Raw genomic sequence first — 41000 nt, 5'->3', positions numbered from 1 at the left:
TCCGTTAGCGATAGCGGTGTTCAGGTGCGTGCCTCGTGGTGGCGGAGGAGCGGCCTCGATGTTTTTCCATCGTGGCCGTTTCTCCGCCGCCGCGAGGTGCGTGCCTGGGCGCCGGTAGCGCAACGGAACCTCCAACACGGCGCACTGGAAGACGAGGTAGCTCTGGTCGTCCGACGGCATGCTGCGGCGGCGTTGCCGTGGGATGCTGCCCGGGAGCTGGCGTACGCGGCTGCGGCACCGCTGTCGCCGCGTCGGCTCCCGCTGGCCGAATCGCTCGGCTGCGTACTCGCTACGCCGCTCGTCTCACCTGTTGCTGTACCGCCCGTGGACCGCGCCGCGATGGACGGGTACGCCGTACGCGGGGCCGGTCCTTGGGTTGTGGTCGGAGCGGTCCTGGCCGGGTCTGGTCTCGCTGAGCCGCTGCAGGACGGGCAGGCGTATGCCATCGTCACGGGGGCGGCTGTTCCGTTTGGTACTACGTCAGTACTCGCCGATGAGCAGGCAACTCGCATTGGTGAGAAGGTCAGCGGCTCCATCGAAGCGGGCCGCCACATCAGACGCACAGGCGAGGAATGCACCGCCGGCGAGCTCCTCCTGCCTGCAGGCACCCTCGTAAAACCCGCAGTCCTAGGCCTGGCAGCCACCCTCGGCCTGGACCACCTGACAGTCATCCCCAAACCGCGCGTACTCGCGCTGATAACCGGCGACGAACTAATCCACCACGGCCCCTCCGCCCCCGGCCAAACCCGAGACGCCATCGGCCCAATGCTCCCCACCCTGATCACCAGATCCGGCGCAGGGGAGGGCACGCTGCCCGGCGCCCCCTCACCGTCAGCTATGTCTCAGCCCGTAGAGGCTAGTGGGGCCGTGCTGCAGTTGCCGGATTCTCGGGAAGCTCTGGTCGACGCATTGGCGAGGGCTGACGCTGAGGTGATTCTGGTATCCGGCTCGTCCGCCTCAGGACCCGCTGACCACCTCCGGGGTGTACTGGCAGAGCTCGGCGCCGAGCTGATCATCGACGGAGTCGCCTGTCGCCCCGGGCACCCGCAAGCCCTGGCGCGCTTCCCCGACGGCCGGCTAGTCGTCGGCCTACCGGGCAACCCACTGGCAGCCTTGACGGCGTTTCTCACCCTCGGCGTCGCGGTCATCCGTCGGCTGCGGGGCGAACGGCTGGACATGCTCGCCGTAGCGCCAGTACCTGGTGGCCTGGCGTGCCACCCGCGCAGTACCAGGCTCGTACCAGTCCGCGTCGGCCCGCAGGGCGCAGTACCAGTCGGGCATGGCGGATCAGCGATGCTGAGGGGCGCTGCCGAGGCGGATGCGTTCGCCGTGGTGGGTCCCGGTCCGGCAGAAGCCATCGCGGCCAGGTTGTTGCCGCTCGATCCGGGGGTGCGACCGTGGGGCGTCTGATCGCGCGCAAGAAGGTCATCCGCCTCAGCCCCGACGGCGAGCGAACCCGCCCGGACTCCATCGCCGTCGAGGAACCGCTGGAGATCCGCGTCGACGGCCGCCCGCTGGCCGTCACGATGCGGACTCCCGGACATGACGTCGAGCTCGCGCACGGATTCCTGCACACCGAAGGCGTGATCGGCACCGTCGACGACATCCGCGACGCCCGGTACTGCGATTCGCGCGACGACGAGGGCCGCAACACCTACAACGTGCTCGACCTGGGCCTGGCTCCCGGCGTACCGGCGCCGGAGGTAGGTGTCGAGCGCAACTTCTACACCACCTCGTCGTGTGGAGTCTGCGGCAAGGCGTCGCTGGACGCAGTACGGCTGAAGTCGCGGCACTCGCCCGCAGGAGATCCGATGCGGGTATCTCTCGAAGTGCTTGCCAGCCTGCCCGACGCGCTCCGGGAGCAACAGGAAGTGTTCGACCGAACGGGCGGCCTGCACGCGGCCGGACTGTTCACGCCGGACGGCGAACTGCTGGTGGTCCGGGAGGACGTCGGCCGACACAACGCCGTCGACAAGGTGATCGGCTGGGCGCTGCTCGGCGGGTTGATCCCGGCACGCGGCTGCATCCTCATCGTCTCCGGCCGTACGTCGTTCGAGCTCGCGCAGAAGGCGGTGATGGCCGGCATCCCCGTACTAGGCGCCGTCTCGGCCCCTTCCTCGCTGGCCGTGGAGCTGGCCGACGAATGCGGCCTCACCCTGGCCGGCTTCATCCGCAACGGCTCGCTGAACGTCTACGCGCACGCCGACCGCATCACGACATCCGATCGCGCGGCACTCGCCTGAACCGTTGGCGGGCTACCCGCCAGAGGATCTTCGGAGCGAGCAGGGATTCCGGGCCGGCCAGGAGATTCGCCACTCGGAGGAACTGCAGGCCGATGGCTGGGATTCGAGGCCCCGGCACCCTCACCCCGCGTTCATTCGCCCCCTTTCACCCTCACCCCGTCACCCGCCGACCGGACCCGCGGCGTCGAGGGTGAAAAGGGGGCGAATGAACGGAAGGTGAGGGGGATCAGACCGCCTGGTCGGTGCGGTCCTGCGCCACGCTCGAGGGAGCCACCCACAGGCTGTCCGCCGTACCGCTGTCGAGGTGCTCGGTGTAGATGTCGACCTTGTAGGTGATCACCCGCAGGCACTCGGTGAGTTCGTCGATCTGGGCGACGACGGCTTCCTGGTGGCTGCGGAGCAGGGCGAGCCGGTCCTGCTCGTTGCCGGGACCCTGCCGGACCAGGCCGGTGTACCGGCGGATGGTGTCGAGCGGCATCCCCGACGAGCGGAACTTGATGCACATGGCCAGCCAGTCGACGTCGTCCTCGCTGTACACGCGTCGGCCGTTGGCCTCCCGGCGTACCGGGTCGGCGAGGATGCCCTCCCGCTCGTAGAAACGCAGCGCGTGCACGCTCAGCCCCGTGCGCTCGGAGACCTGCCCAATGCTCAACCCGTCAGCCATGCGGCTCACCCTAACTGGCGGCTAGAGTCAACTCTAGGAATTTGTCAGCCCTTTCAATGCCCCGAGGGCGAGTTGGACGTCTGCCTGGGTCGAGTAGATGTGGAAGGACGCGCGCAGGTTGCCACCCCGGACCGCAGCCCGTACGCCGGCTGCCGCGAAGGCCTCATCGGCGCCTGGGATCGCCGTACTAACGATCGCCGAGTCGCCCGGCGGCAGCCCGATCCCGGCGCGGAACTCGTTCGCCAGCGCGAGGTTGTGCCGATGGATGGTCTCGACGCCGATCTGCTCGATCAGCTCCAGCGCCGGGGCGGCGCCGACGAAGCTGAACCAGGCCGGCGACTGGTCGAACCGTCGCGCGTCACCGGCCAGCTCCAGCCGCGTTCCGTAGTACGAGCTGCTTCGGTCCTGGCTGGCGTACCAGCCTGCCATCAGCGGGCGGCAGCGTTCCTGCAGGCGGGGCGACAGGTAGCCGAGGGTGGCGCCTCGCGGCGACATCATCCACTTGTACGTGTGCGCGATCAGCGCGTCGACGCCGGCCACGTCGAGCGGCAGCCAGCCGACCGCCTGGCTCCCGTCGATCACCAGCAGCGCGCCGATTTCTTTGCAGGCGGCAACGACTTGGGCGAGATCGAGAACTGTCCCGGTGGCGGATTGGACCGCGCTCACGGCGACCAGGTCGACGCCCGGCCGGATCGAGTCGATCAGCTTGTCGGTGCTCACGGCAACTACTTCGACGCCGCGATCCGCGTGCACCATCCAGGGGAAGACGTTGGAGGTGAACTCGATGTCGTCCACCAGCACCCGCGCGCCGTCGGGCAACGCGGCCGCGATCGGCGCGATCGCCGCCGAGACCGTCCCGCCGACGAACACGTCTTCGGCCTGAGCGCCGACGAGCCGAGCGAACGACTCCCGAGCGCGGGTCGTCGACTCGTCCCACGGCTCCCAGCTGGTCGCCCCGACCCGCCAGTCCTGCAGCACCGCCTGCAACGCCTCCCACGCAGGCCGCGGCGGCAGCCCGTACGACGCGGTGTTCAGCCACCCCGGCTGCGGATCCCACAAGGTCGAGACATCAAGCGTCATCCGGGCACTCTCCTAGTTGCCGTACTGTTGGTCGTAGTAATTCGACCACGGAGACTGAATTTTCCGTTCCACGGAGGAGCCATGGCAGCCCGGGAAGAGATCCGGGCCACAGCTCCCACCAGCCTTTGACGGCGGGTGGGCTGCCCGGACATCGAGATCACTTCACGATGCCCAGCCAAGGGAGTACTTCGTTGTCCTTCACCGTTTCACCTACCTGGTACCAGGACTTCTTCACCGAGCTGCCGAACGAGTTCTGGCGGCGCGCGATACCACCCGAATCGGCCGGCGCCGAGATCGACTTCGCCGAGCGGCACCTCGGTCTCACCCCGGGGGCACGCGTCCTCGACGTACCGTGCGGGAGCGGGCGGCACTCGCTCATCCTCGCGGCTCGCGGTTACCGGACCACCGGGATCGACATCTCCGAGGAAGCCATCGCGTACGCAGCCCAGCAGGCCGAGGGGCTTGAGGTCGACCTGCGGGTCGGCGACTTGCGCGAGCTGCCGCAGGATTCGGCGTACGCCGCCGCCGTCTGCCTCGGCAACAGCTTCGGCTATCTCGATCTCGCCGGCACCGCCGTCTTCACCAAGGCGCTGGCGGGCGCCATCCGCCCCGGCGGCGGGCTGCTGATCGACTCCAGCACCGCCGCCGAGACGCTGCTGCCCGGCTACAAGGATGGCTCGAGCAGCATGTCGGTCGGCGACATCACGATGACGGCGACCAGAGAGTACGACGTACTGCGGAGCCGGCTGTTCAGCCATTACCGCTTCACCCGCGGCGACGAGTCCGTCGACGTCACGGCCGTCCATCACGTCCACACCTGCGCCCAGATCGCCGCTCTCCTCGAGGAAGCGGGCTTCACCGAGCTGAAGTTCTACGGCGGGCCGGAGGGCTCGCCGTACGAGGTCGGAGGAGGCAGGCTGTTTCTCACAGCCCGCCGAGGTTGACCGGACCGCCGCCACTCACAAACCTGCCGTATGCGGCCTGAGGCACACTCGCGTACGCCTGGCGAGGACTGGCGGGGCGAGGTTTGTGAGTGGTGGCGGTCCGGGGCCGGCGCCGGGACGGCGGCTACGAGGAGCCTCACCTTCGAGTTGCTCAGCCCTGGTTGCTGAGGCGGGTGCCTGCTGGGGTGAGGACGTGCCAGGTGCCCTTGATGCCTTCGCCTAGGACGTCACCTGGCTTCTTGTCCTTGGCGAAGCGGTAGAGCGGCCAGCCGCCGAGGGTTGCCTGGATGTCCTTGTCGGGGCGGACTACCTTGCCGACTTTGGCTTGGCGCACGCCTGCTCCGGCAAGGACGCCGGCCTTCTTGACGTAGACCGGCTTCCAGGCCGCGAGGCAGGTCTTGCTGACGCAGACCGACTTCGACGGGTTCTTGCTGTCCAGCACGGACATGTAGAGCGTGAAGCCGTCGGCGTCGACGGCGACCAGCCCGAGTTTCGTAGTACCGGCCTTGATCACTGCGGGTTCTTCTACTGGAGCAAGTGGTTTGGTTGCTTTCGCGGGTGGCGGTGCGCTTGGAGCAGCGGCCGGCGGTGTGGCTACTACTGGTGGTGCAGTAGTAGCGATGTTGCCAACGGCGGGGCTCAGCGCCGCCACCGCGACAGTCGCACCGACCACCCACAGCATCGTCGGCAAACTCTTCAACATCACAGCCTCCTAGGCCTTGAAGATCGCGCCGTCGCGCTGCTGAACGGCCACCGGCGGCAGTGGATCCTTGGCCGGCCCTGCAACCCGCTCCCCAGTGGTGGCATCGAACTTGCTGCCATGGCACCGGCAGTTGATCGTGCCGTCACCGACATCCGTCACCGCACAGCCTTGGTGCGTGCAGATCGCCGAGAAGGCACACACCTTGCCGCTCGCGTCCTTCGTCAGTACGACGCTCTGCTCCTTGAGAATCACCCCACCACCAGCCGGGATATCCGCCACCTTGGCCAGCGCTGCCGGCCCCGGTGCGGCGCCAGTCGTCCCCTGTGAGACTGGTGCCTTGGCCGGCGTCTTGGCCGGTGGTGGGGTCGACGCCGGCGGAGCCGCCTGCACGACACATCCAGTCAGTACTGCGGTCGCCGTCGCGCCTCCGGCCAGTAGCACCGTTCGGCGTTCCACCGCGTTCTTCGAGTTGCTCATGATCTTGTCTCCTGTTCGTATCAACGCAGTGGGACGCCTGATTGGGCGAAGTACCAGACCGCGGCCGTGGCCCAGGTGCCGACCAGGAGGGCGAACAACAGTCCGCCGGAGATCGGCAGCGCCCAGCTCGGCATCTTGTTGGCCCGCAGCGCGAGCATCTTGGTCGTGAAAGCTCCGTAGAACGCGCAGCCGAACAGCGAATGCAGTGCCGTCCTGGTGTCGAAGGTGCTGTAGCCGAGACTCCACAAGCAGTGATAGGCGACCGGCAACGTCGCAACGAACGCCACCGCACCACTCCACCGATGAAGCTGCGACAACGCAGCCGGCGGCCGACGCTTGACCGGCAACCGCCCATACATCCACAGCGCGGACACCACCTGAAAGACAGCCAGTACTACGGCCGCCGTCGCCAGCCAGGCTTTCATCGGCGTCAGGTTCGTGAACCCCACGATCAACGCCAGCGGTCGCCCGGTCGGCGTATGCGCCTTCCCGTAGAACCCCAACGACAGCGCGACCAACGCGCCGGCGACGGCAAACACCAACAACAGAACGACTCCACGCCCTGCCGATCCCTTGACCGCCGGTGCATCCACGTCCGTACTCATGGCCCCTCCACCTCAGCTTGTATGAGGCCTATACGTGGCAACCGCCAGACCGGTTCAGCAGAGGGGAAACTTGACCTAGACAGCGCTCTAGCTCCTAGGTTCGGTCGTATCACTTGAACTTTAGGAGCTGGATATGCGCTACCGCACTCTCGGCGGGACCGGTATCGAGGTGAGCGTGCACTGCCTCGGCACGATGATGTTCGGGGCGGTCGGCAATCCCGACCACGCCGACTGCGCCCGGATCATCCACGCCGCGCTGGACGAGGGCATCAACTTCGTCGACACCGCCGACATGTACTCCCGGGGCGAGTCCGAGGAGATCGTCGGCAAGGCGCTGCAGGGGCGCCGCGAGGACGTCGTACTGGCGACCAAGGTGCATTTCCCGATGGGCGATGGACCCAACCGCGGTGGCAACTCGCGGCGGTGGATCACCCACGAGGTGGAGGAGAGCCTGCGGCGGCTCGGCACCGACTGGATCGACCTGTACCAGGTGCACCGGCCGGATCCGTCGACGGACATCGAGGAGACGCTGTCGGTGCTGACCGACCTGGTCAGCCAGGGCAAGATCCGCGCCTTCGGCTGCTCGACCTTCCCGGCCGAGCAGATCGTCGAGGCGTACCACGTCTCCGAGCGGCGCGGGTTCGGCAAGTTCCGCACCGAGCAGCCGCCGTACTCGTTGATTGCCCGGGGCATCGAACGCTCGCTGCTGCCGACCACCCAACGGCTCAACATGGGCGTGCTGACCTGGAGCCCGCTGGCGTCGGGCTTCCTTTCCGGCAAGGTCCGCCGGGACCAGCCGGTCGACCTGACCACCGGCCGGGCCGCCCTGACACCGTTCCGCTTCGACCCCTCGATCCCTTCCAACGCGGCGAAGTTCGACGCACTGGAAGGACTGATCGAGGTTGCCGAGAGCATCGGTTGCTCCCTGCCCGAGCTGGCGCTGGCCTTCGTCGTGGCGCACCCGGCCGTCACCTCGGTGATCAGCGGCCCGCGCACGATGGACCACCTCGAAAGCCTGCTGAAGGGCGCCTCCCTCGTCCTCGACGACGAGACCCTCGACCGGATCGACGCGATCGTCCCGCCCGGCACCGACCTCTACCAGGCCGACGGCGCCTGGCAACCCATCTCCCTCACCNCCCCCNCCCTCCGCCGCCGCCCCCTCGCAGACCGCCCAGCCGCCTAACCCTCCTGGCATCTCAGGGCTCAACCCCAAACCCGGTCAGCCAGGCGCGGCGCCGGCCTGCTCGATAGCCCCTTATCCGACCAATAGCCCACTACAGCAGGCCATCGGCACCAGATCCGGCCATCGACCCCCGCAACCCGGCGTACCCGAGCAGACGAGCGCTCCCGCAACCCACCCCACCCGTCCCGGCGTCTCCTGCGTCTGCGCTGAGTGGGGTCACCGGTACTCCGGAGGGGTTCGCCCCTCGTCGCGGGGTTAGCCCACTGGTCTGCCAACGGGCGATCCCCCCAAAGAGGGGCGAAGCACACCGATGGTCGCCGGAACCCGGTGACCATCGGCACCCGCAACCCGGCGTACCCGAGCAGACGAGCGCTCCCGCAACCCGCCCCACCCGTCCCGGCGTCTCCTGCGTCTGCCCTGAGTGGGGTCACCGGTACTCCGGAGGGGTTCGCCCCTCGTCGCGGGGTTAGCCCACTGGTCTGCCAATGGGTGATGCCCACGAAGAGGGGCGAAGCACACCGATGGTCGCCGGAACCCCGGCGGCCATCGGGCGGCGGGTTGGGTTGGGTGGGTTGGTTGCTGGGCTTGGGGTGGTTCTTCGGGGCGGGTGGTGGGGTCAGCGGCCGGATTGGAGGGTGGTCCAGGTGGTGGGGCCTACGATGCCGTCGACTAGCAGTTGGCGGGTGCGTTGGTAGTCGCGGGCGGCGGTATCGGTGAGTGGGCCGAATGAGCCGTCGATTGCGACCGTCCTCCCGAGCGCCGCTGTGAGAGACCGCTGTAGCCGGCTTACCGCGGTACCGGTTGAGCCGCTGCGGACTGTTGTTTTGTCGCCGGCGGCAAGCAAAGCGGTCCAGGTGCCTGGTCCGATCACCCCGTCGGCTGTCAGGCCGACTCGCGTCTGGAACGCCTTGACTGCATCGGTTGTGGCCGCATCGAAGGTTCCGCTCGGCTCGCTGACTCCGCCCAGCAGGCACTGCGCCGCCTTGACCGCCGCGCCCGTCGATCCGGCCTGTACGGTCGGGTAGCTGGTGAAGTCGAGGTTGGTGGCGCCACACGTCTGGGCTCCGTTGACGAACGACGTCGCCGCGGCCTGTCCCTTGCTCAAGGCATCGACCTGGTTCTCGATCGGTACCGACTTCACGCCCGGGAACAGGATGTATGTGACGACGGCGCCCGACACCCCGCCGGTCGCCGGGTTGGGGTTGATGCCGAGTTGCTGTGCCAGCTTGTAGGAGCCCTCACCGATGATCCCGGTCGGCCCCTGATCGCCCACCACGGCGTACGCGACCTTGTCCTGGTAGACGACCGCGGCGACCGTGGCGCCACCGATCCCGGCAGTCGTGTAGTTCCAGATCGAGCTGGACAGCGGGACGACGATGAACGGCAGGCCGGCCGAGTTCAGCGGTCTGCCGTCGGACTGGTTCCACGAGGTGTTCGGCTGGAACGACGGATCGGTGTTCTCGTTGCACTGGCTGGTCCGCTGACCGTCGCAGTCGATGTCGAAATCGGCCGTCCAGTGCACGGCCGCGCCGGTCTTGCAGACCGCGATTGTCCGCGCTCCACCGGAGTCCTGGGCGTACTTCCCGTTCGACAGCTGGGTCGCGCACCCAGCCGTCTTGTCCTTCAGTTGCTGGGCCGTCGGCCCGGCCAGCTCAGTGGCGTGGACCGGCCCGGCCGTCCACACACCGGCGATCAGGGCTGCGAGCAAGGTTGTCACGAGCAACAAGCGGGGCGGCTGATGCATCGGAAATCCTCCAGATCTGGAACCCCGAAGTCGAAAGTTTCTGCCCTGACAGTACAGATGGCCGTTAGATTTTGACAGGGCTCGGTGCACTACCGTGAGTGGATCGGTTCCGGCGAGAGAGGTGACACTGGATTGGCTGTGACGATGCGGGATGTCGCGCGGCACGCGGGGGTGTCACCGAAGACGGTCTCGAACGTGCTGAGCGGTTACCCCTACATCCGGGAGTCCACCCGGCTGCGGGTGCTCGCCTCGGTCGACGCCCTCGGCTACCAGCTGAACCTGTCCGCCCGGAACCTCAAGTCCGGCCGGACCGGCATCATCGGCCTGGCCGTGCCCCAGCTCAGCCTGCCGTACTTCGCCGAACTCGCCGACGCCGTCATCCAGGCGGCCGACCAGCACGGCCTGACGGTGATGATCGAGCAGACCGGCGCCGTCCGCGAACGCGAACTCGCCGCACTCGCCCGGCCCCGCGGGCACCTCGTCGACGGCCTGCTGTTCAGCCCGCTCGGTCTCGGTCACGAGGACGCCGAGCAACTCCGCATCTCCACCCCGATGGTGCTGCTCGGTGAGCGGATCTTCCACGGCCCGGTCGACCACGTGATGATCGACAATGTCACCGGCACCCGGGCCGCCACCCAGCACCTGCTCGAGCTCGGCCGCCGGCGGATCGCCGTCCTCGGCACGCATCCCGGCGAACTGGTCGACACGGCGGTGATCCGGCACGACGCGTACGCCGGCGCGCTCGACGAAGCCGGCGTACAACCCACTCCGGAGCTGGCGATGCCGGCCGGACGGTGGAACCGGGCGGCCGGCGCCGAGGCGATGGAGCGCCTGCTCGCCTCGGGGCTGAAGTTCGACGCGGTCCTCGGCCTGAACGACACCCTCGCCCTGGGCGCGATCCGGGTCCTGACCAAGCACGGGATCCGGATCCCCGACGACGTCGCGGTGGCCGGTTTCGACGACATCGACGAGGCCCGCTTCAGCAGCCCGACGCTGACCACGGTCGACCCCGGCCGGGGCCAGATCGCCGCCACCGCGGTCGATCTGCTGGTCGCCCGGATGAACGGCGACGACTCCGAGCACCACGAGATCATCGCCCCCTTCGAGCTGCACCGCCGCGAATCCACCCTCGGCTGAGCCCGGCACCCGCTCGGCGTGTTCCGGCGAGTTCTTGTTAGCGCTATCAGTCGAGGCCTTGACGGTCCGCGAGGTGCCGGGCATCATCCTTCTACACCGATGTAGAAACGTGCACCGGAGCCCCTGACCCGGGGGCCGGTGTGGCATTTCAGGCTGCCCGCACCCGTGCTCCACCCCCGCCAGGAGGACACGCGAGATGACTCCCTTCACCCCCAGCCGGCGCACCCTGCTGACCGGCGCACTCGGCCTTGCCCTGTCCGGGACGCTGTCCGGCTGCGGCGCTTTCGGCCACGGCGCCAGGGTCCGCGAATGGAACCTGTTCGGCGGTGGCGACGGCGCCCGGCTGCTCCAGATCCACGAGAAGTTCGTCGCCGAGCACCCCGACATCGCCTTCGAGGCCCACACGCTGGCGTGGGGTCCGCCGTTCTACACCAAGCTCGCGATGTCCGCCGCCGGCGGCCGGGCTCCCGAGGTCGCGACCCTGCACCTGTCCCGGCTGAAGGGATTCAGCCCGACCACGATGCTCGACCCGATCCCGCTCGACCAGCTCACCGAGGCCGGGATCACCGAACAGGACTTCCTGCCCGAGACCTGGAACCGCTGCCTCGTCGACGGCCGGCTGTACGCCGTACCGCTGGACCAGCACCCGTTCGTCCTCTACTACAACCTCGAGATCTGCAAGAAGGCCGGACTGCTCGGGCCGGACGGCAGGATCAAACCGGTCAAGGGTGTCGACGCGTTCCTCGAGATGCTCAAGGCGGTCAAGGACACCACCGGCAAGTTCGCCGCCTCGGTCGAGACGACCAACCCGTGGCGGTTGTGGTGGACCCTCTACGGCCAGCTCGAAGGCAAGTTCTTCGACGACTCCGGCAGCCGGCTCGCTCTCGACGACGCGAAGGCCCTGGAAGCCCTGCAGTTGATGGCGAAACTCGCCGCCGACGGGCTCACGCCCAAGTCGTCCGACTACCCGTCACTCGTCGCGCAGTTCACCAACGGAGACGCCGGCCTGAGCTTCAACGGCGAGTGGGAGGTGACGACGTACCAGACCGCGAAGATGCCGTTCAGCATGGCGCCCTTCCCGGTCGTGTACGACGTACCGAAGTACGCCGGTGACGCGCACACGTTCGTGCTGCCGCATCAGGCCGGGCGGAACAAGGACGACACCGCGGCCACCATCACCTACATCGCCTGGATGCTCAAGCACAGCGCGGATTGGGCCGCCGGCGGGCACATCCCGGCGTACCAGCCGGTGGTGGCCAGTCCGGAGTACCTGAACCTCAAGCCGCAGGCCGAGTACCGCTCGGTCGCGCCAGACGTGCTGTACGACCCGGACGCGTGGTTCAGCGGCTCGGGTGCGCAACTGCAGAACGAAGCGGGGGCCGCGTTCGCAGGGGTGTTCTCGGGCCGGACGACGCCGCGGCAGGCGCTCGACCAGTTCAAGGCCGCCACCCAGAAACTGCTCGACACTCCCTCCCCGGTCTGACAGGAGCTGACCCGATGGCAGTTCAGACACCGACCCGAACCAGTACTACGGAAGCCCGGCACGCCCAGGAACCTCCGAGGAACGGCCCGCCCTGGATCGAGAAGTGGGGTGGTCTGTTCTTCGTCGCACCCTTCGGCGTGCTGTTCGCCTTCTTCCTGCTCTGGCCGACCGTCGCCGGACTGTGGAACAGCTTCTTCAACACCAGCCTGGCCGGGGTGAAGCAGGAGTTCCTCGGGCTGCAGAACTGGCGCGAGATGTTCGGCGATCCCGCCGTCTGGGACTCGCTGAAGAACACCCTGGTGTTCACCGCGATGAGCACTCCGCCACTGGTGATCATCGCCTTGGTGATGGCCCTGCTGGCGAACCGGAAAGGCTTGCTGGGCTGGCTGTTGCGCTTCTCGTACTTCGCTCCGTTCGTCCTCCCGGCGACCGTGGTGACGCTGATCTGGGTGTGGATCTACCAGCCCGGCTTCGGCCTGGTGAACGGGCTGCTGACCGCCGGTGGTTTCGCCGAGATCGACTGGCTGAACGACGAGAACCGGGCGATGCTCGCCGTCGTGATCACGACCGTCTGGTGGACGGTCGGGTTCAACTTCCTGCTCTACCTCGCCGCCCTGCAAGGGATTCCGGAGCAGGTCTACGAGGCGGCTTCCATCGACGGCGCGAACGGCCGGCAGAAACTCTTCCGGATCACGCTGCCGCTGATGAGCCGGACCACCGGGCTGATCATCGTCCTGCAACTGGTCGCGTCGCTGAAGATCTTCGACCAGATCTACTTGATGACCGACGGCGGCCCGAACTACGCGACCCGGCCGATCATCCAGTACATCTACGAGAGCGGCTTCACCAGCTACCGGATCGGCTACGCGTCGGCGATCTCGTACCTGTTCTTCGCCATTATCGTGATCGTCGCGGTCGCCCAGTTCAAACTCTTCTCCGGCAAGAAGGAGGCCGTGTGATGAGCGGAACTGTGGAACGACGCTTCACCTTCCCCAAGGTCGCCATCATCGTCGGCGCGGTCCTGCTCGCTGCGGTCTGGCTCGTGCCGTTGCTCTGGGCAATCGACACCTCGCTGAAGCCGGAGCCCGAGACTACCCAGACCCCGATCACCTGGTTGCCGGGAGCACCGACCCTGGACGCGTACCAGAGCGTGCTCGAGCAAGGCTCGATCCTGCGCTGGTTCCTCAACAGCACGATCGTCGCCGTCTTGGTGACCAGCCTGACCCTGCTCGTCTCCGTGCTGGCGGCCTACGGCTTCTCCCGTACTACGTTCCCCGGCCGGCGAGTGCTCTTCGGGATCTTGATCGCGGGCATCCTCGTCCCGCCGCAGGTGCTGATCGTACCGCTGTTCCAGGAGATGAGCGGGCTCGGTCTGGTCGACACCTACTGGGGCATGGTGTTGCCGCAGGTGGTCGCGCCGGTGATGGTCTTCGTGCTGAAGAAGTTCTTCGACGGAGTATCCCGCGACTTCGAGGACGCCGCCCGGGTGGACGGCGCGACCCGGCTACGGATCGTCTGGTCGGTGATGGTGCCGATGTCGCGCCCGATTCTGGTTGCCGTCGGCATCTTCACCTTCATCGGTGCCTGGAACAACTTTCTCTGGCCGTTCATCGTGACCACCGACCCGTCGATGATGACGATCCCGGTCGGACTCGCGAACGTCCAAGGCTCCTACGGTCTGCGCTATGCCCAGATCATGGCCTCCGCCGTCCTGGGCGGACTGCCGCTGCTCATCGTCTTCGCCCTCTTCCAGCGCCACGTCGTCCGTGGCGTCGGCGACGCTGGAATCAAGGGATGAGGTGCCTCGTCGCACTGGCCGCGGCCAGTGGGGTCCGGACGGCTAGCCACGCGTCACCTGAATTTCCATGCCCAAACCCATGACAGGAGCCACCTCGTGACCTCTGCCTCACTCGTCCTCGATCCCGCCTTCATCGTTGCCCCGGTCAACCGCCGGACGTTCGGCAGCTTCGTCGAACACATGGGCCGCTGCGTCTACACCGGGATCTACGAACCTGGCCACGCGACCGCCGACGAGGACGGTTTCCGCAAGGACGTCCTGGAGCTGACCCGGGAGCTGGGCGTTTCGCTGATCCGCTACCCCGGCGGCAACTTCGTCTCCGGCTACCGGTGGGAGGACGGCGTCGGCCCTCGCGACCAGCGCCCCCGGCGGCTGGACCTCGCCTGGCACAGCATCGAGACGAACCAGTTCGGGCTGGACGAGTTCATGCACTGGTGCGCCAAGGCCGGGGTCGAGCCGATGATGGCGGTCAACCTCGGCAGCCGGGGCGTCCAGGAGGCGCTCGACCTGCAGGAGTACGCGAACCACCCCGGCGGTACGGCGTTGTCCGATCTCCGGGCCGAGCACGGCGCCAGCACGCCGTACGGGCTGAAGTTGTGGTGCTTGGGCAACGAGATGGACGGGCCCTGGCAGATCGGGCACAAGACCGCTTCGGAGTACGGGCGGATCGCGGCGGAGACGGCTCGCGCGATGCGGATGATCGAACCGGACCTGGAGCTCGTCGCCTGTGGCTCGTCCAACTCCGGCATGCCGACGTTCGGGACCTGGGAGCGCGAGGTACTGCGCGAGTGCTACGACCTGGTCGACCACATCTCCTGCCACGCGTACTACGGCGACGACGCGGGTGACGTGGCGTCGTTCCTGGCCTCGGCGGTCGACATGGACCGCTTCATCGACTCGGTCGTCGCCACCGCGGACCACGTCGGCGCGGAGCTGAAGAGCCGCAAGCGGATCGACATCTCCTTCGACGAGTGGAACGTCTGGTACGGCGACCGCTCCCGGCGTACCGACGGTCCGGGCGACGAGTGGGAGGTGGCGCCGCGGCGGATCGAGGACGAGTACAACCTCACCGATGCCGTTGTCGTGGGCAACTTGCTGATCTCGTTGCTGCGGCACAGCGACCGGGTCGCGGTTGCTTGCCTGGCGCAACTGGCGAACGTGATCGCGCCGATCATGACCGAGCCCGGCGGCACGGCCTGGCGGCAGCCCATCTTCCACCCGTTCGCGATCACCTCACGGCTCGCGGCCGGCTCCGTACTGCGGGTCGAGACGTCCTCGCCGACGGTCGCGACGGAGAAGTTCGGCGAGGTTCCGGCGGTCGACGCCGTCGCGACCTACGACGAGGGCAAGCTGGCCGTGTTCCTGGTCAACCGGTCGCTCGATGAGGCGATCGAGGTCACGGTGGACATCAACAGGACCCCGGTCACCGAAGTACTGGAAGCGCTGAGCATGTACGACGCCGACCGCCTGGCGGTGAACACCGCGGCCCAGCCCGACCGGGTGATCCCGCAGCCGAACGAGTCGGTCCGGTTGGAGGACGGCCTATTGAAGGTCACCCTGCCGCCGGTCTCGTGGACCGCGATCAGCGGAGGGCCCGCCGGAACTGAGTGATGGTGATGCCGGGAGCGATCTCTACCTGTCCCGTGGCGGTGTAGCCGCGGGACAGGTAGAGGGTGGTCGCCGGGGTGTTGGCTGTGCCGGTGGAGACGAGGCTGACTGGGCGTGGTTCGAGTTCGTCCAGGTGATCCAGCAGGGCGCGCCCGTGGCCGCGACGGGCGTGGGCGGGGTCGACGACCAGGCGGCTGATCTCGACCGTGTCCGGATCGGGCAGCTCGTAGGTGACGGCCGCGACCAGCTCGCCTTCGGAGTACCGGCCCAGCCAGTACTCCGAACTCGCCACCAGCGCTTCAAGGTCTTCATGCAGTGGCGGGATGCCGTCGAAGCTGATCAGCTCAGCCTCCACCGCATAGGCCAGGCGCTGAACCACGAGCACCCGCTCGGCCGTCTCGGCGTCGGTCAGGTCGAGGGCACGGATCATCCCGCCACGCTAACCCAACCTGATCATTCGCCCCTTTTTCACCCGGACTGCACGCAGAGAGGGTGAAAAGGGGGCGAATGATCAGGTTGGGGAGGTCTTAGGCGGCGCGCCAGTAGCCGAGGGCTCGTATGCGGTCCTTGGGGAGGGAGAGCTCCTTCAGCAGGTACGAGGTCAGCCGGCGGGTGGTCTTGGTGTCGCAAGCGACCCAGACGAAGGTGCTCGCCGGGTCCTCGATCAGCGCGGGCAGGGTCGCCTTCACCTCCGTGACCAGCTGGTCGTCCTGCCGCGATACCGTCCGCAGGTCGTGCCGCTCGGGGTCGAGGCGCAGGGGCAACTCGAGGTCCGAATCGTGGGTCGTCTCGAAGAAGATCGTGGCCGGCAGCTTGGGCGCCAGGCTGAGCAGCGAGTTGATCGCCGGCAGCGAGGCCGGGTCGCCGATCACCAGCATCCGCGGCGGCAGCGGATCCGGTACTTCGAACCCGGTGCCCTGCAGCGTCGCCTCGATCGTGTCGCCGGCTTTCGCAGTACGGGACCAGTTGCTCGCGCAGCCGTCGTGCAGTGCGAACTCCAGGCTGAAAGTGCCTGCCTCAAGGTCGGGATCGACCAGCGTGTACGCCCGCTGATGCGGTTTGCCCGCCTTGTCGAACCACAGCCGCACCCACATCGTCGGGTGGTAGCCGACCGCCTGCAGCAGGCCACCATCGGTGAAGTGCACACGCCGGTAGCGCTCGGTGACCTGTTCGGCGCCTGTCACCGTGAACACGAAGTCCTTGCCCCGGAACAGCTTGAGGACAACACCCTCCCAGCCATGCCCCACGACGCACTCCCCCTCCGAACCGGCCAGAATGGCTGTTGCAGACACTGACGTATCAAGTTAGCGCAGCCTAACCTAACTACAGCGAGGATGACGAGTGAACGCCAAGGTCGACCGGGACATGTGGGGCGTGCCGCACTTGAGGGCCGGCGATCCGCTCGCACTCGCCTACCTCCAGGGCCAGAACGCGGCGATGGACCGCGCCTGGCAGATCGAGCTGGCACACCAACGCTCGCTCGGTACCAGCGCCGCCTTCCTCGGCCCGGAGGCCCTCAGCTGGGATGTCTTCGCCCGCCAGGCACGCCTCGACGACACCGCCCAGCGCTGCTGGGAGAACCTCGAGGACGACACCCGCGCATGGATCTCGGCGTACGTGGCCGGCGTCAACCACAGCCTGCCCGGCGCCGCCCAGCACGCCCCCGAGTTCGCCCAGACCGGCCTGACCCCACGGGAATGGCAGCCGTGGGCGCCGCTCAGCATCTGGATTTCCATCCACATCCTCTTCGCCGGCTTCCCGACCAAGCTCTGGCGCGAACACGTCGCCAGCCACCTCGGCGACGCGGCCCTCGAACTCTTCAACTCGGAAGGCCCCAGTACTGCGGGCAGCAACGGCTGGCTCATCCCTGGCGACAAGACGGCAACCGGTACGCCGATCATCGCCGGCGACCCGCATCGCTACATCGAGAGCCCGGGCATCTACCAGCAGATCCGCCTCGCCTGCCCGTCGTACGACGTCATTGGGCTCGCGGTCCCCGGCGTCCCCGGCCTCCCCCATTTCGGTCACACCGGCGGCGTCGCGTGGGCGATCACCAACGCGATGGCGGACTACCAAGACCTCTACTCCGAACAGCTCCGTCGCACCGATGTCGGAGTCGAGGCACTCGGCCCTGACGGCTGGCAACCCGCTGCCCGGCACACCGAGCTGGTCGAGGTCGCCGGTGCCGACTCGGTCGAGATCGAGGTGATCGAGACCGGCCGCGGCCCGGTGATCATCGGTGGACCTGACGACGCCAAGGCGATCAGCTTGCGCTATCCACCTCGCGTCACGCACCGGATCGGCTTCGACTCGTTCCTGAAGTTGCTCAACGCAACGACTGTCGGGGATGTCGATGCCGCCTTCGACACCTGGGTCGAGCCCGTCAACGTGGTGATGGCCGCGGACACTTTGGGCGGGCTCCTGCACCGCACGGCCGGCCTTGTCCCGACCCGCCACCACGACAACCGCCTGCGCGTAGTACCGGCCTGGAAAGCGGATCACCAGTGGCAGGGCTGGCACGAGTCGATGCCGCGGGCAACCGTCGACGACGTCGCCGTGATGGCCAACGCCCGCGAGCTCGCCGGACCCTTGGGCGTCGACTTCGCCGCCCCACATCGCTCCCACCGGATCAGGCAACTGCTGACCGAGCGAGACGACTGGACCGTCGGCGAGATGCCACTCATCCACACCGACACGTTCCTGGGCTCGGCCGGTTCGTTGCTCGATCTCCTCATCGACCTCAAGGACCTGTCGCCCGAGGCAACCACTCTGCGCGAGCAACTCCTCGATTGGGACCGGCGAATGGATGCCGCCAGCAACGTCGCTTCCAGCTACGCCGCCCTCCGCAAGTCCCTGGTACGCCGCCTCGCCGAGCACCCGACACTCGCCGTACTCGACCAGGGCGTCGACCTGCCCGAACTCTTCACCCCGTGGCTCGACACGGTCGCGCACACCTACTTCGCGCTGGAAGGCTTGATCGCCACCAACCTGCTGCCCGACGTCAACGTCACCTGGCTGGCACAGGAGGCCCTCGAAGAAGTCGCCCACCGCAAGCCTCGCGGCCCATGGGGCGACACCCACCAGCTAACCCCACTCCACGCCCTCCGCGGCCCGGTCTTCGCTCCCGGCGAGGAGCACTACGACCTGCCCCTCTCCGGCGACCACCACTGCGTCATGTCCACCTCAAGCCTGCCCGGCCTGACCGACACCTGCATCCGAGCCTCCGCCGCCCGCTACGCCTGGGACGTCGCCAACCGCGACAACAGCGCCTGGATAGTCCCCCTAGGCACCTCAGGCGTCCTAGGCCACCCCCACCATCACGACCAACTCCCCCTCTGGCTCCGCGGCGAACTCACCCCAGTCGCCACCGCCTTGACCCCAGACGACCAAGCCTTCGAGCACTAGGCGTGCCCCAAAGCCGCCACCCGAGGCTGGCTACTGGACCAGGCGAGGTGACGGCGGTCCGGCCCGGACCGCCACCACACACCAACCCCCGCCCCAGCCGCCCCGCACGCTCAGAGTCGGCCCGAAACCTCCGCCCCGACGACCTTGGCATGTGGTGGCGGTCCGGACCTGTGGACAACCGCCGCCGCCATCGGCCGAAATCCGCCACTATGAATACATGCCGGAGGTGACGGAGGTTCTCGCGCGGCGACAAGGCACCGCGACCTTCGCCGAGCTCCGCGCCGTGGTGTCCGGCCGCAGCATTCGCAACGCCCTGCTCGCCGGTCAGATCCGCCGCTCAGCCAAAGGCGTCTACACCCTCCCAGACGCACCAGTCGCGCTCGCCACGGCGCGAAGCCACGGCGGTGTCGTCTCCCACCTGAGCGCCGCTCAGCACTGGGGCATGAAGGTGATCACCGAGCCACTGATACCCCACGTCACCCTTCCACCAGGTAGAGCCAGGCGCGCCACCGAGGACAAGTGCGTACTGCACTGGGCCGACGCGCCGGCTCTGAACGACGTCACCACCCCGATCCGGACGGTGCTCGACTGCATCAGAGCATTTCCGCTCGCGGAGGCACTCGCCGTGGCCGATTCCGCCCTGCACCAAGGAATCGTGGACCCCGACGACCTGTTCGCGGCGGCCGCACAGCTCCGCGGTCCCCATCGCCGAAGGATCCAGGAGGTCGCAGCCCTCGCAGACGCCCGCTCCGAGTCTGTCCTGGAATCAGCACTGCGAGCAATCCTCATCCAAGCAGGCATCGACGGTTTCGAACCGCAGGTCGCGGTCCGGGACAACACCTTCTCCGCACGCCTGGACCTCGGCAACCGATCCACAAAGCTCGGCCTCGAAGCCGACGGATTCGAACACCACGGCACGCGCCAGCAACTGGTCAAGGACTGCCGCCGCGGCGTGAACCTCGCGATCCGCGGCTGGACAGTGCTCCGCTTCAGCTGGGAGGACATCATGTACGACCAAGACTGGGTCGCCGCCTCAGTCGCCGAGCTAACCGGTTCCCCACCACACACCAAGTCGCATCTGCGGGCCGCCTGAGCCGATAGCGGAGCGGGGAGACGGCTCGCCCCGGGAGCTTGGCATGTGATGGCGGTCCGGGCCCACCGTGTGGGGCGGGCCGGGTGCCAGGCAGGGGCGCGCCCGGGGGCTGGGGTTTGGGGCAGCTCCCGGGCGAGTGCTTATCGGTCAGTTGGAGACCTTGTTGTCTTTCGCGGAATGGCGATCGTGGCGCTCGGTTGGTGGATGGTCGATGGTGCGTGGGGCTGGACAGACTGGGCCGCGGCGGATCGGGCCGCCTCCCAGCTTCCTGCTCTTCCACTGCTTCTCTTCGTAGTCGTAGTAGGTGTCAACGCCTCCGACGGTCATAGGTGTCCTCCCGGTCATCCCCCCGGCACGGCCCCTGCGGCCTTCTCCACAGTCGGTCACACAGGGCCACAAATACAAGCAATTCTTGAACTACCTACGACAAACGGACAAATCGTGACCATGTCCAGACTTATCAACGGGCAAAGGTGTTTCGGGAACATTTCGTAGACACTTTGCTTCAGGGTGGAATCTTTCAACCGGCAAAAATCGCCACGCCGTAGCCTGCCAGCCGAACACCCTCTGTAATCACGGCACAGTCCCCGAAAGCCATCACCTGGTACGCCGGTACGCCATCCACCGGCACCACCGCCTCGCCCGGGTCGAGGTTGACCACCACCCGCAGAGCGCCGCGACGCACGACCAGCCACGAATCGGCGTACGTGACGTCCACCGAGGAGAGCCGGTCGTTGCGCAGGTCCTCGCTCCGCGCTCGCAGGGCCAGCAGATCCCGGTACCAGCGCAGCAGCTCCCGATGCGGCGGCTCGTCCAGCTCGGTCCAGTCGAGCACCGACGATCGCCACGTCGCCGGGTCCTGCGGGTCAGGAATCTCCTCCGCATCCCACCCGTACGCCGCGAACTCCCGCCGGCGCCCAACCCGGACAGCTTCGGCCAGCGAGGCCTCACTGTGGTCGGTGAAGTACCGCCACGGCGTCGAGGCGCCCCACTCCTCACCCATGAACAGCATCGGCGTGTACGGCGAAGTGAGCACCAGCGCCGCCCCGATCGCCAACTGGCCCGGCGTCAACGCAGGCCGGTCGCCGAGCGCCCGGTTGCCGACCTGATCGTGGTTCGACGTATAGGCGAGGAACTCCCAGCCCCCATGCCGCTCCGGGTCGACCGGCCGTCCCCAGTCCTGCCCGCGGAAGGTCGAGTACGACCCGTCGTGGAGAAACACCTGAGTGAGCGTCTTGGCAAATACCCCCGGATCGCCGAAGTCCACGTAGTACCCGGCCTGCTCGCCGGTCAGCAACGTGTGCAACGCGTGGTGGAAGTCGTCGCTCCACTGCGCCGTCATCCCCAGCCCACCAGAGCTCACCGGCTCGACCATGCGCGGATCGTTGAGATCAGACTCGGCCACCAGTCCCAACGGTCGCCCCAACGATGCAGAGAGCGTTGCAGTCTCCAAGGACAGCTGAGCCAGCAAGTGCTGCGGACTTTCATCAGCCAGCGCATGTACTGCGTCCAGCCGCAACGCGTCGACGTGGAACTCCCCGAACCACCGCAGCGCGTTGTCACAGATCCACCGCCGGACCTCAACGCACCCAGCGTCGTCCAGATTCACCGCAGGCCCCCACGGCGTCGTGTGCTTGGACGTGAAGTACGGCCCGAAAGCATCCAGATAGTTCCCGCTAGGCCCGAGATGGTTGTAGACAACGTCCAAACACACGGCCAGCCCCACCTCATGACACCGATCCACAAACCGCTGCAAGGCTCCCGGCCCGCCATACGGCTCATGTACTGCGTACAGATCGACCCCGTCGTACCCCCACCCGTGCCGACCAGGAAAGGCCGCCACCGGCATCAGCGAGACAACCTCAACCCCCAACGCCACAAGGTAGTCCAGATGCCCAGCAGCCGCCTCCAGCGTCCCCTCCGCCGTAAACGTCCCCACGTGCAGCTCGTAGAAGACAGCACCCCGTACGTCGCGCCCACGCCACCCAGCATCCGTCCACTCAAACCGGGACGAGTCAAAGACCCGACTGAACCCGTGAACCCCGTCAGGCTGCCAGGCGCTCCGCGGATCGGGCATCGGCTCACTGCCTTCAACAGAGAAGGCATAAGAAGTCCCATGCCCAGCCTCAGCAACCGACAGCTCCCACCACCCGCCGTCGCCCTGCCGCATCTCCAGAACCGACTCGGAGAGGAGCAGCGAGACAGCAGAAGCAGCAGGAGCCCAGACAGCGAAATGCACCCGATCAGCTCCTAGCGAGTAGCGCCACCGGAAGGTCTGCCAGTAGCTCGTGGATCCGAGTCGCTCCACCACCCACCGAGCGGCCGGTCAACACGTCCTGCCAGTTCCCCTCGGGCAGTACGACGGTGCTGTCGCGCCAGCCGCCCAGTCGGTGCAGAGCGACGGGCAGCCGCGTTGCGATCGTCACCACGGCGTCGCCGCGGCTGAAGGCGACCGCATGCCCACTGGAGGTGGGCAGGGGCTTGTAGCTGCCCGCGAAGGCCGAGGGGTTCCGCCGCCGTAGCCGAAGCGCCCGGGACGTCACCAGCAGCTTCTCCTCGGCCAATCCAACAGGCCGAGCGCCAGCATCTAGCCTGGCCAGTGAGGAGATCCGCTGCGCGTAGTCCACCGGGCGACGGTTGTCCGGATCGACCAGCGACAGGTCGACCAGCTCGCTGCCCTGGTACACGTCCGGAACACCAGGCATCGTGAGCTGGACCAGCTTCTGCCCGAGCGTCGCCGCCCGGACGTACTCCGCCTGCCCAGCAGCAAACTCGCCAACGGCCGAGAGCACAGCCTCGTCACCAAGCACGCCAGTGACGAACGACGCGACGTACCCCTCATACTCCTCATCGGACGACGTCCAGCTCGTACGCCGCTTGGCCTCACGCACAGCCTTCAGCAGATAGCCCTGCAGCCGGTCCTCGGCGATCGGCCCGTCGTCCCAGGTGCCGAAGAGCGTCTGCCAGACCAGGTACTCCGTGCTGCCGTCCAGCTCCGAATCGCGATGGTGCTCGGCCAGAGACCGCCACGACCGAACCGCCTCGATCCAGGCCGCGGGCTGCTCCGACAACACCCCGAGCCGGGCCCGGACGTCCTCGGATCGCTTGGTGTCATGAGTGGACAGCGTGGTCATCGTCCGCGGCCAGCGATCGTTCAGCCGGGCGGCGAACGCGTGGAACTCCTCCGGCGAGACCCCGAAATGCTCCGGATCCCCACCGACCTCGTTCAGCGAGGTGAGCCGGAACCAGCGGTAGAAGGCGGTGTCCTCGATCCCCTTCGCCATCACCGGCCCACACGTCTGCTGGAACCGCACGAGGAGCTCGTGCCGCGCATGCTCGTCGATGCGGCTCGCAGTACCGGCCTCGCGACCCAGCAGCAGGTCGCGGACCAGCTCCAGGGTCTCCTGCTGGTCCTCATCGAGGTTGCGCCGAGCCAGCTCGGTCGCATGCTCGAGAGCCCGCACCGAAGTCGGATCAGGCTGTTCCCCCGGTACTACGTACGCCCGGTACCGGTCGAAGTTCACCAGCAGCTCCACAACCACCACGTGGAAGGCGCGGCGAGTGTGGTCGCGCAGGCGCACGTCGTCCTGGCAGATGCGAGCAAGGAGCTCCACAAGCCGGTGCTCTTCGGCGTACTGGCCGTGCTTCACCACTTCACGCTTGGCCTGCTCGACGACGGGTGCGAAGTCGGCCGGCTCGCCAGTGAGCTCCGAGTGGAAGGCAGACAGCGGTGCTGCGCCGGCGGGATCGAGGAAGAGCCCACCGACACGCAGTAAAGCGTCGTACCCGGTAGTGCCCGCGCAGGGCCAGTCTCCTGGCAGTTCCTCATCGCCTTCGAGGATCTTCTCGACTACAACCCAGGCACCGCCCGTGCGCTCGGCCAAGCGGCGCAGGTACCCGCGTGGGTCGGCAAGGCCGTCCGGGTGATCGATGCGGAAGCCGTTGAGCTTTCCCTCGTGCAGCAAGGAGAACAGCAACTCGTGCGTGGCCTCGAAGACCTCCCGGTTCTCTACTCGCACAGCAGCCAGGGTGTCGACGTCGAAGAAGCGCCGGTAGTTCAGTTCCTCGTCTGCGACTCGCCAATGCGCCAGGCGGTACCACTGCTCGGTCACCAGCTCAGCGATCGGCAGGTTCTCCGTCCCTGGGCGCAGCGGGTACTCGTGGTCGTAGTACCGGAGTACGTCGCCGTCGACCGACAGTTCGCCGTCGGCGAGCACTCTGCCGATCCGCTGGCCGAGCACGGCCATCAGGAGCGGCTGGTTCCCCGAGCCCCAGTCGACGTCGAACCACTCGGCATAGGGCGAGCCTGGGCCATCACGTAGTACCGACCACAGGGCCGTGTTGAGTCGAGCAGGCGTCGGCACGGCGACATGATTCGGTACTACGTCCGAGATCGCCCCCATGCGGTGGTCAGCCAACTGAGCAGCGAGCCGGTCGAACGCAGGGCGCCCACCGGCCGGCTCAGACAGCCTGCTGTGGTCCACGACGTCGTACCCATGAGTGGAGCCGGGTGCGGCCTGCAGGATCGGGGACAAGTAGATGTGGGAGATCCCGAGGCTGTGCAGATACGGCACGACCTCAGCGGCGGCATCGAAGCCGAAGCCGGCATGCAGCTGCACTCGATAGGTCGCCTGCGGGACCCCTGTCACTGCGTCGCCTGCCTCGGCCTGGTCAGGACCAGTGTGCCGCGGGCTTCGATCCGGATGGTGCTGCCGGCAGCGTGCTCCTCGTCGCCGGCGCCGCCGGTGGGCGTGGCGGTGTCGACCACGACCGTCCACGAGTCGCCGTACTCCTTCGCGGGGAGCAGGAAGTCCAGCGGCTGGTAGTCGCTGTTCAGCAGGATCAGGAACGAGTCGTCCACCACCGGCTCACCGCGCGGGTCCGGCTCGGAGATCGCGTCACCGTTGAGGAACACGGCGATCGCGCGAGCGTCGTCCCGGCTCCAGTCGCCGTTCTGCATCTCCGTGCCGTTCGGGGTGAACCAGACCAGGTCGCCGAGTCCGTCGACTCCGGTGTCGCCATGGAAGAAGCGGCGACGGCGCAGTACCGGGTGCTCGTGCCGGAGCCGGACCAGGCGGCCGGTGAAGGTCAGCAGGTCCTTCTGCGCGGGGGTGAGGCTCCAGTCCACCCAGGCGAGCTCGTTGTCCTGGCAGTAGACGTTGTTGTTGCCGCTCTGGGTCCGGCCGAGCTCGTCGCCGTGCGCGAGCATCGGCACGCCCTGGGAGATCAGCAGTGTGGTCAGGAAGTTTCGCTGCTGCCGGTTGCGCAACTCCAGGATCGCGGGGTCGTCGGTCGAGCCCTCGGCGCCGCAGTTCCAGGACCGGTTGTGGCTCTCGCCGTCCTTGCCGCCCTCGCCGTTCGCCTCGTTGTGCTTGTCGTTGTGCGAGACCAGGTCGCGCAGGGTGAATCCGTCGTGGGCGGTGACGAAGTTGATGCTCGCCAGCGGGCGGCGGCTGTCGTCGCGGTAGAGGTCCGACGAGCCGGTCAGCCGCGAGCCGAACTCGGCCAGCGTGTACTTCTCACCGCGCCAGAAGTCCCGCACGGTGTCGCGGTACTTGCCGTTCCACTCGGTCCACAGCGGCGGGAAGTTGCCCACCTGGTAGCCGCCGTCACCGACGTCCCAAGGCTCGGCGATGAGCTTCACCTGGCTGACCACCGGGTCCTGCTGGACCAGGTCGAAGAAGGCCGACAGCCGGTCCACTTCATGGAACTGGCGGGCCAGCGTCGAGGCGAGATCGAACCGGAACCCGTCCACGTGCATCTCGGTGACCCAGTAACGCAGCGAGTCCATGATCAGCTGCAGCACGTGCGGGTGCCGCATCAGCAGGCTGTTCCCGGTGCCGGTGGTGTCGTAGTAGTGCGACTTGTCCGAGTCCACCAGCCGGTAGTACGCGGCGTTGTCGATGCCCTTGAAGGACAGCGTCGGGCCGAGCTCGTTGCCCTCCGCGGTGTGGTTGTAGACGACGTCGAGGATCACCTCGATGTCGGCCTCGTGCAGCGCCTGCACCATCGTCTTGAACTCGGTCACCTGCTGACCACGGGTGCCGCCGGCCGCGTAGGCGTTGTGCGGCGCGAAGAAGCCGATCGTGTTGTAACCCCAGTAGTTGGACAGTCCCCGCTGCTGCAGGTGCCCGTCCTGCGCGAACTGGTGCACCGGCATCAGCTCGACCGCGGTCACGCCGAGCTCCTTGAGGTGCTCGATGATCGCCGGGTGCGCCATCCCGGCGTACGTGCCGCGGATGTCCTCCGGCAGCGCCGGATGCGTCATGGTCAGGCCCTTGACGTGCGCCTCGTAGATCACCGTCTCGTGGTACGCGTGCCCCGGCGGCCGGTCGTTGCCCCAGTCGAAGAACGGGTTGGTGACGACCGACAACATGGTGTGCTCGCTGTTGTCCATCGTGTTCAGCTCGTCGGGCTTGTCGAACCGGTAGCTGAACAGTGACTCGTCGGCGTCCACCTGCCCGTCGATGGCCTTCGCGTACGGGTCCAGCAACAGCTTCGACGGGTTGCACCGGTGCCCGTTGGCCGGGTCGTACGGCCCGTGCACGCGGTACCCGTAGCGCTGACCCGGCTGCACCGCCGGCAGGTAGGCGTGCCAGACGAACCCGTCCACCTCGGTCAGCTGCACCAACTGCTCCGACCCGTCGTCGGCGATCAGTGCCAGGTCAACTTGCTGAGCAACCTCCGAGAAGACCGCGAAGTTCGTTCCGGAACCGTCGTACGTGGCTCCGAGGGGATAGGGACGACCAGGCCATTTCTGCACCCGACGACAGTAGCCACCCCTACCCCCTGCTGGGGAATGGTGGTGCGGTTCCGCACCGTGAATTCATCTAGTCGGAGCATGACACCGGGTCGTCGAAGTGCCCCGGCGTGCCCGGGTAAGCGCTCCCCGTGCCGTGCCCGTGGTCGGTGTTGTAGGTCAGCGCCAGCTCCCGGTACGCCGAAGTACCGGCGGTGGTCACGTCTGTGACCGCCCGGCCCGCCCCGGCTCCCCAGGCAACCGCGTGGAGGAAGTTCTGCATCGCCGGCGAGTGCTGCCGGACGTCGTTGAACCCTCCGTACGCCGCGTTGCAGTGGGTGAACAGGTTGTACGCGCCGTTCCAGTCGATCAGCCGGTCACCCGGGTTCGGGCCGTTCTGGGCGACGTCGCCCTGCAGCACGTCCCGGTCCCAGCCGCCGTAGATCCAGTCCGTGCCCTGGTGGTGCTGGTTGTTCGCCAGGGTCTCGGGCGCGGCCGTGTCGTCGGCCTTGTCCGTCAGCTGGAACCACAGGCACGGGTCGACCGTGACCCCGGACGTCGTGACCGGCCAGTCACCCGGCGCACAGCTGCCCGGGTAGGCACCCCTCGGGTTGAAGTCGAGGATGTCCGAGCCGACCACGTTCTGCTTCGCCGGATCGGACTCGCCGACGCCACCGAAGACGTGGTCGACGAACCGGTCGTTCGTACCGCGCGAGTCCGGGTCGAAGACGCCGCTGGTGAGGCAGTCCGGCGTGGCGGCGTCCAGGACCGGGTCGCAGCCCTTGCCGCCCCACAGGACGTCCTCGCCGTCGCCGCCGAAGACCTCGTCGCCACCACTGTCGCCGTTGGCCAGGTCGTCCCCGTAGCCGGCGTGGACGTTGTCGTCGCCCGCACCGCCCCTGAGCTTGTCCCTGCCGCCCACGGTGATGCCGTCATGCGGCATCTCGGCCGAGGTCGAAGTACCGATCCACTGGTCGCCGTCGACGTCGTGTTCCAGGTCCACCCGCCGGTCGTAGAGCCCGCGCCGGAAGCCGACGTAGGTCTCGGCCGGCGGCGAGTTCAGCGAGATGCTGAACTGGGCCGGGGCGTCCCCGGTGTCGAGGTACTGGTTCACCACGCCGCCGCGGTCGCCGAGGATCGCGTCCTCGCCGGCCTCGCCGAACACGGTGTCGTCGCCGAGTTCGCCGAACAGGTCGTCGTCGTCCAGGCCGCCGTAGATGGTGTCGTCACCGTCCTGGCCCCAGACGCCGTCGTCGCCCGCTTCGGCGTACAGGGTGTCGTTGCCGAAGGCTCCGGCGACCTCGCAGGTGGCCTGTGCCTCGGTGCAGAACCGGGTGCTCGGGCCACCGAGGTCCGGGTCGTGCGTCCGCGCCACCGTGGCCCCGGCCGGCGGAGTGCCGTTCGGGTAGCGGTCGGCGTAGACCCGCTCGGTCTGGCCGGTGATCGGCCGCATGAGCGACCCGTTGTCACCCAGTACTACGTCGTCGGCGCCGTCGGCCTCGACCGTGTCCCCGGTGTCCCGGAAGCCCTTGGCCGAGCTGCCGCCGATCAGGTCGTCCTGTCCGTCCGGGGCAGTCGCACCTTCCAGCAGTGCGGCCGCACTGGCCGTCCCGGGCCAGCCCGGATCGGCCAACGGAGCCACAGTCGTGAAGGGCGAGTCGCCGGCCAGCGAGAGGTCTCCACGCAGTACGTCGGCGCCTCCGTTGCCCTCGACGTAGTCGGCATGGGCACCACCGGAGATGAAGTCGCCACCGTCCTGGCCCCACATCGTGTCCACACCCTCGCCACCAGAGAGCCGGTCGGCCCCGAACCGGTCTGCTGGGCCTGGTACGAGCTTGTTCGCTCCCAGGTCGTACAGGTCGACGATGCGCGCCGCCATGGCGACACCCGGCTCGGTGCCGAGCCGTACGGTCGCCCTGGTCGGGGTCTGGCCGGACGCCGGACGCCGTACCTGGCCGTTGTCGCCGGTGACCACGTCGTCACCGGGACCACCGAAGATCGCATCGGCCGTGTCGAGCTGCCCTGTACCGGCCGCGAGCTCCGTCGAACTGCCGCCGACCAGATCGTCATCGGCCAGGTTGCCCTCAACCCAGTCGCTAGCCTGACCGCCCTCGACGTAGTCGTCCTCACCGTCGCCCTTGGCACGGTCCTCGCCGCCCTGGCCGTAGAGCACGTCCTGCCCGTCGCCACCGGACATCTGGTCGTTGCCGGACGTGTTCGCGACCGGCGTCAGCCCGAGATCGAGCAGCGTGACCGTGTGACCGGCCGCGAAGCCGCGCTGCCTTGTCACCGGCGTGGTCGCCGCCGGATCCGCCGTCAGCCTGAGGATCGCGTTGTCACCGGCCATCAGGTCCGGACCGGCATCGCCGAAGAGCACGTCACCGGTGTCCGGCCGCCCCACCCCGGCAGTCGCCTGCTCGAACGAGCCACCGGCGATCGCGTCCTCACCATCGTTGCCATGGACAACATCCGAGGCGTTGTTGCCTTCCAGATGGTCGTTGTCGCCGTTGCCGTTCACGAGATCGGCACCAAGACCACCGTACGCCGTATCGTCGCCGTCGCCACCGTGGATCCGGTCACCTGCTCCAGCCGTCGCGTCGGTCCCGTCCAGGTCGAGCGGGATCGCCGGGGCGCCCGGTGCGTCCACGGTGCCGTTGTCGCCGATCAGCCGGTCGTTGCCGGTGTCGCCGTACAGGTCGTCCTCACCGTTGTCTGTCCGGCCCGCCGCACGGGTACCGCCGTAGACCAGGTCGTTGCCGGCTCCACCGGTCATCCAGTCCTTGCCGTTGTTGCCCTCGATGACGTCGACGTCGGTTCCGCCGTACGCGACATCGTCACCGGCGTTGCCGAAGGCCTGGTCGAGCCCGGCGTCGCCGTACAGGACATCGGTCTCAGTGCCGCCCCAGAGCTGGTCGGCGTCACCGCCGCCGCGCAAGGTGTCCTTACCCTGTTGACCGCAGGCGAGGTCGTTGCCCCCAGCAAGTTCTGCCAGGTCGTTCGCGCCACCTGCGGAGACGGTGTCGATGCCCGCTCCACCGAGGATGCGGTCGTTGCCGTCACCAGTTCCCGCATTGGTGCTCTCGGCAACCGGATCCGACGTCACCGGTGCGCCCGGCTTGCACAGCTCGCCATCGATCCGCTTGTCGCCGAACATCTTCGCCGGTCCGTCGCCGCCGATCAGATGATCGTTGCCGAGGCCACCGACCAGCGTCTTCGCGTTGGACGGCACTCCCGCGGGCAGCGGCAGCTTGTTCACCGTCCTGGTCGCGCCGTACCCATCGTCCGGCCCGTCGGTCCCGCTGACCTCGGCCGGCTCGGCGATGACGTAGTCGTCACCTGGACCGCCGTACACCTCGTCCGTACCGAAGCCGCCCAGCAGGATGTCCCGGCTGCCACCACCGATGAGCTTGGCGGTCTGGTCACCCTGCGAGTGGCTGGTGATGTTGTCGAAGCCCTGGCTGCCCCAGACCCGGTCGCTGCCGGTGCCTGTGTCGACGGTGTTGGTCGCGGGGTCGGCCCCCACGGTGTCTGCCGGACCTGGCGCGTCGACGTCGAACTCGTCTTCCGCCGCGGTGAAGATGCGGTCCGCGTTCGAACCGCCGGTGATCCGGTCGTTGCCCTGGTTGCCGACGATCGTGTTGACCCCGGCCTTCAAGGCACCGTCGGGCTGGTCCGCCGCGACGCCGATCTTGTCGTTGCCGCTGTTGCCGACGGCCTTGTTGGTACCGAGTCCGAGCCCGATCGTGTCGCCACCCGCCGGGGCAACCTCGGTCTGCGTCGTCGGATCGGCGATCGACTCCCAGTCGAACACCGACGCCAGGTCCGAGTTACCGCCGCCGTCCTGGGCGTTGTGCGTCACCTGACGGTTCTTGCGAGCGGTGCCCAGCGAGCTGTCACCGCCGACCTTGTTGTCACCGTTTCCGACCGTGATGGTGTCGTCGCCGGAGCCACCCGCGACCATCGCCTTCGACGTCGCACCGCCGGTGTCACCCGTGACGATGATGTCGTTACCGCCGCGACCGTCGACGTACGAGAGTCCGCGGCCGGTGGTGATGACGTCGTCTTTGGTTCCGCCGATCACCACGGCGTCCTTGTCATAGATCGCTGGCGTCTTGCCTGCGTTGTCGTCCGTCGTCTTCTTGCCGTCGCCGATGAAGGTGATGTTCATCGGTTTGGCGTAGCCCTCGCCGTCCACGACGACCCGCTTCAGGTTCGGGTCGAGATAGTCGCGCCGTTCGCCGAGCATCTCCACCGAGAAGCCGTCGAAGTCGCCGTTGGTGCCGGTCGCGTCACCAGGCTTCTGGGCGTAGTGCAGGGAGATCACCTTGACGGTGTCCTTCTCCACCGCCGCGGCCTCGTTGCCCCACGGTGCGCCGCGTTGCGCGTTCTTGCCGTATTGACCGGCGAACACCACGACGGTGTCGCCGACCGTCCCGCCGAGCTTGGGCGGTGGCGGTTCGCAGTCCGGTTTGACGGAGAAGTCGAGCAGCGTCACATCGGCCAGCGTGAAGCTGAACGAGACGGAGAAGATGCTCACGCCGATGGTGATGTAAACCCTTAAGAACAAGGACAACCGGCCACTCACAGTGAACAAGCACAGTGGGTTGTTCAAGGCCGCATGAAGGAATTCGCTGACCCGGAACTTGCCGTCGTCGTTCGGATCGTTCCAGTAGAAGCCGATCGTCAACCGCAGGCCGCCCTCGATGCCGACCGTGATGATCACAGCGCTGACGGCGGCACCTGCGGCGATCTCACCGGTCAACTGCACCACCGGGATCGGCGTACCGGCGTCGTCGACGGTCTTGAAGAACAGCCCGTCCAGTACGTCGACAGCGTCCACCGGCGCACCGTTCTGCGCCGCCTCGACCGCCTTGCGGATGCCGTACGTGTCCAGTCCGGCGACGATCCGCAGGCTGACACTGGCCGAGCCGGCGAGCGTGACGAAGACCGGCGGCGGCGCGTACACCGGACCGAAGGCCTGCCGCCAGCTGAAGCCGAGCGTCAGCGGACCGGAGTCGAACTCGACCAGCGTGACGTCGCCGCCCATCAGCAGGTTGAACGCCTTGGCCGGCTGCTCGAGGATCGGGAAGGTGATGCCGGACTTCTCCGCGTCGCCCTCGCCCGGAGCCAGCCCGGTGCCACCAAAGATCGGGTTGTCGCCCGCGGCCGGGTTCTCGTTCTTGCCGTTGAGGTTGCTCTTCACCTCGGTACCGGACTTCGCGTTCGTCGCCTTGTACATCTTGTCCGCGGTGCTCGGCGAGTTACTCGTCTCCAGCGCCTTGTCGCCGGCGATCTCGAAGTCGCCGAGTGGGACGTAACAGTCGTTGTCCACGTCCGGACTGCAGGTTGGCAGCCGGTTGATGAACTCGATCACCGACTTGATCGTGTCGACGAAGTCGAGCTTCGGCCCACCGGCCAGCGTGCTGAACGACTTGGCCAACGTCATCAACGTGACGTCACCGCCACCAGCCATCCGGCTCAGATCGGACAGTACTGGGATCGGCGCATAGAGCGTGTCCATCACCGGCTGCAGCGGTCCGGTGACCCGCTTCATCTCCTTGACCACATCGCCGAGCAGTCCCTCGAAGAAGCTGCCGGCACTGATCCCGACGTCCTTGAAGGCGATGTACGGCGCGCCCGAGTCCTGCGGCGCCAAGTTGTCGAAGGCCCAAGTGAGCTGGAAGTTCGCCCGGACCCCTGGGAAGGCGGAGTCCACCTGCGCTTCCACGATCCAGTCGATCGTGAAGCCACCGGCCAGCGAGACGCCGAACAGCTCGCCGCCCTTGCCGAGATCGGCGAACTTGATCTTGGCGGTCTCGTCGGCCGTGCAGGCGTCCTCGGTGCCCTTGAAACAGCTGTCCTCGCCGGGCGCCTTCAGGTCGATCTGGAACGCACCGGCGAACAAGGACTTGGTCGGGTCGTGCCCCTCGCCGGTCGCCTTGTCGACGTTGATCTTGATGAAGGCGAGCTCGGCGACCATGGTGTCCGGCAGGTCGAAGGCCAGGCCGACCTGGAGTTCGGGCCGCGCCTTGTTGTCCGAACCCCAGCCGTCGTGAGTGTTGATGAAGAAGCCGTCGGCTTTGGTCAGCCCGAGCTTGAAGTGCAGCGCGAAGCCGGCGTCGACGGTGATGCCGTCAGTACCTTCCTTGCCCTGCCGCAGGGCCAGACCGGGGATGCCGATGTCCAGCGGCAACGAGGTGTGGAAGCAAGGCTTCGGCGCGTCGGTGTTCTCGCAGCCCTTGGCCGAGCTCACGTTGCCGCGCCGGGCGGTGAACTCGAGGAAGACGCCGCCGATGTCGTTGATGCTACAGATCTCGAGGTCGGGTTCCTGCGCCACCGCCGTGTAGTCGGCGGCCGCGTCCGCGCCTTTGTCGTCGTGGACCAGGACGTTGCCGGCCTTCTTGATCAGCTTGAAGTCCGAGTCGCCGGGCGCCTTACGCAGTACCTTGTAGCCGGTCGCGTTCGGCACCGACGCCCAGGTGAGGTGGTTGAAGTGGGTGTCGTCCAGAGTCGCCGGGCCCTTGGCCGTCTGGCCCGGATCACTTGGAATCGTGTCCCCGGCAGTGCCTTCGCCCGTCCCTTGATAGGCGACCACCTTGTACTCGTACGTCGTAGTACCGGTGTTCGCCGGGTTCTCCGCCACGGTCGGAGCCGCCGCCTTCGCCAGCGTTGCGGTGCAGTCGAAGTCGACGGTCACCTCCGTCGCCGCGATCTGTACTTCGGCGAGCGCGGCCGCGAGCTTGGTGTTGATGAAGTCCTTGAACTCCTTGGAGTTCGCCGGCCGGCCGCCACCGGGCAGCTCGTTCCAGATCGAGCTGCGCAGCTTGGTCCGCAGATCGCCGATGAAGTCAGCACCCTGCTGCAGGTCCTCGCCGATCAACGGCAGCTTTCCTTGGAAGCTGGCCGTCCGGAAAGCCTGCTCGACGGCGGCCAGATAGCCCTCCAGGCCGTCGCCGAAGTTCTTGAAGTCGAGCAACGCGTCCGCCAGCCGCTGGCCCAGATCGGCCGGTAGTTCGAGCTCCTTCTTGGCCGCGTCCGGGGCCGGCAGGTTGTCGTCGAGATCGAGCAGGTCCGCCGGGTTGGTCGAGTCGGGGACGCGCAGGGCGATCTGGCCGATCGGTACCCAGCCGTTGTCCGCGCCCGAGTTGTTCAGGAAGATCGGCAGGCTGCCGCACACCATCAGCGGAGTGTCGAGCGTCTCGCCACAGCTGACCGTTCCGTTGGTGGCGTTGAAGTTCACGCCGACGTCATCGATGAAGTCGGTGAACGAGACAGGAGTGTCGGCGACCGCGCCCGTCTTGGCCAGCGCGATGCTCAGATCCGCCTTGGCCTGCGCCTTCTCGGAGTCGGGCGCGCCCGCGGTCGGGTTGCCCAGGGAGATGCTCAGCGGGCCGACCACGCCCTGGACGGTGCCGTTCGTCAGCTGTGCCTTGGCGCCGACGCTGATCGACGAGTCCTCCAGCACCTTCAACGCCGTACCGTCGGCCGGACCTTCCCCGGCCTTGAGCGGGATGACCAGGCCGACCTTGACCCGGCCGTCCACCTGAACCTGGGCCAGGCCCGTCGCCTGGGCACCGGCGAACGTCTGGTCGCCACCATTCAAGTTGCCCAGGGCAAGCTTGATCGGTGAAGCGGCCCGGTAGCCACGCTTCCAGTCGACGTCCAGTACCAGGTTCGGCTCGCCGCCGACCTCGAGGTACCGGAACTTGACGCTGTCCGTGCCCAGCGCCTTGTTCAGCAACTCGACCGCGTCCTGGATGTTGTCCGGCGTGTTCGCCAGCAACTGGTCCGTGACGTCATCCAACGCCGACCGCATCATGTACGGCGTGCCGGCGGCCGGCGCCGACTCCCAGGCCTTGGTCAGCGTCAGGGTCTTCCCATCCGCCGACACGGCCTGGACGATCCCCACCTGGGTGCCGACCACGACCGAGCGGCCGACGAGCGCCGCGGTGAAGAGGTTGCCGTCGGCCCGGGTGTTGTCGACCACCGTGTTCGCGCCGAAGCTGACGCCAGCACCGGCGTTCGATTCGTCGCTTACCAGCAGATCGCGCAACGACTTGCCGAGGCCGGGGATGTCCTTGTCGAAAACGCCACCGCCGGCTGACGGGTTGGATGCTGCGAGCTGCTTCGACAGCGTCTGCAGCGTCTTGATGAGCGCGGTGAACAGCGCCTTCGGGTCGGCGGCGTCGAAGTCGAGCTTGAAGATCTCGGCGAGATCGCTGGTGTCGAGGACCGCCGAACCCGGATCGGTCAGATCGGCCCACTTCGCGGTGAGCTTCGTCGTCGCACCGGCCGGGAGGAACTGTGGGGCTTCGGGGACCGTCACCGACAGGTCGCCGTACGCGCGGACGTTCGCGTCGATGTCGAGCAGGTTCTGCGGACCGTCCACGAGTTGCTTGAACAACTCGGACAGCCGCAGGTCGTGCTGGGCATCACCCTGTTGCTTCAACCCGACGGACAGCATGTGGCCGGACGGCGTACCGGCTGGGCAGGTGTCGCCCAGGGAGGAGTTGCAGACCTTCAGCTGGCCGGTCAGGTGGACCTTGAAGAAGCCCGCGTTCGCGGTCAGGTCGACAGCGGTCTCGATCGGGAAGTCCGCGGCGAACAGCGAGCCGCCGGTGCGGATCATCACCCGATCGGTGTTCAGCGGCAGGGCCGGGACGACGATGTCGAGCGGGCCGTTGTGCTGGGTGAACGGGCAAGCCTGCGTGGAGCCGAGGAATCCGTTGCACGCGGCACCGGTCTTCGGGTCCTGCAGGTCGAGCACCAAGGTGAGCGAGGCGGTGAACGACGGGGTCACCTTGGCAAAGGTCTGGTCCGCGTTGGCGTTGACGATCCCGTGCCCGCCGGAGTCGATCCGGTTCGCGAAGGTCACCGCACCGACATGCGGCTCCGCGCCGGCGATCACGTACGGCGGGTTGCCGATCGGCTGTCCTCCGGCCCAATCCGCCTTCAGGGTGATCGTGCTCGCGTCGTTGCTGGCCACCTCACCAGCAGACGTCCCGGCCACCACCCGGCGGCCGATCCACTGGTTCACGGCCCATCCGGCACCCGCGACGGTCAGCGTTTTGGCGCCGTACACGGCGGTCTGACCGGAGGCCTCGACACTGATCGGGTCGAGCTCGACCGGGGTGTTCGGCGCTGCCTTGGTCATCGCCAGGGTGAGGGCGAGCTTGCTGGTCGCGACATCCCAGACCAGGTTGCCCAGCGAGATGTCCGAGGCGTCGTCGAGCTTCTTGAGCAGGTCCTGCAGCGAGGTGAAGGTCGGCTTGCCCGCCTGCGCCGGATCCTGGCCCGCGTAGGTGGGATCGGTCGGGGCGGGGACGGTGTGCTTGGCGAGGAAGTCCTTCAGCACCGCGTTGATCTGGATCGCGTCGGCGAGCGTGCCCTTCATGAACGGCAGGTCCAGGTCACCGGTCGACGGCAGCGGACCCGCGCCGTCCGGGTCGTACTTCGCCTTCTGGATCGCGGTCAGCGTGGCCACCACCTGGGCCAGGCCCTCGGCGAGGTCCTGCAGGCTCATGTTCTGGAATCGGCCGACGGTGCTGGCCAGGTCGGGCGCGCTGACGACCGGCGTACCGGTGCCGATGTCGTTCCAGTCGACCTGCACGGTGGCGCTGATCTCGCTCGGCAGGGCGGCGGGGATACCCGCCGCTGCCGCGCCGAGCTGGAAGGTCGCGTGCACCGAGCCGCGCGAGCCCGCGTCGGTGGCGTCGATCGGCTGCGATCCCTGCGGGTCGAGACCGACCGTGACGAGGCCGTCGAGCGAACCGGCCTGGGCCAGTTCGCCGTTACCGCTGAAGAACAGCTTGCCGTCGTTGTCCGGATCGCTGACCGTGCCGACGAAGTGGGCGTCGACGTCGAGGGAGGAGCCGGTCAGCGAGACGCCGAGGATGCCGATCGCCGCCTTCGCGGTGGCGTTCTCGATACTGGCATGGGCGTCCAGGTCGAGTCGCGGCGTACCGGTGGAGCTGACCAGGTAGACCTTGTCGTCGCCGGTACCGGTCCAGACCACGCTGAGCGCGAGCCGCGACTTCAGGGCGACGGTGACTCCGTCGGAGACCGAGAGCTCGACCTTCGGCGAGGCATTGCTGAGGCGCAGGTCCTGGCCGGTGGCGGTCTTGTCGACGGTGACGACGATGTCCAGCTTCTTGCCCGCGCCGAGATCGCTCACCGTGGTCTTGAGGTGACCGGCCCGGCCGCCGTCGATGGTGATGTCCTTGTCCACCTCGAGATCACCGAAGTCGGTGGCCGACTGCAACTCGTCCGTCACCGCCTTACCGAACAGGTCATTGAGCCCGAGCAACCCGCCGGGACTCGCCCCGATCAGCGGAAGCGGTTCCTTCAGCTTGTCAACGGCCCCTAACCCAGCCGTCCAGGCCGCCAGGCTGTCGGGCGAACCACCGACTCCCAGCAGGCCCAGCAGATCATCGACCCCGTCAGCGGCGGCACGAGCCGGCCTCGGGGTGTAGACGAGCATGCCGACCAACAGACTGATGGCCACGGCAACCGAAATCAGACGCGACGACGCAAGACGCAAAAGACCCATCAGAGTCCACCCCCGCGGCCCAGGGCCCGCGCTCCCCCCACGGTTGCGCGATGGGCGACCCCCCAGCCGCTGCCTCGAAAGGTAAGCCACGCAGAGTAGCCACGCAATACCTCAGCCGAACTTCAACACTCATTCACCATTCCCCAGGCTGCTCCCGACCACCGCCGGAAATTGCAGCAAGCTGCAACAGGTGTCCGGCGTGGCCGAGTCGGCGGGCCGGTAGGGTCAGCCGTCCGTCGTTGTGAGGAGCTTTTGGTGAGGCTAGTCAGGCCTGTTGTGCTTTCGGTTGTTGTGGCGTTGACGGGTGGAGTGGTCGCTGGAGGGGCGGCCCAGGGAGCGGCTGACCAGACCGTTTCCTATCGAGGCTATGAAGTGACTGTCCCGGCGAGCTGGCCGGTGGTGGATCTGGCCAAGGATCCGACAGCTTGTGTGCGGTTCGACCGGCCCGCGGTGTATTTGGGTCGCAGTACTGGGCAGGCCGACTGTCCTTCGCGTTTGGTCGGCCGCAGTGAAGGGCTTGTACTGGAGCCGTTGACCAAGGCGGCTCGGTCGACTGACGGTGAACTCCAGGTCGCCGTAGCAGGCGCCGGTGTGCTGGCGACGGCGTACCACGCTCGTGGCGCTGACCAGGTCGCTCGCAAGGTGCTGGCCTCCGGCAAGGTGACCTCGAAGGCTCAGGCGGTCCAGCAGCCGCGGCAGGCACAGGCTCAAGCGGCACCCTCGATCGTGGCCACCGGGACTATCGGTGCTCCTGGGTTCGACACCTGCACGGCTCCGAGCCAGACGGCGATGGACGCCTGGAAGTATCCGGCTTCGCCGTACCGAGCGGTCGGCATCTACATCAGCGGCGACCTCCGTGCCTGTGACCAGCCCAACCTGACGCCGGAGTGGGTCGCCGCGAACGCTGCGAAGGCCTGGCAGTTCCTGTTGATCGATGTCGGCATGCAGGCTCCGTGCACCACCTTCAGCAGCAAAATGTCAACGGTCCCCGCCACCGCCTTGGCGCAGGGCCGTGCTGCCGCAGCCAACGCCGTCGTGGCGGCGCAAGCACTCGGGTTCGCGCCGCGTAGTGCGATCTACAGCGACATCGAGAACTATCCGTCGACCGCGTCCTGCAAGGCCTCCGTACTGTCTTACCTGAGCGGCTGGACGCAGGAGCTCAACTCCCGCGGCTACGTCGGCGGTACGTACGTCGGTGCGGGCTCCGGCGGGGTCGATCTGTCCAGCGCTTACAACAGCACGGCCTACACGCGGCCGGACAACCTGTGGTTCGCCCACTGGGGATCGACCCCGGCCGGCACCAGCCGCTTCATCCCGGCCACCTACTGGCCCAACCACCAACGCGTGCACCAGAACGTCGGCAACGTCAAAGAGACCCACGGCGGCGTCAGCATCAACATCGACGGCAACGCGCTGAACCTGACAGCACCGCCTGTCCCGGTGACCGGCTTCGACGCCACCGGCACCAACGCAGCGGCCGCACTCCGCTGGACCGTCCCGACCGGCACCAAGCTGGCCCAGGTGATCGTGCGCCGCAACACCGGCGCCACCCCGCCCGCACTCCCGACCAGCGGTACCGCGGTCTACGCAGGCACAGCCAGTACTACGAGCGCCCCCGGCCTGGCGGGGGCGACCAGCTACACGTTCCGCGCCTGGATCAAGGACACCACCGGCAAGATCGGTCCCGGAGCGGACACCTACCTGGCCGGCACGCGTGCCACCATCGCAGCGAGTCCCACCTCGACCATGTACACCGGCGGAATCACCCTCAGCAGCAAAGCCACCCGGGCGGACACGGCGGCCGGGCTGTCCGGAGTACCGATGACGCTGTACTCGAAGGCGAAGAACGCGACGAGGTGGACGACACTCACCACGGTCACGTCCTCGGCTACCGGTGACGCCACCTCACTGCAGAAGCCGGCGGTCTCCACCTACTACATGTGGGGCTACAACGGCTCGGCCGACCTGCTGGGTTCACGGAGCAGCGCAGTACTGGTGGAGGTTCGTCCGGCGCTGTCGGGCTACCTGACGCCGGCCGCGATCAGGCTCGGCGCGAGCACGCTCCTCTACGGCTACCTCAACCCGCCGCACGCCGGGACAACCGCCTACCTGCAGCGCAGGTCGGGCACCACCTGGGTAGCCGTCACCACCGGCAAGCTGACGACCAACGGCAAGTACGCCTTCAGCATCAAGCCAACCACCCGAGGCACCCACACCTACCGAGTCGTCTGGCTAGCCGACGCAGACCACCAAGGCACCCAAACCCCCTCAAAGGTCCTCACCGTCAGCTAACTCCCGGCCAGCACGAGACCGTCACCGAGCACCCGTACCGCGCTCATGTTTGGGGTGGCGGGACCGGACCGCCACCACACACCAACTTGCCATTTCTGCCCGGGAGCGCGCCCGCGCACGCTCAGCCGGATACAACGAGTCGAGGTTAGTGAGTGGTGGCGGTCCGGGCCGCCAACTGCTCAAGCCAGTAGCACGAACTCCGGCTGGAGCACTGGCCCATGCCCAAAGTCCAGCCACCCGGCCACGCCACCCCGAGCCACCAGCCCGCGTACGACATATCACCCCGGTCGGCCTTGTGAACCGGCATTGAGCGGCACAGGCAGTTTGTCCTCGTACTCCGAGCCGAACCCACCGACCTGGCGTCGCCACGACACTCCAGCCACCGCAGCCAGCCGGGCTCTCAACAACGGCCCCGCAACAATCCGAACGGCTCTATTCGCCTGGCTTGGCGGCGAGTGGCACCGACAAGATGGGCAGCATGTCATACGACAGGAATTCCAGTCACATGACAGGATTACTACTGCAGTTGTAGCTCGTGCCGACTCGCTCGAGCGCGCCGAAGGTGATGTCGGTGGTCTTGGTGGTGCCGGCCGATTCGAGTTGGCGGTGTTTGATGATGCGGTCGTAGCCGTCGGAGGTGTCGCGCTCGATCACCTTGCTGGCCCTGCCAGGGTGCAGCCTGACGATGCTGCCCTACTGCACACGCTCAGGAATCCGTCGCGGTGTGACAATCCGACTATTCAGCGGATCACTCAACCGAGCTCGGATCCCCACGGCTAGTCCGAAGTTACGTCTGCTGTGACATGGCGAACCCCCTGCTGAGCAGGGGGTTCGTGGTTTGTGCGGGTGGGGGTTCTGTCTACTTCAGGGTCAGCGGGATGACGGTGTTGAGGAGTTCGAAGGCGCGGCGTTGGGTGTTGGTGGGGATGGCCAGGGTGGGTACGACGGGTCCGTCGGGGCCGTATTGGATGTCGTTGCGGGTCAGGGTGGCCAGGTGGTCGAGCAGTGCACGGAACGACCTGACGGGTTGGCCGGTGTGGTCTTTTCGGCGGGAGGCCTTGCGGGTCGCGGCGTCGGAGCGTTGTGCGGGGGCGACGGGGTCGGTGGGTGTGGGTCGATCTTCGTCGGTGAATGTCAGCGGGGCCAGGGATCGGCGCAGGTGCCAGGTCAGGTAGGCGGCGAGCATGACGATGAGCACGTGGGCGCGGACCCGGTCTTCGAGGCGGTGGTAGATCGGGCGCAGGTCGAGGTCG

General features: G+C 67.4%; 26 protein-coding genes and 1 pseudogene. 12 read left to right on the top strand and 15 right to left on the bottom strand.

Annotation, left to right across the window (positions count from 1 at the left end; translation table 11 throughout):
* On the top strand, nt 1-1410 hold a 1410-nt coding region (locus A3ES_RS0141430), incomplete at its 5' end, for a molybdopterin molybdotransferase MoeA (RefSeq protein WP_237745190.1).
* Nucleotides 1398-2243, top strand: a complete 846-nt coding sequence (gene fdhD / locus A3ES_RS0141425) for a formate dehydrogenase accessory sulfurtransferase FdhD (RefSeq protein ID WP_020392741.1) — start codon at nt 1398-1400, stop codon at nt 2241-2243. The genes A3ES_RS0141430 and fdhD, both read left to right, overlap by 13 nt.
* A 226-nt stretch (nt 2244-2469) precedes the next feature.
* Here fdhD and A3ES_RS0141420 read toward each other — a convergent pair whose 3' ends face one another.
* Both A3ES_RS0141420 and A3ES_RS0141415 read right to left on the bottom strand, forming a co-directional pair.
* On the bottom strand, nt 2470-2907 hold the full coding sequence (locus A3ES_RS0141420) for a MerR family transcriptional regulator (protein ID WP_020392740.1): 438 nt from the start codon (nt 2905-2907) through the stop codon (nt 2470-2472).
* Nucleotides 2908-2940: 33 nt separating this feature from the next.
* Entirely contained in the window at nt 2941-3987 is a 1047-nt protein-coding gene (locus A3ES_RS0141415; protein WP_020392739.1) for an aminotransferase class V-fold PLP-dependent enzyme, read from the bottom strand.
* 167 nt (nt 3988-4154) lie between these two features.
* Between A3ES_RS0141415 and A3ES_RS0141410 the strand changes: the two genes are divergently transcribed.
* Nucleotides 4155-4931, top strand: coding sequence for a class I SAM-dependent methyltransferase (locus A3ES_RS0141410; protein WP_051084933.1), 777 nt, complete (start codon nt 4155-4157; stop codon nt 4929-4931).
* 151 nt (nt 4932-5082) lie between these two features.
* On the opposite strand, the gene A3ES_RS55790 is transcribed toward A3ES_RS0141410, so the two are convergent.
* The 3 genes from A3ES_RS55790 to A3ES_RS0141390 are packed head-to-tail and all read right to left on the bottom strand — an operon-like array spanning nt 5083 to nt 6716.
* Nucleotides 5083-5634, bottom strand: coding sequence for a COG4315 family predicted lipoprotein (locus tag A3ES_RS55790; protein ID WP_083934029.1), 552 nt, complete (start codon nt 5632-5634; stop codon nt 5083-5085).
* 9 nt (nt 5635-5643) lie between these two features.
* Nucleotides 5644-6111 (bottom strand): Rieske (2Fe-2S) protein, encoded by a 468-nt coding sequence (locus A3ES_RS0141395; protein WP_020392735.1) that lies wholly within the window; start codon nt 6109-6111, stop codon nt 5644-5646.
* A gap of 20 nt (nt 6112-6131) precedes the next feature.
* Complete coding sequence (locus A3ES_RS0141390) at nt 6132-6716, bottom strand: DUF6529 family protein (RefSeq protein WP_020392734.1); 585 nt, start codon at nt 6714-6716, stop codon at nt 6132-6134.
* 133 nt (nt 6717-6849) lie between these two features.
* On the opposite strand from A3ES_RS0141390, the gene A3ES_RS0141385 reads away from it, so the two are divergent.
* Nucleotides 6850-7899, top strand: coding sequence for an aldo/keto reductase (locus A3ES_RS0141385; RefSeq protein WP_020392733.1), 1050 nt, complete (start codon nt 6850-6852; stop codon nt 7897-7899).
* Between the two features lie 616 nt (nt 7900-8515).
* Here the strand turns inward: A3ES_RS0141385 and A3ES_RS55785 are convergent.
* The gene (locus A3ES_RS55785) at nt 8516-9643 is read right to left on the bottom strand and encodes a peptidoglycan-binding protein (protein WP_020392732.1); all 1128 of its coding nucleotides are present in this window, start codon (nt 9641-9643) and stop codon (nt 8516-8518) included.
* Nucleotides 9644-9787: 144 nt separating this feature from the next.
* Between A3ES_RS55785 and A3ES_RS0141375 the strand changes: the two genes are divergently transcribed.
* The 5 genes from A3ES_RS0141375 (at nt 9788) to arfA (ending at nt 15672) form a co-directional block, all read left to right on the top strand.
* The gene (locus A3ES_RS0141375; protein ID WP_051084934.1) at nt 9788-10780 is read left to right on the top strand and encodes a LacI family DNA-binding transcriptional regulator; all 993 of its coding nucleotides are present in this window, start codon (nt 9788-9790) and stop codon (nt 10778-10780) included.
* Nucleotides 10781-10976: 196 nt separating this feature from the next.
* The gene (locus A3ES_RS0141370; protein WP_020392730.1) at nt 10977-12263 is read left to right on the top strand and encodes an extracellular solute-binding protein; all 1287 of its coding nucleotides are present in this window, start codon (nt 10977-10979) and stop codon (nt 12261-12263) included.
* A gap of 14 nt (nt 12264-12277) precedes the next feature.
* Nucleotides 12278-13222, top strand: coding sequence for a carbohydrate ABC transporter permease (locus A3ES_RS0141365; protein WP_020392729.1), 945 nt, complete (start codon nt 12278-12280; stop codon nt 13220-13222).
* The gene (locus A3ES_RS0141360; protein ID WP_020392728.1) at nt 13222-14061 is read left to right on the top strand and encodes a carbohydrate ABC transporter permease; all 840 of its coding nucleotides are present in this window, start codon (nt 13222-13224) and stop codon (nt 14059-14061) included. Before A3ES_RS0141365 ends, A3ES_RS0141360 begins: the two co-directional genes overlap by 1 nt.
* Before the next feature lie 96 nt (nt 14062-14157).
* Nucleotides 14158-15672, top strand: coding sequence for an arabinosylfuranosidase ArfA (gene arfA, locus A3ES_RS0141355; protein ID WP_020392727.1), 1515 nt, complete (start codon nt 14158-14160; stop codon nt 15670-15672).
* On the opposite strand, the gene A3ES_RS0141350 is transcribed toward arfA, so the two are convergent.
* Both A3ES_RS0141350 and A3ES_RS0141345 read right to left on the bottom strand, forming a co-directional pair.
* Nucleotides 15644-16099 (bottom strand): GNAT family N-acetyltransferase, encoded by a 456-nt coding sequence (locus A3ES_RS0141350; RefSeq protein ID WP_020392726.1) that lies wholly within the window; start codon nt 16097-16099, stop codon nt 15644-15646. The genes arfA and A3ES_RS0141350 overlap by 29 nt on opposite strands.
* Nucleotides 16100-16196: 97 nt before the next feature.
* Nucleotides 16197-16916: a siderophore-interacting protein gene (locus A3ES_RS0141345; RefSeq protein WP_020392725.1), complete on the bottom strand. Its 720-nt coding sequence runs from the start codon at nt 16914-16916 to the stop codon at nt 16197-16199.
* A gap of 94 nt (nt 16917-17010) precedes the next feature.
* Here A3ES_RS0141345 and A3ES_RS0141340 point away from each other — a divergent pair, with 94 nt between their 5' ends.
* Nucleotides 17011-19074 carry a penicillin acylase family protein gene (locus A3ES_RS0141340; RefSeq protein WP_020392724.1) on the top strand — a complete coding sequence of 688 codons (2064 nt, stop codon included), beginning with the start codon at nt 17011-17013 and terminating at the stop codon, nt 19072-19074.
* A gap of 217 nt (nt 19075-19291) precedes the next feature.
* A complete protein-coding gene (locus tag A3ES_RS0141335; protein WP_020392723.1) occupies nt 19292-20167 on the top strand; it encodes a type IV toxin-antitoxin system AbiEi family antitoxin domain-containing protein in 876 nt (291 codons plus the stop codon).
* A gap of 147 nt (nt 20168-20314) precedes the next feature.
* Here A3ES_RS0141335 and A3ES_RS0141330 read toward each other — a convergent pair whose 3' ends face one another.
* The 5 genes from A3ES_RS0141330 to A3ES_RS0141310 form a co-directional block, all read right to left on the bottom strand.
* Nucleotides 20315-20494, bottom strand: a complete 180-nt coding sequence (locus A3ES_RS0141330; RefSeq protein WP_020392722.1) for a hypothetical protein — start codon at nt 20492-20494, stop codon at nt 20315-20317.
* 193 nt (nt 20495-20687) lie between these two features.
* Nucleotides 20688-22406 (bottom strand): malto-oligosyltrehalose trehalohydrolase, encoded by a 1719-nt coding sequence (gene treZ, locus A3ES_RS0141325; RefSeq protein WP_020392721.1) that lies wholly within the window; start codon nt 22404-22406, stop codon nt 20688-20690.
* 4 nt (nt 22407-22410) lie between these two features.
* Nucleotides 22411-24816 carry a malto-oligosyltrehalose synthase gene (treY, locus tag A3ES_RS0141320; protein ID WP_020392720.1) on the bottom strand — a complete coding sequence of 802 codons (2406 nt, stop codon included), beginning with the start codon at nt 24814-24816 and terminating at the stop codon, nt 22411-22413.
* Nucleotides 24813-26930: a glycogen debranching protein GlgX gene (glgX, locus tag A3ES_RS0141315; protein ID WP_020392719.1), complete on the bottom strand. Its 2118-nt coding sequence runs from the start codon at nt 26928-26930 to the stop codon at nt 24813-24815. The genes treY and glgX overlap by 4 nt, the downstream gene beginning before the upstream one ends.
* 67 nt (nt 26931-26997) lie before the next feature.
* The gene (locus tag A3ES_RS0141310; protein WP_020392718.1) at nt 26998-37410 is read right to left on the bottom strand and encodes a calcium-binding protein; all 10413 of its coding nucleotides are present in this window, start codon (nt 37408-37410) and stop codon (nt 26998-27000) included.
* Between the two features lie 417 nt (nt 37411-37827).
* Here A3ES_RS0141310 and A3ES_RS0141305 point away from each other — a divergent pair, with 417 nt between their 5' ends.
* Nucleotides 37828-39747: a DUF1906 domain-containing protein gene (locus A3ES_RS0141305; RefSeq protein ID WP_020392717.1), complete on the top strand. Its 1920-nt coding sequence runs from the start codon at nt 37828-37830 to the stop codon at nt 39745-39747.
* A gap of 501 nt (nt 39748-40248) precedes the next feature.
* Here the strand turns inward: A3ES_RS0141305 and A3ES_RS54695 are convergent.
* The gene (locus A3ES_RS54695) at nt 40249-40401 is read right to left on the bottom strand and encodes a hypothetical protein (protein WP_020392715.1); all 153 of its coding nucleotides are present in this window, start codon (nt 40399-40401) and stop codon (nt 40249-40251) included.
* 205 nt (nt 40402-40606) lie between these two features.
* Nucleotides 40607-41000 (bottom strand): annotated as a pseudogene (locus tag A3ES_RS50255) (IS1634 family transposase); the annotation flags it as partial.

The sequence above is a fragment of the Kribbella catacumbae DSM 19601 genome (assembly GCF_000372465.1).
GTDB lineage: Bacteria > Actinomycetota > Actinomycetes > Propionibacteriales > Kribbellaceae > Kribbella > Kribbella catacumbae.
Note: the sequence above shows the minus strand (reverse complement) of the source record. Positions and strands in the feature narration are given on the sequence as shown.

Excerpts from the sequence above, each read along its gene's own strand:
- A3ES_RS0141420 (WP_020392740.1), bottom strand. The coding sequence starts at position 2,907 with ATGGCTGACGGGTTGAGCATTGGGCAGGTCTCCGAGCGCACGGGGCTG.
- A3ES_RS0141415 (WP_020392739.1), bottom strand. The coding sequence starts at position 3,987 with ATGACGCTTGATGTCTCGACCTTGTGGGATCCGCAGCCGGGGTGGCTG.
- A3ES_RS0141410 (WP_051084933.1), top strand. The coding sequence starts at position 4,155 with ATGCCCAGCCAAGGGAGTACTTCGTTGTCCTTCACCGTTTCACCTACC.
- A3ES_RS55790 (WP_083934029.1), bottom strand. The coding sequence starts at position 5,634 with ATGTTGAAGAGTTTGCCGACGATGCTGTGGGTGGTCGGTGCGACTGTC.
- A3ES_RS0141395 (WP_020392735.1), bottom strand. The coding sequence starts at position 6,111 with ATGAGCAACTCGAAGAACGCGGTGGAACGCCGAACGGTGCTACTGGCC.
- A3ES_RS0141390 (WP_020392734.1), bottom strand. The coding sequence starts at position 6,716 with ATGAGTACGGACGTGGATGCACCGGCGGTCAAGGGATCGGCAGGGCGT.
- A3ES_RS55785 (WP_020392732.1), bottom strand. The coding sequence starts at position 9,643 with ATGCATCAGCCGCCCCGCTTGTTGCTCGTGACAACCTTGCTCGCAGCC.
- A3ES_RS0141375 (WP_051084934.1), top strand. The coding sequence starts at position 9,788 with ATGCGGGATGTCGCGCGGCACGCGGGGGTGTCACCGAAGACGGTCTCG.
- A3ES_RS0141370 (WP_020392730.1), top strand. The coding sequence starts at position 10,977 with ATGACTCCCTTCACCCCCAGCCGGCGCACCCTGCTGACCGGCGCACTC.
- A3ES_RS0141365 (WP_020392729.1), top strand. The coding sequence starts at position 12,278 with ATGGCAGTTCAGACACCGACCCGAACCAGTACTACGGAAGCCCGGCAC.
- A3ES_RS0141360 (WP_020392728.1), top strand. The coding sequence starts at position 13,222 with ATGAGCGGAACTGTGGAACGACGCTTCACCTTCCCCAAGGTCGCCATC.
- A3ES_RS0141350 (WP_020392726.1), bottom strand. The coding sequence starts at position 16,099 with ATGATCCGTGCCCTCGACCTGACCGACGCCGAGACGGCCGAGCGGGTG.
- A3ES_RS0141335 (WP_020392723.1), top strand. The coding sequence starts at position 19,292 with ATGCCGGAGGTGACGGAGGTTCTCGCGCGGCGACAAGGCACCGCGACC.
- A3ES_RS0141330 (WP_020392722.1), bottom strand. The coding sequence starts at position 20,494 with ATGACCGTCGGAGGCGTTGACACCTACTACGACTACGAAGAGAAGCAG.